The organism is Nocardioides sp. NPDC054178, from assembly GCF_055585005.1.
The window spans coordinates 1-57,671 of sequence record NZ_JBVJKY010000008.1; the positions used below are offsets into that span (position 1 = coordinate 1).

Consider the following 57,671-nt stretch of genomic DNA (forward strand, 5'->3'; position numbering starts at 1 on the left):
CGGCCGCTTCGCGGTCCTGGACACCGGGGCCCGTCGAGAAAAGATTTGGCTGGCTATCGGGGCGGCGGCCCGGGTGTGGCGCAGCGCATGCACTCCTGCGACGGATGGTGTTGGTGGGGGTGGAGGGGTGGCCCTTCGGGCCACTTACCATCCACAGGAACGACGACGTTCGCTCACCGCGAAACGAGCACCTGATCAGGGAAAATAGATAGTAAAGAGAGCGGTTCAGGCGTAGAATCAGACCTATCACAACACCTCCTTGAAGGAAGCACGCGATGAGTCTCGGGCGCGACATCAACCACTGGGGCACCAACCCCGGCGACGCGATCGACGCTGCCTTGCAGGCCATCGAGGCCGCCCTTCAAGAGTTGCTGTCCACCGATCCTGCGTATTGGCGCACGAGCCAGAAGAAGGACCTGCTCGAACGGCTGGAGAAGCTCCAAGCCCAGCAGGCCGCGTTGAAGCTGCGAGTCCTCGCTACGGCGGGTGACATCGCGGAGGAGACCGGGGCGAAGGATGTCTCGGGGTGGCTGCGGACCGAGTTGTTGGTCGACAAGGGTGTGGCCCGTTCCCAGATCAAGCTCGCTGCTGGTGTCGCGAAGTACGACCTGGTCGCTGCCGGTCTGGCCGAAGGTGTGGTGTCCCAGGACAAGGCCTGGGTGATCACGAAGGCGCTTGATGCCGTTGAGTCCGACCCCGCTGCCAGTGGTGAGCACCTGGCCCTGGCGGAGAAGATGCTGGTCGACTACGCCGCCTGGATGACCGCCAACGAGCTCAAGAACGCCGGACGCCGCATCCTGGCCGAGATCGACCCCGAGAGGTTCGAAGCCGCTGAGGCCAAGGCCCTGCAGAGGGAGGAAGAGCACGCCGCCCGGCGCACGTTCTTCTCGAGCCGGGATAACGGTGATGGCACCATCGACCTCCACGCCCGGGTCTCCCGCGCGGTCGGGATGCGGTTGCGCACCATCCTGGACTCCCTGGCCCAGCCCCGAAAGCTGTCGGCCGAGAACCGGGGCCGCAAAGCCCCCTATGACCGGCTCCTGGGCCAGGCCTTCGCCCGGGTCATCGAGACCTACGACGTCGACCTGCTGCCCCGCCACGGCGGTCACGGCACCACGGTGTTCGTGACCATGAGCGTGGACGACCTCCGCAAGGACCTCGGCACCGCAGCCCTCGGGTTCGACGGGGACCAGATCACCGCCGCGGAGGCCCGGCGGATGGCATGCAACGCCGACCTGGTGCCGGTCGTCCTCGGCACCGACTCCGAGATCCTCGACCTAGGCCGCACCGCCCGCCTGGCCCACCCGATCCAACACCGAGCATTGAGGCTCCGCGACAAGTGCTGCCAGGCCGAAGACTGCGACGCCCCGGCGGCCTGGACCGAGGCTCACCATCTGAAACCGTGGTCTGAAGGCGGCCGAACCAACTTGGCCAACATGGTGTTGCTGTGTCCCAGTGATCATCACCGCATCCACGACGCCAACTACGACTATGAGCGGCTGCCGGACGGTCGGATCCGGTTCACCCGACGCACGTTGACCGGCTGATCCGAGCGGGTGGGCGCTGTCGCGTCTGCATGCTTCCGAGCCCGTCACGCGGCGATCGCTGGGCTGTGTCCCCGTGCCCTGTCGGGTTGTGCCGTTCAGCTGGGTAGCCGACCCGTGGCTTGTAGGTATTGCGGGCGGCGCTGATCGGGCTCGTGCTGGGTGCTGGTGCCGGGTGCTGGGCGCCGGGTGCTGGGCGCCGGGTGCTGGTGCCGGGTGCCGTTGCCGCCTGCCGGTCCCGCGTGCCGTTGCCGCGGTGTGCCCGCACAGCCTGCCGGTGCCGCGGTGCCGGTGCGCGGCGTGCCGCTGCCGACTGTTGGTCCTGCCGGCGATCCTGCGCCACCTGACCACGGCCGGCCTGCTCATGCGGATGATCCCTGTCGGTCTGCCCCGATGGCTGGTGATCCTGCCCTCGTCCTGTGCCGGCGGCCTGTTTGGGCCGCGTGGACAGCAGGGGGTGGTGGCATCATCGGCTCCCGCGCCGGGGTCATCGCGGCCTGGCCGAGGGCCCTGCTTGTGAAGCCTTCACAAGGTGTCATCGTCTTGTAAAAGCACCGCAAACACCCCAGCCTCCAGGACCCATCGACCAGGATCCCCAGGCCCGTGCCCAACTCAAGGACATCCGCGCCAAACCCCGCCGCCGACCCGATAACCAGCCAAAATTCTCGACGGGTCCCGGTGTCCAGGACCGCGAAGCGGCCGGCGAAGCCGGCGGCCGCAGGCCGTCCTTGACTCCGGGAGCCGTCGAGAACACCCTCCGTAACGGGTCGGCGGCCACCAGCCCTACGAGACACCCCAACCCCGAAAACCGCCTCTGACCAACCCGGCTTACCGACTCAGCCCCGGAAACCAGCTAGCCAAGACTCTCGCCCGACTCCGAGGATCAACGGACGACGTCGGGGGTCAGCAGATCCTGGTTGTCCTTCGCCCAATCGCCCATCCGGTCCTCGCGGACCGCGCGCCACAGGTCGCGGTCGCGGGAGGGGTCCAGGCGTACGACGGACTGGTCGCCGACCATGCCGGTGCCGTCGGTGGGGACGGTGAGGTAGCTGATGTCCCCGGAGCGGAGGTTGCGCAGGGAGGCGGCGAGCTTGGCCATCTCGGTCGTGGACCAGTCGTCGTCGACGGAGGCGTGCTTCGTGAAGAGGTCGAGGAGGTCGAGGACCTGCTCGGGGTGCTTGCGCAGCTCTTGATGGAGCGTCTGCTGGAGAAGGGTGCGGAGGAAGGCCTGCTGACGGGCGACACGGTCGAGATCGCCGTCTCGGAGTCCGTAGCGCTGGCGTACGTAGAGCAGCGCCTGCTCGCCGTCGAGATGGTGGCGACCGGCCTCCCAGCGGATCCCGTGGGCAGGGTCCTCGACGGTCTCCGGGATGTAGATGTCGATGCCACCGATGGCGTCGGTGAGCGCCTTGAAGCCGTCCCAGTCGATGACGGCGAGGTGGTCGATGCGTACGTCGGTCATCGTCTCCACGGTCTCGACCGTGAGGCTGGGGCCACCGAAGGAGTAGGCCCAGTTGACCTTGCCCTTGCCGTGACCGGGGATGTCGACCCAGGAGTCGCGGGGGATCGAGACCACCGAGGCGGAGCGGCGGTCGCCGTCGAGATGGACGAGCAGCATCGTGTCCGACCGTGCCTGGCCCGGCTGCCAGCCGGGGGCCTCGGCGCCGGTGGTGGGTGCGTCCGAACGGGTGTCGGTGCCGAGGACGAGGATGTTCACCGCGTCGGCGGCCGACCCCGAGGTGGGCTTGGCCGGCCGGTCGGTGAGCCCGGAGAAGGTGTCCGGCAGCCGCTCGAGGTTTCCCTCCACCTTGGCCTGGAGCCACAGGATCCCGGTCAGGGCCGCCGCGCACAGCAGGAGGAGACACACCAGCAGCCCGATCAGCGGCTTGCGGGCACGACGCCACCCGCGCGTGGGGGTCCCGTCCGCAGGATCCGACTGCGGCGGCACGGGCGGATGATCGAGGATGGTCACCCGAGTATGTGACCCGGCACGCCCCCATCTGAGGGCCGAGATGCTCGCCATTCCTCAATTTCAGGCACCGGTCGGTAACGGCTGGTAATCAAAAATAGGTAGGCAATACGTCCCTCGACGTGACTGAGTAAGGTCACTTTGCTGTATGGCGCTGTTCACGCTGGAGCTCTGGTCTCCACGGGTTCCAGCCGCCTGGCTGTGTCTGGGAGGGCGCAGCTCGATGATGACCAGGGGAGTGCTGTGTCGAACTCAAGAGTCGGAGCCGGTGAACGTGCCCGACTGCACGAGGCTGCCTCCGCGCTGGCGGGGATCCGGGCGGCGACCACGCTGCTCAACTCACCCGGCGCGATCGGTGAGGACCGGCGATCGGCGATGGCGGCGATGGTGCAGAGCGAGCTGCAGCGGCTCGAGCGGATGGTCCGCCAGCAGCAGGACGCCGCGACGCCGACGATCCCGGAGCCGCGGTCCGACGAGCTGCGGTCCGACGAGCTGCGGTCTGACGAGCCGAGAGCCGAGGTGATCGACCTCGATGCCGTGGTGGCCACCATGGTCCTCGCCCATCAGGCGAAGGGGGCCGACGTGGAGTGGCGCCCCAGCCGGATGCTGGCGCTGGGCGACTCCGACCAGGTGACCGAGGCGCTCAACGTGCTCCTCGACAACGCTGCCGCCCACGGCAGCGGCACGGTCCGGATCGAGGTGCGCGCCACCGCAGCGGCGAGCACCTCGCTCGAGATCGCGGTGTCGGACGACGGGCCCGGGATCGCGCCGGAGCTGCGTCGCAGGATCTTCGCCTGGGGCGTCAGCCGGCCGGGGTCGACCGGTCAGGGGATCGGCCTTCACGTCGCGCGGGATCTGATGGAGCGCCAGGGCGGCTACCTCGAGCTGGTCGAGACCGGCGAGCGCACGACCTTCGTCCTCGGCATCCCGATGCTCGGCTGCATCGACGACGGGTCCGAGCGGGCTGACGAAGGGACCGACGATCACGACGCCCCGACCCGGGGAGGTCGCCGTGGTGTCGCCGCGTAAACGGCTCAAGGTGGTCATCGTCGAGGACCACACCCTGTTCGCCGAGTCGCTCGAGCTGGCCCTCACCTTCGAGGGCTACGACGCCCACCGCGTCGACCTGCCCGAGGTGCCGCCCTCGGATGCCAAGCTGACCTCGCTGATCATGCGGTCCCAGCCGCGCATCGTCCTGCTCGACCTCGACCTGGGCCAGCACGGTTCGGGCGTACGCCTCATCGCCCCGCTCGCCCGGGCCGGCGCCGACGTCGTCGTGGTGACCGGTTCGACCGACCGGACCCGCTGGGGGCACGCCCTGCACGTCGGGGCCCGCACGGTCCTGCCCAAGACGGTGCCGCTGGGCGAGATCCTGGGCACCGTACGCAGGATCAACTACGGTCTCAGCGTGCTCGACGTCGACGAGCGCGAGCGCCTGATCCGGGCATGGGTGGGGCAGGAGCAGGACGTCATCGAGGTCCGCCGCCGGCTCGCCCAGCTCTCCCCGCGGGAGTCGCAGGTGCTCGAGCACCTGATGAACGGCTTCACCGTCGGCGACATCGCCAAGCTCCGGGTCGTCTCGGAGGCGACGGTGCGCACCCAGGTGAAGTCGATCCTGGCCAAGCTCGGGGTCTCCTCGCAGATCGCGGCGGTCAGCATCGCCCACAAGGCCGAGTGGCGGGCCGCCTGACCTCGGCAGCCCGACCTCAGGCTGCGACCAGGCCGGCGTCCTCGCTCGCGCCGCGCATGACGTAGAGCGTGCCGGTGATCGGACAACGCCAGGCATCTCCCTGGGGCACCAGCGGCGCGCCCGCGTGCCCGACCCAGCCCATCCGCTGGGCCGGGACCCCGACGACGAGCGCATGGTCGGGTACGTCGCGGGTGACCACGGCGCCCGCCGCGACCATCGCCCAGGCACCGATCGTGACCGGCGCGATGCAGACGGCGCGGGCGCCGATGCTGGCGCCGGTGCGTACCGTCACACCGACGGCCTCCCAGTCCTCACCGTCCTTGAGGGTGCCGTCCGGGTTGACGGCACGCGGGAGGTAGTCGTTGGTGAACACCACCGCCGGCCCGACGAACGCCCCGTCCTCGAGAACGGCGGGCTCGTAGACCAGGGCATGGTTCTGGATCTTGCAGCGATCTCCCACCACGACGCCGGGACCGATGTACGCCCCCCGGCCGATGATGCACTCGCTGCCGATCCGGGCGTGCTCACGGACCTGGGCCAGGTGCCAGACGAGGCTCCCGGCGCCGATCTCGGCACGATCGTCGACGTCCGCGCTGGGCTCTACCCGGGGCGCGACGTGAGTCTCCTCAACGGTCATCCCCTCAGCAAACCGTGATGCGGCGGGGAGCGGGGGAGACCCGGGGTGGTGTACCCGATTCAGCGTAGGACCGCGGGCGAGGACGCTTCCGGCACCAGCACCCGAGGGGTCCCGGCGGCCGTGGTGTCGAGGGCCCAGACGTCGCTGACCGGCTCGTTCTCACGCTCGAGGCCGTAGAGGACGGTGTCGTCGTCGAGCCACTCGATCTGGTCGTCGACGCTGTGGGTCTCGCCGGCGAGGACGGTGCGCTTGCCGGTGGCGAGATCGAGGACCGCCGGGGTCCACCGGGTGCCCTCCTTGTCGGCCTCCTTGAACGCGATCCGGGTGCCGTCGGGGGAGAGCGAGGGGCACTCGACGTGGTCGGCGATCGTCGTCAGGGAGCGCTCGGCGAGATCGCCCCGGACCAGGTAGGTCCGGCCACCGGTGGCGACGGTCGCATAGAAGGTGCGGTCGTCGTCGGCGAAGGTGACACCCCAGACGTTGCGGTCGACCGGGGCGACCCGGCGGCCGTCGACGATCAGCCGGAACTTCTCCAGGTCTCCGTAGCTCGCCCCGCCGACCCGTCGGACGAGGGTCCGCGTCGAGAACCCGCTGACCATGTAGGAGTCGCCGTTGACGAACACGGTCGAGGAGACCAGCTGCCCGTCCGGTGAGATCCGGGTGCGGCTGGGCAGCCCGGGCAGGTCGGTCTCGTCGACCTCCCGCCAGCGCGTCCCCGGCGCCGACGTCGCCAGGTCGGTCGCCCGGTAGCGACTCACCACACCCCGCTCGGTCGCCAGGCAGGAGACCGACCGAGCCTGCGCGTAGACCCGGTCACAGCTCAGGTCCGTGAGCGCCCGGGCACCATCGGGGTCGGCCAGCGCCACCGCGCCGACGTGGCCGTAGTCGGCGTCGCGCCCGGTGTGCCGGAAGAGGATCCTCGGTCCCTTCTCGATCTGCGTCAGGGAGGTGGTCGTCGCGTCGGTCGCCCGAGACGTACGCCGGTCGTTCTCCGCGATCGCGGAGAGGGCGTACGCCGTCACGCCGGCCGTGACGAGCACGACGATCGCGCCGAAGACGGTGGTGCGCTGCTTGACCCAGGACGTCCTCATCGCGCCGCCCTGCGCAGCACCGCGAGGCCGGCCGGTATCGCGGCGAGCAGCACCGCGCAGACCACGAGCATCGCGACGCGGGGGCCGACGGCGTACCAGAGCAGACCGAAGCCGGTCGCGGCGACGAGCCGAGCCAGCGCGACCGCGGTCTGGGCGGTGGCGATGCCGCTGGCGCGTACGGTCTCGGGGACCAGCTGCCCGGCGACCGCGGCCAGGGTGCCGTCGGTCGCGGCGTAGAAGACGCCGAGCAGGAGCACCGCAGCGCACGTCGTCCACAGCGCCCCGGACCCGGTGGCGGCGCAGAGATAGGCGGCCGCGAGCGGGAGATGGCCGAGGACGAGGACCTGGACGCGCCCGACCCGGTCCGCGAGCCGGCCCATCGGGACGGCCAGGGCGAGGAAGGCGAGGTTGGTCCCGACGTAGAGGACCGGGAACCACTGCGCCGCGAAGCCACCGGTCTCCAGCAGCGCCAGGTAGACGAAGCCGTCACCGACGGTGAGCAGGGCGAGCACGCCGGACACGCCGGTCACCCGCATGAGACCGGGCGTGAGCGCGCTGCGCCAGCGCACCCTGGGCCGCGGCTCGCTGCGGTGCGGAACGGTCCGGCGGACGGCTCCGGTGCGGAACGGCACGAAGCACGCCATCGTCGCCACCCCGAGCACCGCGAAGCCGAGCGAGACGACCAGGACGGTGTCGTAGCCGTCGGCGATCCGCCACAGGATCACGAACGCCAGCACCGGCCCGAGGGTGGCCCCGACCGTGTCCAGCGCCCGGTGGACGCCGAAGCTGCGGCCGAGGTGCGCCGGGTCGCTGGAGGCGGCGATCATCGCGTCGCGAGGCGCGGTGCGTACGCCCTTGCCGACCCGGTCCAGCGAGATCGCCGCCGAGATCGTCCCGAAGCCACCGGCGAAAATCAGCCCGAGCCGCGCGACCGCGCTCATCGCGTAGCCCGCCAGCGCCACCGGCTGCGGCCGGTCGGTGCGGTCGGCCGCCCACCCGGCCGCGATCCGCACCAGTGAGGAGATCCCTTGGTAGAGCCCGTCGATGAGCCCGTACGCCACCGGCGAGAGCCCCACCACCGCGGTCAGGTAGAGCGGCAGGATCGCCGAGACCGACTCCGAGGAGATGTCGGTCAGGAGGCTGACGATGCCGAGGGTGATGACGGTCCGGGAGACCCGCCCACGGGTCTGGCGCGGCTCGGCACTCGTGGTGGGACGGTCGCTGAGAGACAGGTACACCGGCTCAGGTCTTCGTGTGGAGGACGGAGTAGAGGCTGAAGTCGACGGTGCGGCGGCCGGTGTGGGTGACCGTGACGCTCACGGTCTCATCGCCGCGGCGCAGCGACAGCGCGGGGGCGTTCTCGACCGAGGTCGTCGCGACCTCCTTGAAACCATGCTGTGCGAGGCGGGTCCGGTAGTGCCGCAGCACGTCGCAGGGCCGCCGGCAGCTCGCGGTCAGCGCCACCTGGAGGGCGCCCTTGGTGGAGGAGACGCTGGAGACCTCGACCGTGGTGCGTGAGGGGGGTGCCAGCGCTGTCGGGTAGCCGGCCACCAGCGCGCCCTTGCGGACCGCGGACTTCGGCAGCGGCTCGGAGATCAGCGCCGCCGACTTCGTACGCGGCTTCTCGGTGAGGCCGGGCAGGCCCGACTCGGTCGGGGTCGAGGTCGAGGCCGCTTCCGGCAGCGCCTCGCTCGCGGCCTCCGGCTTCGACTTCGGGCCGGACCCGGACTTCGACCCGGAGTCCGGGTCCGAGCTCGGGCCGGCTCCCGGTGAGCCGGTCTGGGACGACGAGTCCGAGCCGCCGCCGTCCTTGCCGGCGGAGGAGTCGGCGAAGCGCCCCGGCACCCAGAAGATCGTGACGCCGACGAGCACGCCGAGCAGCACGAGCAGGAGGAGACGCTTGGGGTTCACGAGACCAGTCGACGCGCCTCGGAGCCGAGTCGGGACCGATGGGTGGGTTGCGTACTCAATTTCAGGCAGCCTGCCGAACGGCCCACCGCCCGTCGAGGTGAGCCGTGCGACGTTGCCGTTGCCGGGAACGGTCCCGGCCCAAGCATCCCGGGGGACGGGCCACGTTGAACACTGCCGACTTTCTTCTCGAGCATGCGCCCGAGGACTCGATCGCGCTCGCCGAAGCGGGTCGCGAGTACACCTTCGAAGAGCTGCGAGCCAGCGTGGCGGTACTGACGGGGCGCCTCTCGGTGCTCGGGCTGACTCCGGGCACGCCGGTCGGGATCCTGGCGCCCAACGGGCTGTTCTGGGCCTCGGCCTATCTCGCCGCGCTCCGGTTGGGGCTGGTCGTGGTCCCGCTGGCCGTCACGCTGCCGGCCGAGGAGGTGGTGGCCCGGGTGCGGTGGGTCGGTGTCGATGCGCTGCTGGTGGGGCGCGCCCAGGCAGAGGCGCTGCGGCTGAGCCTGCCGCGGAGCCTGCCCGTCGTGGTGGAGCGCAAGGAGCGGCTGATCCCGAAGCAGCGATCGGCGCCGGTCGAGCCGGTCGAGACGGTCGAGGTCGACCCGGAGCAGGACGCGCTCTACATGTTCACCTCCGGGACCATCGGCGACCCGCGCGCGGTGCGGCTCACCCACCGCAACATCCAGGCGAACACAACCTCGATCCTCGGCTATCTCGACATCACGTCGACGGACCGGATGCTGGTCGTGCTGCCGTTCGCCTACGTCTTCGGGCTCTCGCTCCTGCACACCCATCTGCGGGCCGGCGCCGGGCTGGTCATCCAGTCGACGTTCGTCTTCCCGCAGGCGGTGGTGGACCGGATGGTGTCGGCACGCTGCACGGGCTTCGCCGGGGTGCCCTCGACCTTCGGGACGCTGCTGCGCAACAGCACCTTCGGCACCACCCCGGTGCCGTCGCTGAGGACGATCCAGCAGGCCGGCGGCCGGCTCGCGCCCGCTCTGGTCGAGCAGCTGGCGCACGCCCAGCCGCAGGCGAGGACCTTCGTGATGTACGGGGCGACCGAGGCCACCGCCCGGCTCTCCTACCTCCCGCCCGAGGAGCTCTGCCGTCGGCCGGGGTCGGTCGGCCGAGGCATCCCGGGCGTCGACCTGCGGGTGCTCGACAGCGACGGGGTGCACGTCGAGCCGGGTCAGGTCGGCGAGATCTGGGCCAGCGGTGCCAACATCTCACCCGGCTATCTCGACGACCCCGAGGCGACGGCCCGCAAGATGCCCGGCGGGATGCTGCGTACGGGAGATCTGGCGAAGGTCGACGAGGACGGCTACATCTACGTGGTCGACCGGATCGAGGACTTCATCAAGTCGCGGGAGCACCGGATCGCCTGCCAGGACGTCGAGTCCGCGGTGCTCGAGCTGCCCGAGGTCGTCGCAGCGGCGGCGGTCGGTCTCCCGGACGACCTCGCGGGCGAGCGGGTCGAGGTGGTCGTGGTGCGTCGACGGGGGGCCGGGCTGCGGGGCGCCGACGTGATCGCGCACTGTCGCGAGAGGCTCTCGAAGCACATGGTGCCCGAGGTGGTCCGCTTCGTCGACGCGCTGCCGCTCAACGCGAGCGGGAAGGTGGTCAAGCGGGACGTACGAACCATGTGCATGAGACTGGCCGATGAGCCGTCCGGCACCGGGGACGACATCGATGACGCCGACGTCGAGGACGACAGTGTGGGCGAGGTCAAGGTGGGCTAAGAGATGTCGCTGCGGGAGGTGCCCGCATCGGTCAAGCTGCTGGCCGGCGTGTGGGCGGGGGTGCTGATCGTCGCGGTCGCACTGGCCGGGGCCTGGTTGGTCAGGAGTCCAGGAGTGAACGATCCGGTCGCGGTCGCATGGCCGTCCGACGACGACCTGCGGGTGGCGGGGGAGACCACGGTGCTGTTCGGGCACCAGTCGGTGGGGACGAACATCCTCGACGGGGTCGCGCGGGTGTACGCCGACGCCGCGGTGCCCGCGCCGGTCGTCGCGGACGTCTCCTCGGGTGAGGACGCCCCGGATGCGACGCTCAGGCATGCCTATCTCGGGGTCAACGGGGAGCCGCTCGGCAAGCTCGCGGCGTTCGCGGACGTGATGGCCGGCCCCGCGGGCGAGTACGTCGACGTGGCGCTGATGAAGCTCTGCTACGCCGACGTCACCGCGTCCACCGATGTGCAGGCGGTCTTCGACGCGTACGTGTCGATGATGGCCGACCTCGAGGCGGCGCATCCCGACGTACGTTTCCTCTACACGACCGTGCCGCTGACCGCGGACCGCGGCTGGAGGTCGAAGGTCAAGGCGGCTCTCGGCGGCGACGACAGGATGGGGCCCGCCGACAACGTCGCCCGGGAGCGCTACAACGCGATGATCAGGGAGAGGTACGCAGCGAGCGGACGTCTCCTCGACATCGCCGCGGTCGAGTCGGCGGGCACGGAGGAACGCAGCAAGGACGGCAACATCTACTACGTGCTCAACGAGCACCTGACCGTCGACCGCGGCCACCTCAACGCGGCGGGCTCGGAGGCGGTCGCCGCCGAGCTGCTCAAGATGGTGGCGACCCAGAGTCCGGTCGCGTGAGCTGCTGACGAGGGGCGATGAGTGGTGATGAGCCTTCAGGGGGTCGGGATCGACGTCGCCGACATCAGACGCTTCGCGCGGCTGCTGGGGCTGCGTGGATCCGGGTTCGCGGTCCGCTGGTTCACCGACGCCGAGATCGCCCAGTGCATGGCTGCGGCGACCCCCGCCACGGCCTTCGCGATGAGGTACGCCGCCAAGGAGGCCGTCTGGAAGGCGCTCGGCCCCGGCGAATGGTCCGGGCCGCTGCCGTGGCGCGGGATCACCGTGCTCGAGGAGGCACCCGGGTCTCTTGCGGTCAGCCTCGAAGGCCCCGCGGCCGATCTCGCGGCGCTCGCCGGGGTCACGGAGGTCCGTGTCGCCACCGTCTCCGGGCCTCGGATGGCCATCGCCACTGCCGTCGCCGAAGTCGCCCCGCTGCGAGGTGAGAATGCCTGATCTCCGACTCGACCACATCGGCATCCAGGTCCGCGACCTGCTCCGCACCGCCGAGGCCTTCGAGCGGCTCTTCGGCTACCGTCGCGTCACGGACCCGGTCGTCAGCACCCGCCACGGGGTCCGCGGGGTCTTCCTGGAGAAGGCCGACTCGATCGCCCTCGAGCTCATCACGCCCGTGACTCCCGGGCCGCACGCGTACGGCCTCCATCACCTGGGCTTCATGGCTCCTGATCTGGAGTCGACGCTCGTGGAGCTCGGCGTCGCCGGGGCTCACACGCTCAGTCCGCCTCAGCCGGGGGAGATGTTCGACGACGAGCTCATCGCGTTCGTGCGTGCCGCCGGGATCAACGTCGAGCTCATCACCACCGATCGGCGTCGTGGTCGGATCTCGTGATTCTCGGTGGTCGAGCTTGTCGAGACCATCTGTTTCGTGACCGCTTCTTCGGGGCTGTGTGGGCCGCCGACCCGGTCACGAGGGTCTTCTCTAGCTGGTCCGGCGTCAAGGACGCGCCCTGCGGGTGTCGGTTTGCCGGCCGCGTTTGGGGGTCTGTGTCGTGGACCGGTGAGGGGGTAGTCGAGAGCTTGTCGAGAACAGCAGTGGCAGGGCGGCGTGTAACCCTGCCGAGTCGGCGGATCTTGACCGGTGTCTCGCGAAGCGAAGCGAGCGAGCCGGTCAAGATGCGCCGACTCGGCATTCTCGGTGGTCGAGCTTGTCGAGACCATCTGTTTCGTGACCGCTTCTTCGGGGCTGGTGTGGGCCGCCGACCCGATCACGGATGGTCTTCTCGACGGACCCCGGAGTCAAGGACGGCCTGCGGCCGCCGGCTTCGCCGGCCGCTTCGCGGTCCTGGACACCGGGGCCCGTCGAGAAAAGATTTGGCTGGCTATCGGGGCGGCGGCCCGGGTGTGGCGCAGCGGAATCGTTGCTGGGATAGGTGGTGTTGGTGGGGTGTGAGGGGTGGCCCTTCGGGCCACTTACCATCCACAGAAGCGAGGATGTTCGCTCGCCGCGAAAACCTCCTCTGAACAGGGAAAATAGATAGTAAAGAGAGCGGTTGAGGCGTAGAATCAGAGTCATCACAACACACCTCCTTCAAGGAAGCATGCGATGAGTCTCGGGCGCGACATCGACCGCTGGGGCACCGACCCTGGTGACGCGATCGACGCCGAACTGGCTGCTATCGAAACCGCCCTTGACAGGCTGTTGACAAGGGACCCCGCCTACTGGCGCACCGGGCAGAAGAAAGACGCGTTGAAGCGGCTGGAGAAGCTCCAGGCCAAGCTCGGCGCGGTCAGTGTTCGGCTGCTCGCCAGCGCCGGTGACATCGCGGAGGAGACCGGCGCGAAGGACGCCTCGGCCTGGATGCGGGCCGAGTTGTTGGTCGACAAGGGCGCGGCGCGCTCGCAGATCAAACTGGCGACCAGGGTCGCCAGGTACGACCTGGTGGCCGCCGGGCTGGCCGAGGGCGTGGTGTCGTTGGACAAGGCCCGGGTGATCACGAGGGCGTTGGACAAGATCAAGACGGATCCGGTCGCCAGTCCAGAGCACCTGATCCTCGCGGAGAAGCTGCTGGTCGACTACGCCGGTGAGTTGACCGTGAACCAGCTGCGGACCGTGGGCAAACGGATCCTGGTCGAGATCGACCCGGTCCGGTTCGAGGACGCCGAAGCCCGAGCGCTCTTGGCTGAGGAGGAACGGGCCCAGCAGAGGACCGCGCTGCGGGTGTGGGACAACCACGACGGCACGATCGGGTTCGAGGGAGTCTTGCCGACCTCGATGGGGATGCGGTTCAAGCGGATGGTCGAGGCCTACGCCCAGCCCCGCAAACAGCACCTCGTTGCCAAGGGTGCTCCGTTGCCGCCGTGGGAGCGGATGATGGGCCAAGGGTTCGCCCGGTTGTTGGAGACCATCGACCCCGCCAGCCTGCCTCGCCATGGGGGTGATGCGACCACGATCAACGTGGTCATCTCCCTGGAGGAGCTGCGCAAGGACCTCGGGATCGCCACCTTGGGCTATGACGAGACCAACGGCACCACGATCACCGCCGCCGAGGCGAGGCGGATGGCGTGCAACGCCACCATCATCCCCTGGGTGTTGGGTGGAGACGGCGAGGTCCTCGACGCCGGCCGGGGCAGCCGGTTCTTCCAGCCGATCCAGCGCAAGGCACTTCGACTCCAGCAGAAGTGCTGCCAGGCCGAAGGCTGCGACATGCCCCCGGAATGGTGCGACGCCCACCACCTCGACCCCTGGGCCGCCGGCGGGAAGACCAACCTCAAAGATGGGGCACTGCTGTGCCCCCATCATCACCGCCTCGCCCACAACCCCGCGTACGTCCACGAGCGACTACCGGATGGCACCATCCGGTTCACCCGCCGCCCCTGAACCGGCCCGGGTCCTGAGTCGCCCCGGCCGGGCCACCGTTATGCCGGCCCGTATCCGCACGTGTTCCCCACCCGTGCGGAGACTTCCCCACCCGCAAGGTGGTTTCTCCTGCTCCGGAGCAGGGGAAACCGCCCGATGCAGGGGAAAGAGTTCGGATACGCGGCGCTTCGGCTGTTGTACACACGAAGAGACCTCGAGCTTGCTGTGGACGCCAGCCACAGCCCCCAAGCCCGTGCCCAACTGAATCCGCTGCGCCACACCCTCGCCGCCGACCCGATACAGGCGAAATCTTTCTCGATCGGGTACCGGGTCAAGGATGGCCGCAGGCCACCGCGAAGCGGCGGGCGCAGCCCGTCCTTGACGCGGTGCGTGATCGAGAAACAATCGAAGCAAGGGTCGGCGGCGAACACCGACACCAGGCCACGGCGACCTGAGAGCGGCGTCCCGAGACCTAACCAGGACTTACTCTCCCGAGGAACCCTTCCGGCGTCCCCGTCGGATCTCGGTGTCGAGGGCGTCGAGGTGCTGGGTCCAGAAGCGGCGGAACGGGGTGAGCCAGGCGTCGATCTCGGCCATGGGGGCGGTGTCGAGGGAGTAGATGCGGCGGGTGCCGTCGGGGCGTACGTTGGCGAAGCCGTGCTCGCGCAGGACCTTGAGCTGCATGGAGACCGCGGGCTGGCGGATGCCGAACTCTGCGGAGATGGTCTCGACGATCTGACCGGAGGTGAGGTCGTCGTCGGCGAGGAGCTCGAGGATGCGGCGGCGTACGGGATCGCCGAGGACGTCGAAGGCGTGCAAGCGACTAGTCCGGCATCGCGGTGTAGGCGGCGACGCAGCGCTCGCCGGCGGCGCGGGCCTGGTCGGGGGAGGTGCCGAAGGCGATGTCGGCCTCGACCCAGGCGGCGGCGGAGCCCTGGGTGTGCTCGATCATGGCGGGCAGTGCGTCGGGGGACATCGGGTCCATCTTCTCGGCGTCGGGGGCGGAGAGGTGGAGGGCCAGGCCGAGGAGCATCTGCTCCCAGCCGATGCCGACGGCGCTCGGGCCGAACTCCTTCCACTGCTCGGGCGGGACGGGGGCGGAGTGCTCGAGGCGGAGCAGCGTACGGCCGTCGGCGGCGGTCAGGGTCGCGTCGACCCACGATCTCATGTCGCCGTAGTCCCAGGTGATCGAGAGCAGTTTCGGGCGGTCGCAGGCGAGGATCTCACCGCCGGCGTTGCCCTCCAGCTGGTAGCGGCCGCCGACCTCGAAGTCGCCGGTGACCGGCATCAGCCAGCGCGGGATGCGCTCCTTGGTCGTCAGCGCGTCCCAGACCTCGTCGGGGTCGGCGTCGTAGCTGCGTTCGACGACGAGCACGCGCAGCTCCTCGCCGCCGCGGGTCGTGGTGGTCAGGGCGCGGTTCACGGCGCCGAGGTGGTCGGCAGGGATGAAGGGTGGTGTGCTCATGCCTCCGACGCTATATCAAGAATGCTTGATATTCAACGGACCTCGTCGACGAGCTCGGGGGCGGCGTGGAGGTAGGCGGTGGTGCGCCGCTTCTGCTCGATGTCGCGGTAGACGCGCTCGACCTGCTCGACGGTGAGACCGGTGGCCTCGGCGACCTCGACGGTCGGGACACCGTGGTTGAGGCCGTAGAGGCACAGGTCCATCCGCTGGTAGGGCAGCGAGAAGTAGAACTCCTCCTGCGACTGCTCCAGGGAGTAGGTGTCGGTGGTGGAGGGGCGGGCCTGGATCTCCTCCGGGACGCCGAGATGGGCGGCCAGGGCGTAGACCTGCGACTTGTAGAGGTGTGCGATCGGCTTCAGGTCGGCGGCGCCGTCGCCGAGCTTCACGAAGAAGCCCTGGTCGTACTCGAGCCGGTTCGGGGTGCCGGCGACGGCGTAGTTGAGCCGGTCGGCGTGGAAGTACTCCAGCGCCTTGCGGGCGCGCTGCTTGAAGTTCGTCGCGGCGACGATCTCCAGGTAGGCCTCGGTCGTCAGGCGGTGGGTGCTCTGGGTGCCCGTGGGGTCCTCGACGACGACGGAGAAGAGCCGGTACGCGTCGGAGTCGACCACGTTGGGCAGCACGATCTTCGACTTCCACCCCGGTCCGTACGCAGGCACGACCCGCCGGATCGCGTCGTCACGGCGCTGGTAGGCGCCGAGGCCGACCAGCACCGGGGAGATGTCCTCGAGCACCGAGTCGATCCCCAGGGAGTCGGTCAGCAGGGTGCTGAACCCGATGGTGTCCTCCGACGACTCCTGCTCGGGCATGTGCAGCGCGAGGACCCGCTCCGGGCCGAGCGCCTTGACCGCCAGGGCGGCCACCACGCTGGAGTCGATCCCGCCGGAGACCCCGAGCACGATGCCCTTGCGCCTGTTGGCCACCAGGTAACGGCGCATCGCCTCGCCGATCCGGGTCGCCTCGGCCTCCTCGTCCAAGCGGAGTGTCGCCAACCCGAAGGCGGTGTTCTGGCTGGTCGTGGCTGGTGTGTTCATGGCTGGGCTGGGTTCCTTCCGGTGGGCACGAGAGTGCGGTCGAAGACGGTCAGCGGCTCGGGTGGTGCGGTCGGCCCCGCGACCGGGCCGGCGAGGAGCTCGCTGTGCAGCAGCTGGGTGGAGAGGACGGCGACCAGACGCATGTTGTCGGTGTTGCCGAGCCGACGTCCGTCCGTACGCCGGGCCTTCTCCAGCAGCCGCTGGACGAGCTCCGGCCGGAACACCCCGGCGGCCGCCAGGGCTGGACCCGAGGTGACGTCGAAGACCCAGTCCGGGGTGCCCCCGGCGAAGAAGGCGGCAGCGTCCGGCGCCCGGTAGGGCTGCTTCGGGCGGCGCAGGATCTCCTCGGGCACCAGGTCGGCGAAGGCGAGCTTGAGCAGGTGCTTCTCGTCCATGCCGTTGATCTTGTGGTCGGCGGGAACCTGGGAGGCCAGCTCGGCGACGTTCGGGTCGAGGAACGGGAACCGGCCCTCGATCGAGTTGCCCATCAGCATCCGGTCGCCCTGGGAGGCCAGGATGTAGCCGGGCAGCAGCGTCGTCATCTCCAGCCACTGCGCCCTCGACAGCGGGTCCCAGCCGGCCTGCTCGGCCGGCATCGCGGCGACGACCTCGTCGGCCGGGCTCCGGTCGCAGGCCTCGCGGACCTCGGCGGTCAGCATCGAGCGCAGCACGGCCGTCGCGTCCCAGCGCGGCCGGTGGGAGATCGCCGGGTCGCCGGCGACGATGTTGCGCCCGAAGAAGCTCTTGGCGAAGGCGGGCGCCTGGTGCGGAGAACGCTTCATCCACGGGTAGAGCTGCTCCACGGCGGCCTCGGCCGCGGCCGGGTCGCGGGTCCACAGCTCGCGGATCCGCCCCTCGCGGAAGATGTCGTACCCGCCGAGCACCTCGTCGCTGCCCTCACCGGTCACCACCACCTTGAACCCCGACTCGCGTACGAGGCGGGAGAGCAGGAACATCGGTGCCGGGCCGGTACGCAGCAGTGGGCTCTCGGCGTGGCGTACGACGTCGGGGAAGACCTCGGCGATGTCGCGCTCGCGGACCACGACGTCCTCGTGCACGGTGCCCAGCCGCTTCGCCATCAGGGTCTGGTAGCCGCCCTCGTCGAACTCGTCGTCGGCGAAGCGCAGCGAGAACGTGTGCAGCGGTACGTCGGTGAACCCCGCGATCGCACCGGCGGTGACCGCGGAGTCGATCCCCCCGGAGAGGTACGCAGCCACCGGCACGTCGCTGCGCTCGAACCGCAGCCGGGTGGCGGCCACCAGCCGTTCCCGCAGGGCCTCGGCGTTGGCCGCCAGATCGGTGCGCGGCTCGCTGCCGCGGGCGGCGAAGGTCGGCGCCCACGAGCGCGTGCCGGTCGGTTCGACGCCGTCGCGAAAGGTCAGGTAGCTGCCGGGCGGCACCTGCTCGATCCCGCGGAAGACCGTCTGCGGAGCGACCGTGGACCACAGCGTCAGCACCTGGTCGATCCCGGCCGGGTCGAGCTCTCGCGGCACCTCCGGATCGGCGAACAGCGCCTTGACCTCCGAGGCGAACAGCAGCTTCCCGCCGGACCGCGTGTAGTAGAGGGGACGCACGCCGAACCGGTCCCGGGCGAGCACCAGCTCACCGCTGCGCCGGTCCCAGATCGCCAGCGCCCACTGACCGTTGAACCGGTCGAAGCAGCCCGGACCCCATTCCTCCCAGGCGTGCACGATCACCTCGGTGTCGCTACGCGTGCGGAAGCGGTGCCCGCGTGCGCGCAGCTCGGCGGCGAGCTCGACGTGGTTGAAGATCTCGCCGTTGAAGGTCACCCAGACCTGCTCGTCCTCGCCGCACATCGGCTGCACGCCGCCGATCGTGTCCACGATCGCCAGCCGGGTGTGACCCAGCGCGACCCGCTCGTCGCGGTAGTAGCCGCTGCCGTCGGGCCCGCGGTGGGCCAGGGCGGCCAGCATCCGGCGTACGAGACCGGGGTCGGGCGCGTCGGCGGAGTGGACCCCGCAGATTCCGCACATGGCTCTCCTCGGTAGATGTCTGCGCGTCTGGCCGCCAAGGCTTGTCGGCGCAGGCGGGAGAGCGGCCCGCTACCGGGGCGTTTATCACCCAATGTCGGCATGTTTCGCGCGGGTGAACGTGCTGCGCCGACGGGGTCAGAACAGTGGGCGTGTGCAAGGACACGGCCGACCCAGGTGGGGCCGGCACCACACAGGTGACCAGGGAGAGTGCAGAAGATGGCAGACCTACAGCGAACGATCGAGGCGTTCATCCTCGACAGCCTCCTGCTGGGCGACGAGGAGCGGCTGCCCGCGCCGACGGACTCGCTGGTGGAGTCCGGAGTGATCGACTCGACCGGGATCCTGGAGCTCATCGAGTTCCTCGAGGAGGAGTTCCAGATCACCGTCACCGAGGCCGAGACGGTGCCGTCGAACCTCGACGGTGTCGCCAACCTGGTCGACTACGTGGCCCGGAAGACGGCGGCGGACCGCCTTGCTGGGTAGGCCGGCCTTGCTGGTCAGACCGGGTCCTGCCGGCCAGGAGAGCGGTGACTTCGCCGTCGACCTGGCCAAGATGTACACGATCAACCTCGGCCGGCCGCGTCCCTCGCTGCTCGCCAGGGTCCGGTTCTGGCTGACCGACTACGAGCTCCACTGCGTGGCCTGCTACCGCTTCGGGCGCTGGGCGGGCGGCCTCCGTGAGCGTCGCCCGCTGCTCGGGGTGGCCGCCCTGGGCATCTTCTGGTTCTGGAACCGGCACAACATGCGGATCCACCACGCCGACATCGGCCGGCGCGCCGAGATCGGCCCCGGGCTGCTGGTCATGCACCGCTCCGGGATCATCATCGGGCCGGCGGTGATCGGCAGCAACTGCGTGCTCCACCACAACGTCACGATCGGCCAGCGGATCGCCGCGGGGGACCACGGCGTCCCCACCATCGGCGACGACGTCTGGATCGGCCCCGGTGCGGTGGTCTCGGGCGCCATCACGGTCGGCGACGGCTGCACCATCTCGGCGGGGACCGTGCTGTCCAAGGACGTGCCGCCACGCAGCCTGGTCGGCGGCAACCCCGGCCGGGTCGTCGCCCGGGACTACGACAACGGCAACATGATCAACTTCGTCGTCCCCCGCCGGCCCGCGGACCCGCCGTCACCGATATTGGGTGATGAGTGAGCCCACCCGGTTCCAGGCCGTCGCGGCGCGGCGATGCTCCGGTCATGGAACGGTCCCCGGCGGTGGCGAGCGTGGTCGTTCCCGCGCACAACGAGTCGGTCGGACTGCGCGGGAACCTGACTGCGCTGCTCGAGGGTGTCCCGGCGGGCACCTTCGAGGTCGTGGTGGTCTGCAACGGCTGCACCGACGACACCGCCACGGCGGCGCGGTCGGTCCCGGGCGTACGCGTGCTGGAGACTCCATCGGCCTCGAAGGCCCTCGCGGTCGAGCTGGGCAACGCGGCCACCACGGTCTTCCCGCGGCTGCACCTGGATGCCGACGTACGTCTCCCCGGACCCGACGCGCTCCGCCTGGTCGGTGCCGTGGCGGAGCCGGAGGTGCATGCGGCCGGGCCGGCGCGTGAGGTGCCCACGGGTGCCTCGTCGTGGCCGGTGCGGGCCTACTACCGGGTGTGGGAGAGCCTGCCGAGCGTACGCGACGGCCTGTTCGGCCGCGGTGCGTTCTGTCTCTCCGCCGAGGGCCAGGCCCGGGTCGACGCCCAGGCGCGGCTCATGAACGACGACCTGGTGGTCTCCGAGGCGTTCGCGCCGCGGGAGCGCCGGATCGTCCCGAACGCCGTGGTGGTGGTGCAGCCGCCACGGTCGGTCGCCGACCTGGTCCGACGCCGTACGCGGGTGGCGACCGGGAACTCCCAGGCGGACAGGCACGCGGTCCGCCACGCATCGACATCACTCTCGGATCTCATCAAGCTCGGGCTGCGTCAGCCGGCGGTCGGACTTCGGGTCCCGGTCTTCCTGACGATCACCGTCATCGCGCGCTGGCTCTCCCGCAGAGCGGTGCGTGCCGGCGACTACACGACCTGGCTGCGCGACGAGAGCTCGCGAGCCTGACCTCAGAAGGGGCACGTCCTTCATGATGCATCCCAGATCCGGGAGCCGCAGGTTCCTGGCACCGCTGCTCGGAGCCGTCCTCGTCCTCACCGGCCTGACCGCCCTGACCGCCGCGCCCACGGCGTACGCCGCGGGTGACCCGTGCGGCACGGGCGGCAACAAGATCGCGTGCGAGAACTCCAAGCCGGGCTCGCCGCCGAGCGAGTGGGACATCGACGGGGCGGGGGACGACTCGATCCAGGGGTTCGCCACCGACATCAGCGTCAACGTCGGCAGCCCGATCGACTTCAAGATCGACACCGACGCCTCGGCGTACACGATCACGATCTATCGCACCGGTTGGTACGGAGGTGACGGAGCCCGGCGGATCGCGTCGGTCACGCCGTCGGCGAGCCTGCCGCAGAACCAGCCCAACTGCACGCGCGAGGCCGCCACCGAGATGACCGACTGCGGCAACTGGGCGGTCTCGGCGACCTGGCAGGTGCCGTCGACCGCGGTCTCCGGTGTCTACGTCGCGCTGCTCCACCGCGCCGACCGGAACGAGGCCAGCCACATCACCTTCATCGTCCGCGACGACTCCAGCCACTCCGACGTGGTCTTCCAGACCTCGGACACCACCTGGCAGGCGTACAACCTCTACGGCGGGTCGAGCTTCTACCAGGGCGGCGCGAACGGGCGGGCCTACAAGCTCAGCTACAACCGGCCCTTCGTGACCCGGCACAGCCCGGCGCGGGACTTCTACTTCGCCAACGAGTTTCCGCTGGTGAGGTTCCTGGAGCGGAACGGGTACGACGTCAGCTACATCTCCGGGATCGACACCGACCGACGTGGCGGGCTGCTCACCAACCACAAGACGTTCCTCTCCGTCGGCCACGACGAATACTGGAGCGGTGCCCAGCGGGCCAACGTCGAGGCCGCCCGCGACGCCGGGGTGAACCTGCAGTTCCTCAGCGGCAACGAGGTCTACTGGCGTACCCGCTACGAGTCCTCGCAGCAGGGTGCGACCAGCAGCAGGGCCTACCGCACCTTGGTGACCTACAAGGAGGCGTGGGGCGCCTCGGACCCCGCCAACGAGTCCACCTCGACCTGGCGCGACCCGCGCTACGCGCCGAAGAGCCAGGGCGGCGGGCTACCGGAGAACGCCCTGACCGGCACCATCTTCATGTCCAACAACACCAACCTGCCGTTGACCGTCACCCGGGAGCAGGGCAAACAGCGGCTCTGGCGCGGCACCGGCTTGAACCAGATGAGCGGTGCCACCACGGCGCTGGCCCCGCACACGGTGGGTTATGAGTCCGACGAAGCCCAGGACAACGGGTTCCGACCGCCCGGCCTGATCCGGGCCTCGGAGACGACCGGATTCATCGAGGGCCAGTACATGCGTGACTTCGGCAGCGTCGTCGGGGACGGGACGACCACCCACTCGATCACGCTCTACCGCGCTCCGAGCGGCGCGCTGGTCTTCGGGGCCGGCACCGTGCAGTGGACCTGGGGTCTGGACGCGACGCACGACAGTCCCTACAACGACGACGCGACCAGCACGGCGATGCAGCAGGCTCAGGTCAACCTGCTCGCCGACATGGGCGCCCAGCCGACCACGCTCATGGCCGGGCTGCAGGCGGTCACGGCCTCGACCGACACCACCGGTCCGTCGGTCTCGATCAGCACACCCGCGGCGGGATCGGCCCAGACCAACGGCGCCAAGGTGACCCTGACCGGCACCGCCACCGACTCCGGCGGCGGGATCGTGGCCGGAGTGGAGTACTCCACGGACGGCGGGAGCAGCTGGCACCCCGGAAAGGGCACCTCGGCCTGGACCGTCGAGTACATCCAGAACGGGGTCGGCAACACCCCGATCCAGGTCCGTGCGGTCGACGACAGCGCCAACATCGGCGCCGTCACCTCGCGTACGTTCAACGTCTCCTGTGGGTGCAGCATCTTCGGTGAGACCGCGATCCCGACCACCTGGACGGCCGTGACCGGTCCGGCGACACCGTCGGCCGACGACCCCAGTGCTGCCGAGCTCGGCCTGCGTTTCAGCCCCCTCACCGACGGGTACGCCGCCGGCGTGCGCTTCTACAAGGGCGCGGGGAACACCGGCACCCACACCGGCTCGCTGTGGAGCACCAGCGGCGAGCGGCTTGCCCAGGTCACCTTCAGCGGGGAGACCTCGGGCGGCTGGCAACAGGCACTGTTCACCAGCCCGGTGGCGCTGAGTGCGGGCACGACGTACATCGTCTCCTACACCGCCCCCAACGGGCGCTACGCCGTGCAGCCGTGGGCCTTCGCCGCACAAGGCATGGAGGCGTACCCGCTCGAGATCGCCGGTGGCTACGGGGCCGAGCCTGCGGGCGTCTATGCCAACCCGGGGACCTTCCCGTCCAACTCGCACCAGAACTCCAACTACTATGTCGACGTGGTCTTCACGACCACGGACAACTCGCCGCTCTCCGCGATCAGCCCATGGCCGTTGGCGGACTCGTCCTCGGTCCCGCGGTCGACGACCATCAGCGCCCGCTTCTCCAAGCCGGTGGTGGCCTCCTCGGTCCAGGTCGCGGTCAAGGACGCCGTGGGCGCATCGGTGCCGGGGGCGACCAGTTATGACGCCACCACCAGGACGGTCACGTTCACGCCCTCGAACTCATTGGCAGGCTTCGTGAAGCACACGGTCACGCTCTCGGCCACGGACACCCAGGGGACGGCGCTCACCGGCGGCAAGACCTGGTCGTTCACGACCGCGAAACCGCCGGCGACACCAGGAGTGTGCCCGTGCTCGATCTATAACGACGACGACGTGCCGACGGTCCTGGAGGACTCCGAGCGCGCCTCGCTCACCCTGGGTGTGCGGTTCCGCCCGAACGTCACCGGAACCGTCACAGGTGTCCGGTTCTACAAGGGGGTGAACAACACCGGATCGCACACGGGCACGCTGTGGTCGAGCAGCGGTCAGGCGTTGGCCCAGGGCACCTTCACCGGGGAGAGCACCTCCGGCTGGCAGACGCTCACCTTCTCCCAGCCGGTCGCGGTCCAGGCGGGGGTGGACTACGTCGCCTCCTACCACACCAACGGGTCCTACTCGGCGACGCCGAACGCGTTCGCCGCCTCGGACCTCTCCAAGGGGCCGATCACGGTCAGCTCGACGGCTGGCGCCTATACCTACGGCGAAGGATTCCCGGGCAACTCCTCGGCTTCGAGCTACATGGTGGACCTGGTCTTCCAGAAGGGTGCGCCGACGCTGACCGTGACGGCACAGAGCCCGGCTCCGGGTGCGGTCTCGGTGCCGCGCGGCACCAACATCACCGTCGGTTTCTCGAGCGCGATCACCTCCGGCTACCAGATGAACGTCTCGGGCCCGGGCGGGCCGATCGCGGGGACGTCGTCGCTGAACCAGGCCGGCAACGAGATCACCTTCGATCCCACCGATGCGCTCCCGTCCGATGCGGACGTCTCGGTCAGCCTGACCGGGGTGACCTCTGTCGAGGGGGCCACGCTGGCTCCCCAGAGCTGGACGTTCCGCACCCGAGCGCAGTCGGCGACCAGCCAGTCGCTCTTCGGTGCCCAGGCGCCAGAGCAGCTGGCGGTGAGCGATGCGTCCCCGGTGGAGGTGGGCACGGCCTTCACCTCCGCACGTGACGGCCAGGTGACCGCGATCCGGTTCTACAAGGGGACGGGCAACAACGGCACCCATGTCGGGTCGCTGTGGTCTGACTCCGGCACCCGGCTGGCCTCGGTCACCTTCGTCGGTGAGACCGCCTCGGGCTGGCAGGAGGCGACGCTCTCCCAGCCGGTCCCGGTGACGGCGGGGGCGACGTACGTCGTCTCCTATCTCGCTCCGCAGGGCCACTACTCGGCCACCGGCGGGTTCTTCAACACCGCCTGGACCTCGGGTGACCTGACCGCGCCGGCGACCAACAACGGCCGCTATCTCTACGGAGCCGCAGGTGGGTTCCCCACCTTCAGCTGGGGCGCGACGAACTACTTCGTCGACGTCGTCTTCGAACGGGCAGCAGCGACGATGAGCGTCACCGGGCGCGATCCGAGCCCGGGCGCGACGGGCGTGGACACCGGGGTCGATCCCTCGATCACGTTCTCGGCGCCGGTGGCGAACGGCTGGAGCATGTCGGCCACCGCCAACGGGTCTGCGGTGGCCGGCTCGGCGGCGCGGAGCACCGACGGACGTACGCTGCAGTTCACGCCCTCGGCCGCGCTGCCCGCCGGGGCGACGGTGTCGGTGAGCGCCTCGGGCGTGGTCTCGACCGACGGGGTGAGCCTGCCGACGCAGACGTGGTCGTTCACGACCGCCGCGGCCGTCCCGACAGAGGTCTCGCTGTTCACCGGGGTCACGCCGCAGACCGCGTCGACGGCCGATCTGATGCCGATCGAGGTCGGCACCGCCTTCACGACGTCCGTGGCCGGCTCGGTGACGGCGATCCGGTTCTACAAGGGCACCGGCAACACCGGCACCCACACCGGCTCGCTGTGGAACTCGGCCGGCACCAGGATCGCCCAGGTGACCTTCACCGGAGAGACCGCGACCGGCTGGCAGAACGCCACGTTGCCGACCCCGGTCGCGCTCACGCCGGGGGCGACGTACGTCGTGTCCTACTACGCCCCCAACGGGCGCTACTCCTCGACGCCCGCCGCCCTCACGCAGTCGCGCACGGTCGGCCCGCTGACGGCACCGGGCGGAGCCAACGGCCGGTATCGGTACGGGACCGGAGGGGGGCTCCCGAACCGATCCTGGAACTCCACGAACTACTTCGTGGACGTGAGGTTCCGCCCGGCGTCACCATAGTCCGGACAGGCAGTCCCTAATTGCGGGGATAGGTGGGGCGAGGCTCTTCGGAGTCTCGCCCCTCGCCGATTCCATGGTCGACATGACTGATGGGGAACCGCTCGGCGTGGCAGTGGTCGGGGCCGGATACTGGGGCCCGAATCTGGTCCGCAACTTCCGGAATGCACGGGACTGGGCGCTGGTCGCGGTGGTCGATCTGGACCTCGCGCGGGCCCGGGAGGTGATCGGTGGCGGCACCGACGTGCTGGCCACGACCGACCTCGACGAGGTCCTCGCGCGCGAGGACGTGGACGCGGTCGCGATCGCCACCCCGGCGCGTACGCACCGAGGACTGGTGGAGCGGGCGCTGCGGGCCGGGAAGCACGTGCTCGTCGAGAAGCCGCTGGCCGACGACGTGGCGTCCGGGCGGAGCATGGTCGAGGCCGCGCGCGCCAATGATCTCGTGCTGATGGCCGACCACACCTACTGCTACACGCCGGTCGTGCAGAAGATCCGCGAGCTGGTCGAGGACGGGTCGCTCGGCGAGATCCTGTTCGTCGACTCGGTGCGGATCAACCTCGGGCTGGTGCAGCCCGACGTCGACGTCTTCTGGGACCTGGCCCCGCACGACCTCTCCATCCTCGACTTCGTCCTGCCCGGCGGGCTGCGTCCCACCGGGGTGGCCGCCCAGGGCTCCGACCCGCTGGGAGCCGGCAAGGCGTGCGTCGGCTATCTCACCCTGCCGCTGGAGGGCGGGGCGATGGCCCACGTCCACGTCAACTGGCTCAGCCCCACCAAGATCAGGCAGATGGTGATCGGCGGGAGCCGGCGTACGTTGGTCTGGGACGACCTCAACCCGCAGCAGCGGCTCAGCGTCTTCGACCGCGGCGTCGACCTGGTCCAGCAGAGCGTGGACATCGCCGACCGCGCCGCCGCGACCGTCTCCTACCGCCTGGGAGACACCTGGGCGCCCGCGCTGCCCGAGTACGAGGCGCTCTCGCGGATGGTCGGCGAGTTCGCCGGTGCGATCCGGGACGGCCGTACGCCGCGCACCGACGGGGCCGCCGGGCTCCGTGTCCTCTCCGTCCTGGAGGCGGCCCAGACCAGCCTCCGAGCCCGTGGCGCCCTCGTCGAGGTGGCTGCCCTGACCCCCACCCTGGAGCTGATCCGATGACAACTCTCAACGGCGCGAACGTCCTGGTCACCGGGGGTGCGGGCACGATCGCCTCCACCATCGTCGACCAGCTCCTCGACGCGGGTGTCGCGCACGTCGACGTGCTCGACAGCCTGATCCGGGGGCGCAAGGCCAACCTCGACGACGCGCTCGCCTCCGGCCGGGTCACGCTGGTCGAGGGTGACATCCGCGACCGTGACCTGGTCGGCGACCTCACCGCCGGAAAGGACCTGGTCTTCCACCAGGCCGCCATCCGAATCACGCTGTGCGCCGAGGAGCCGCGGCTGGCCAACGAGGTGCTGGTCGACGGGACGTTCAACGTCGTCGAGGCCGCGGTCTCCGCGGGTGTCTCGAAGCTCGTCTATGCCTCCTCGGCCTCCGTCTTCGGCCTCGCCGAGGAGTTCCCGACGCCGGAGGGGCACCACCACAACAACAACGACACCCTCTACGGGGCCGCGAAGTCCTACAACGAGGGGTTGGTGCGGTCCTTCCGGGCGATGCACGGGCTCGACTACGTCGGGCTGCGCTACTTCAACGTCTACGGGCCCCGGATGGACGTCCACGGCGCCTACACCGAGGTGCTCGTGCGCTGGATGGAGCGGATCGCGGACGGCAAGCCGCCGCTGATCTTCGGTGACGGGCGCCAGACGATGGACTTCGTCTGCGTTCCCGACATCGCCCGCGCCAACATCCTGGCGGCCGCCTCCGAGGTGAACGAGGGCGTCTACAACATCGCCTCCGGCACCGAGACCTCGTTGCTGGAGCTGGCCGAGGCGCTGCTGCGGGTGATGGGCTCCTCGCTCGGTGTCGAGCACGGTCCCGAGCGAGCGGTCAACGGGGTCACCCGCCGGCTCGCCTCGATCTCGGCGGCCCGCGACGACCTGGGCTGGGAGCCGACGATCGGGCTCGAGGAGGGGCTGCGACAGCTCGTCGAGTGGTGGGCCCCGCTGCGCTCCGAGATCGCGGCCGGGCGTGAGCTTCGCGGGGACGTGTCGTGAGTCGCATCAACGTGATGCAGCCGTGGCTGGGCGAGGAGGAGGTCACGGCGGTCACCGAGGTGCTCCGCTCCGGCTGGGTCGCCCAGGGGCCGCGCGTGGCCGAGTTCGAGCGCCGTTTCGCGGAGTCCCAGCAGGCCGCCCATGCGGTCGCCACCTCGAGCTGCACGACGGCGCTCCACCTGGCGCTGGTCGTGGCAGGGGTGAACCCCGGGGACGACGTCGTCGTCCCGTCGTTCTCGTTCATCGCGACCGCCAACGCCCCCACCTACGTCGGGGCCCGGCCGGTCTTCGCCGACGTCTCGCCGCTGACGGGGAACCTCACCGCCGAGACGGTCCGGGCCGCCCTCACACCGTGGACGACCGCGGTGATCGTGGTCGACCAGGGCGGGGTGCCGGTCGACCTGGAGGCGATCCGGGAGGTCTGCGACCCGCTCGACATCGTGGTCGTCGAGGACGCGGCGTGCGGGGCGGGCTCGACCTACCGCGGCCGCCCCGTCGGCGCCGGTGCCGAGATCGCGGTCTGGTCCTTCCACCCGCGCAAGCTCCTCACCACCGGCGAGGGCGGGATGCTCACCACCTCGCGGGGTGACCTGGCCGCGCGGGCGCGCACGCTGCGCGAGCACGCGATGAGCGTCTCGGCCGCCGACCGGCACGCGAGCCTCGTCTCCCCGCCGGAGTCCTACGACGAGGTCGGGTTCAACTTCCGGATGACCGACCTGCAGGCCGCGGTGGGCATCGTGCAGCTCGACCGGCTGAACGAGATCGTGACCCGGCGCCGCGAGCTGGCCGCGTCCTACGCGAAGGCGATCCTCGAGATCGACGGGCTGCGTGCCGTGGCCGACCCGGCCTGGGGCACGAGCAACTTCCAGTCGTTCTGGGTCGAGATCTCGCCTGCGTACGGGACGGACCGCGAGGGGCTGCTGAGCGTCCTGGCCGAGGCCGGGATCTCCGCGCGTCGCGGGATCATGGCCGCACACCGGCAGCCTGCGTACGCCTCGGAGGCGGTCGAGCTGCCGGCCACCGAGCATCTCACCGACACCACGCTCATCCTGCCGCTCTTCCACCAGATGTCGGACTCGGAGCAGGCGCGGGTCATCGGCGTACTCCGACAGGGGGGAGCACGCCGATGACCACGCTCGTTCTCGTCGCTGCCAGCGGGTTGGCGGGGGAGGTGGCCGCCGCCGCGAGCGGCTACGACCAGATCGTCGCGGTCGACGACGACCGCGAGCGGTGGGGGACCGTCGTCGGCGGCGCCAAGGTCATCGGTCCCGTCGAGCTGGTCTCCGACTGCGGCGCGGACCTGGTCGTGTGCACCGGAGCGGGCCGGGTGCGCCGCAGGCTCCTGGAGCGGCTGCTCGACTACGGGGTCACCCCGGAGCGGTTCGCGACCGTCATCCACCCCGATGCCTCGGTCGCCGAGGGGTGCGAGGTGGGGCCCGGCAGCGTCCTGCTCGCCGGCGTCAGGCTGACCTCGCAGGTCTCGGTCGGCCAGCACGTCGTGGTCATGCCCAACGCGGTCCTCACCCACGACGACATCGTCGCGGACTTCGCCACGCTGTGCGCGGGCGTCGTCCTGGGCGGGGAGGTGGTCGTCGGCGAGGGCGCCTATCTCGGGATGAGCTCCTCGGTGCGCCAGCGCGTCACCGTGGGGGCCGACGCCGTCCTCGGCATGGGGGCCGTGCTCCTCGAGGACCTCCCCGCAGGCGCGACATGGGCCGGGGTCCCCGCCCGCCCGGTCCGGGTGCCGGTCTGATGCGCCGCTTCCACCGTCCGCGACCGCTGCGGACGCGACCCTCGGTCAGTGTCGTGATCCCCTGTTACAACTACGGGCACTACCTGCCCCAGGCGGTCGCGGGTGCCCTCGCCCAGGACGGCGTCGACGTCGATGTGCTGATCGTCGACGACGCATCCCCCGACGGCAGCGCCGAGGTCGCACGTGCGCTGGCCGCGGCGGATCCGCGCGTCGAGGTGCTCGTCCACGAACGGAACGCCGGGCACATCCAGACGTACAACGACGGGCTCTCCCGGGTGCGCGGAGACTATGTCACCCTCGTCTCCGCGGACGACGTGCTGATGCCCGACGCACTCACCCGTGCCGCCGCCCTGATGGAGCACCACCCCGGGGTCGGCCTGGTCTACGGGTACGCCCGCTCGTTCACCGACGACCTCCCGATCGGACCGACGAGGACCCGGAGCTGGTCGGTCTGGTCGGGACGGGACTGGCTCGGCACGGCCGCCCGGCAGGGCCGCTGCTTCCTGGTCAGCCCCGAGGCGGTCATGCGCCGTGAGGCGTTGGAGCAGACCGAAGGGTACGACCCTCGGCTGCCCCACTCGGGCGACTTCGACATGTGGCTGCGCACCGCGGTGCACTGGGACGTCGGCCGGGTGGACGGACCGATCCAGGCGGCCTACCGCGTGCACGACGCCAACATGCACCTGACCGAGTACGCCGGCTGGCTCACCGACCTGCGCGAGCGCCGGCGCACCTTCGACATCCTCTTCGAGGAGCGCGCCCCGGACGTCGCCGACGTCCAGAGGCTGAGGACGTACGCGATGCGTGCCCTCGCCCGGGAGGCCCTGCGCCGTGGCCGGGAGAGCGCGCACGGCGACGCGGGGACGCTCCTCGACTACCTCGACTTCGCCGCCGAGACCGACCCCGCCGTCCGGGGAACCAGGGCCTGGGCCCGCGCCCGGGCCGAGGCCACCGAGGGCCGACTGTCCGCTCCGGCGCCGTGGAGCCGCGCGACTGCGAAGGTCCGGCACCACCTCCGGTGGCGGTTCGAGCGCAGGTACGGCACATGACCACGACGACCTCTCAGGGCACGGTGGCCGCGCGCGTGAGCCGTGGCCTGGGCTGGGGCCTGGGCGGCACCATCGCGATGCGGGTGGGCAGCGTGCTGTTCGGCATCCTGGTCGCCCGGCTGGTCGCACCGGCCGAGTTCGGGGTGTACGCGGTCGCGCTGACGGTCTGGACGATCCTCAGCACCCTGGCCGATCTCGGGCTCGGCGCCGACCTGGTCCGCGCGCCCGACATGGAGCCTCGGGCGCCGACGGTGGCGAGCATCGGCCTCGGTGTGAGCCTCGCCCTCGGCGCGACGATGGCCCTGGCCGCGGAGCCGATCGCGATCGCCTTCGACAGCCCGGAGTCGACCGACGTGATCAGGCTGATGGCGGTGAGCATCGCGGTCTTCGGTTTCACGATCGTTCCCTCCGCGCGGCTGACCAGGGCCTACCGTCAAGGTGCCCTGTTCGGGATCAACGGGCTCGGGCTGCTGGCCTCGGTGGTGGTCGCGCTCGGGCTGATCCTGGGTGGCATGGGCGCCGAGGCGCTCGCCTACGGCCAGATCGCCTGCCAGAGCGTGATCGCGGTGGGCCTGTTCCTCGTCACCCGCACCGTGCCGCGACTGGGGTTCGACCCTGCTCTGGCCCGGGACTCGCTCGCGTTCTGTCTGCCGCTGGCCGCGGCCAACCTGCTCTCCTGGCTGCTGCTGAGCATCGACAACCTCATCGTCTCCCGCGCCCTCGGCCCCGAGCAGCTCGGGCTCTACGTGCTCGCCTTCAACATCTCCTCCTGGCCGATGAGCGCTCTGGGGGCTGCGGTCAGGGTGGTCGCGCTGCCTGCGTTCTCCCAGGCGTCCACGGTGCAGGTCCGCAACCGTGGCCTGGTGCTCTGCATCGCACCCCTGCTCGCCGTGGCCACCCTGGCCTCGCTCGGCCTGGCCGCCGCGGCCGTCCCGCTGGTCACCCTGGTCTACGGCGAGCGCTGGGAGCCCGCGGCCGCTGCGCTCACCGGGCTCGCGGTGTTCGGGGGTGTCCGGGTCGTGCTCGACCTGGTGGCCACCTTCCTCGTCGCCGCGGGGGAGACCCGGGCCGTCCTCGTCGTGCAGGTCGCGTGGGTCGTGGCGATGGTGCCGGCGATGATCGTCGGTGTCTCCCGCTGGGGTCTGGCCGGCGCCGGCTGGACCCATGTCGCGGTCGTCGCGGTCGTGGTGGTGCCGCTCTACCTGCGGGCGCTCGCCACGGTCGGGGTCCGGCCCGGAGACCTCCTGCGACAGGCGGCGGTCCCGCTCCTCGCGGCCGTCCCGGCGGCCATCGTCTGCGGCTGGCTCGCCGGCCTCGGGAGCAACCGGGTCCTCACGCTGCTCGGCGTCACCGTCCTCGTCCTCGTCCTCTACGCACTGCCGCTGCTGCGGTGGTGGCGCGCTCGATTCACCCAGCTTCGCCGGCTCGAGCCGGCCGCTCTCCCGGAAGGAACCCCGTCATGACCGCGAACCCACGCCCGAGCGTGCCCTTCGTCGACCTGCGGCCCCAGAACGAGGCCGTCAACGACGAGGCGGTGAGCGCGTTCGCCGAGATCTGCGCGAGCGGCGAGTTCGTGCTCGGACCGCAGGTGCGGCGCTTCGAGGAGGAGTACGCCGAGTTCGCAGGCGTCGAGCACTGCGTCGGCGTCGGCAACGGCACCGACGCGCTCGTGCTCGCCCTGCGCGGTGCGGGCATCGGGGCAGGGGACGAGGTGATCGTGCCCGCCAACACCTTCGTCGCCACGGCCGAGGCGGTCGCCATCGTCGGAGCCGAGCTGGTGCTCGCGGACTGCGACGAGGACTTCCTGATCGATCCCGTCGACGTCGCCCGCCGGGTCACCAGCCGCACCCGCGCGGTCATCGGGGTGGACCTGTACGGACAGGTGGCGCCCTTCGAGCACCTCCGCGATGCGGTGGGGGATGACGTACTCCTCCTGGAGGATGCGGCCCAGTCACAGGGAGCCAGCCGGAACGGCCGGCCGGCGGGGTCCTTCGGCACCGTCGCCGCGACGAGCTTCTACCCGGGCAAGAACCTCGGCGCTTACGGGGACGCGGGAGCGGTGACCACCGGGTCCGCGGAGATCGCCGACCGGGTCCGGGCCCTGCGCAACCACGGCGGGGTCGCGAAGTACGAGCACCTCGACGTGGGCACCAACTCCCGTCTGGACTCGGTCCAGGCGGCGGTCCTCTCGCTCAAGCTCGAGCGCCTCAAGGGCTGGAACGCGGAGCGTGACGAGGCCGCGCAGCGGTATGCCACGCTGCTCGCCGACCTGCCCGGGGTGGTCCTGCCGCGGGTCCTGCCCGGCAACCAGCACGTCTGGCACCTCTACGTCGCCCGGGTCGCCGACCGCGACCGAGTGCTGCGCGAGCTCCTGGAGGCCGGGGTCGGCGCCGGCATCCACTACCCGGCGCCCGTGCACCTGTGGCCCGCGTTCTCCTGGCTGGGACACGGACCCGGCTCGTTCCCGGTCGCGGAGGCGCTCGCCCAGGAGATCCTCTCGCTGCCGATGTTCCCGGGCATCACCGCAGAGCAGCAGGAGATCGTCGCGGAGACCCTCGGCAGGGCGGTGCGGCCATGAGCGAGCGTCAGCGAGCGAACAATGGATCTTTCATCGGGTCGCGTCCGTACTCTGGCGCTTGCGCTACGGAGGGGACCCGATGAGCGGCGGCCTCGGCGGCATCGCCGGGAAGCTCAGACGCGAAGGACCACGCGGAGTGGTCCGCCGGGTCGTACGGCGGGCCTATCGGCAGCTCGACGCGCACACGCTCGACTTCGGCCTGCTGCCCGAGGACATCGCCGACTCCACGCGCCTGCAGCTGGGTCCGGTGGCGCCGGTGCCGGGTGGACGCCCCCTGGTGGTCGGCTGGCTCACCACGCCGCCGGCGGCCGGCTCGGGTGGTCACACCACGATGTTCCGGATGGTGGAGGCGCTGGAGCAGGCCGGCCACCGCTGCGTCGTGCTGCTCTACGACCGGCACCACGGCTCGGCCGCGGCGCAGGAGGCGGTCGTCCGCTCCTCCTGGCCGCAGATCCGGGCCGAGGTGCGCTCCGTCGACGACGGCTTCGACGGCCTGGACGCCTGTGTGGCGACCGGGTGGGAGTCGGCCCACGTGCTCGCCGTCCGGCCCACGAGGCCCCTGCACCGGCTCTACTTCATCCAGGACTACGAGCCGTTGTTCTCGCCGCACGGGTCGGAGTACGAGCTGGCCGCCGACACCTACCGGTTCGGGTTCTCCAACATCGCGCTGGGGGAGATGGTGCACCGCCGGCTGCGCGAGGACCTGGGGGTCTCCTCGGAGCTGGTGCCGTTCTCGTGCGACACCTCCGTCTACAAGCTGCACAACCGGGCCCAGCGCTCCGGCGTCGTCTTCTACGCCAAGCCGGGCCTGGCGCGACGTGGCTATCTGCTCGGCACCCTCGCGCTCGCCGAGTTCCACCGGCGGCACCCGGACCAGCCCATCCACGTCTACGGCTCGCCCGTGCCCGACCTCGGGATCCCGGTGGTGCATCACGGCCGCCTCACCCCGGAGGGGCTGAACGCGCTCTACAACAGCTGCATCGCCGGCCTGGCGATGTCGTTCACCAACATCTCGCTGGTCGCCGAGGAGATGCTCGCGGCGGGCTGTGTGCCGGTGGTGAACTCCTCGCCCGATGCGCGTGCGGACCTCGACAACCCGCAGGTCGGCTGGGCCCCCGCGACACCGGGAGGCATCGCCGATGCCCTCTCCACGGCCGTCGAGGCGAGCGACATCCCGGCCCGGGCGGCGGCCGCCGCCGGGAGCGTTCGCACCGACAACTGGGCCCACACGCGCGCGGGCGTCCGCAGGATCATCGAGCACACCGCCAGGGGCGGCGCTCCCGTGGATTGGGTACGCATCGCCGACGGCGCCGGCGCCGCCTCGAGCCCTTCCTAGGGTTCTTCCATGACGTCCTCACCCCCGGGTTTCGCGGCGGTCTCGGCCGCCGCCGGCCGGTTCCCGCCGGCCCTGGCCGCGGCGGTCACGGCCGTCGCGCCGGAGGCGGCCTGCGACGGCACCCGGTCGGGGCTGCAGACGGCCACCTGGGGTGTGGACGATCCGCTGGTCGAGGGCCGCACGCTGGTTCTCACGCGCGAGCTGAGGCGACGGAACCTGGTGGTCGAACCCGAGGACGTGGCTCGGATGATCTCCCTCGGAGACCGGAAGGCGCTCGCGGAGATGCTGCCGACCTTCGGTGCCGTGCAGTGCGCCGGGAACACCGTCACCGCCACCACCGACGCGCTCGGGTTCCGCCATCTCTACTACCGGGTCGGTCCCGGCTGGGCGGCGGTCTCGACGTCGGCGCGGGTGCTGGCGGGACTGGCGCCGACGTCGCTGGACCACGACGGTCTCGCCGTGCAGAGCCTGCTCGGGTGGCAGTTGCGCGGGCGCAGCCTGTTCGAGTCGGTGACGAAGGTGCCCGCGGGCCGGCTGGTCGAGATCCAGGACGGCCGCCTCCGCATGGACACCTTCACCGAGGACGCCGACAGGGAGCGGGTCGGCCTCGCCGACGCGGTCGAGTCGATGAGCAGCATGCTCCGCGGCTACCTGGCCGCCTACCTCGACGATCACCCCGACGCGATCCTCCAGCTCACGGGCGGGCAGGACTCACGGCTGCTGCTCTCCGCGATCGAGCCGCGGCGCCGTCGCGGGCTACGCGTGGTGACCCTCGGGCGACCGGACTCTCCTGACGTGAGGATCGCCGCCGGGCTGGCGCAGCGCTACGGGATGAGACACGAGATCATCGACGTGGACGGCCTCGACGCGCTCGAGCCCGAGGAGGCGTACGCACGGTGCGTGGCTGCCGCCGGCGCGATCGAGCTCGGCGCGGACCCGCTGGCCTGGGCGGCCCTGGACTACGCCGAGGCCCGGGCGATGCCGGGCCCGCGGATCTCCGGCCTCGGCGGCGAGGTGGCCCGCGGGTTCTACTACCTCGGCCGCGACGGCGACGGCCCGGTCACCGAGGCACGGGCGCGGCGTCTGGCCGACTGGCGGATGTTCGTCAACGAGGCCGTGGAGTCCTCGGCGCTCCGTCCGTCGTTCCGGGAGCGGGCGCGCGAGGTCGCCCATACCGAGGTCCTGGCTGCCCTCGCCGAGGGTGGGCGCTCCTGGTTCGAGGCGACGGACGAGCTCTACCTCGGCCAGCGGATGCAGCACTGGGCAGGGGCGACCGAGTCGCCGGTGAGTGCCTGCCGGCGGATCGTCAACCCGATGCTGGACGACCGCTGGATCGCGACCGTCCGGGCGCTCGCGCCCGAGGACAAGGCGGGCTCCCGGTTCCTCGCCCGGCTCCAGGTGGAGCTGGACGCCGACCTCGCCCGGCTGCCGCTCGAGGGGCGCCCCTCGCCGGCGACCTACGTCACCCCCGGATGGCGCAGCTCCTGGCGACGGGGCGCGACGACGGTGGCCAAGGCCGGTCGCAAGCTCGGCCAGCGGGTGCGGGGACGCGGTCGGCCGCCGGTGGGTGGCGAGATCCTGGCCGACGCCGTGCTGACCTACTGGCGCGCTCACCCGGAGGCGGTCGCCGCTCTCGCGGAGAGCGAGGTCGTCGAGCCGAGCTGGCTCGACGACGTCCTCGCGGGCAGGCACCACCCGGGGCCCGGGACGGTGGCGTTCCTGCTCAACCTCGACCTCGCCTCCGACGCGGCGCGCCACGTCGGGGTCACCGCTGCGAGATGAGCTCCCGGTCGGGCCGGCCGGCGGTCGGGCCGGTCTGCTCGCGGGCCTGCGTCCGGCGCGCGTCGCGAGCGCGGGAGAGCCGCTCGACCCAGATCACCGCGACCACGGTGAGCGATCCGCCCAGCAGCGCGAGCCCTCCTGCCGTTCGCGCCCGGCTGCCGCTGATCTCCTGGACGACCACGTCCTCCGGAGCCATCTCGGTGGACATCCGCGACGCCTTGCGGACCCCCAGCTCGTCCTGTCGCCGTTGGAGGATGCCGTCGAGGTCCCGGCCGATCCGGGCAGCCTCCTCCTCGACGCGATCCGCGTCGGTGTTCACGACCTGCACGTCGATCACCGGGTTGTTGTAGATCGGGAGCCACTGGTTGCCGACGTTGCGCATCCGGACCCGCTCGCCCCGCTCGAGGCCCTCGCCGTAGAGGGTCGTCTCGGTGGTGCTCATGTTGAGCGGGTGACGGCCCTGGTTGTACTCCTCCACCAGCAGGCCCGCCATCGGGACCATCCCATAGGGGTCCTCGCGGAGCGTGTTCGGGTTCACGGACTCCTTCGGCGGGAGCAGCACCACCTCGAACTGGGTGAAGTAGACCGGTGGCCGGTCGAGCAGCACCACGGCGCCGCCCAGCGTCAGCAGTGTGCAGGCCACCACGACGTACCACCTGCGCAGCAGCAGGCCGACGAGTTCGAGGGCTGTCACAACCCTCACCCTGTGCGCGACCACCGGCGGGGGACCACGATCGGTCCGGTCGGTACCTCGTCTTGGGTATGACGAGGTGGGTGCGGCGCGGAGCACGCCGCAGAACCTGACGATGGCTGTGCCCGGGCACGGGGATGCCTTCAGCCACTGTCTAGCGAAAGCGACCGGAACACATGGAACTCAGCGCGGTGTGGGGGGCCTTGGCGCGCCGCTGGTATCTCGTGATCGTCACGCTGGGGCTGACCGTCGTCGCCGTCGTGGTGATGATGGGGCGGGTGGGTCCCTCCTACACGGCTCAGGGCACCCTGCTCCTCTTCCCGCCCGACGGCACCACCCGAGCAGGCGAGAAGATCGAGGGCAACCCCTACCTCTCCCTGGGCGGACTCAACCCGGCCCGCGACATCCTGATCCGCGCGATGACGTCCAAGACCGCTCGGGCCGAGCTCGAGAAGAGCCATCCGGACGTGAGCTACGAGATGTACGCCGACATGGCCGTGAGCGGGCCGATCGTCGTGGTCGAGGTGACCGGTGCCAGCGACGAGGACACGATCGGTGCGCTGAACGACCTGTTCGACGCCGCGCCCGGGGTGCTCGTCGGCCTCCAGTCCGACCTGGGGATCAAGCGTCGCGAGTACATCTCCATCCAGAAGCTCACCATCGACGAGACCTCCGAGAAGGTCACCAAGGACCAGCTCCGCGCCGGGATCGTCGGCGGTGCCGGCGTCCTGGTGGGCGGGCTCCTCGGCATCGGGCTGCTGGACGGGCTGCTCCTCTCGCGGGGCCGCGCCAGCAGACGTGAGCGGGAGGACGGGCCGCCCGAGTCCGGCCCCTTCGGTGAGGACCGCAACGAGCGCAGCAACGTGGAGCACCTGGAGCCACATGGCCGGGTGGCGCCCGCCCGGAACGGGTTCGCCCAGGTCGTGCCGCGCGATGAGCGGTCGTCCGGCGCACAGCGCGGGTGAGCGACGATGCCGGCCGCACGCCGCACCGGCGCACGGAGCCTCGCTGAGCCGAGGGTGGAGGTGCGCCGCTCCGTCGATGCCGCCACCATCCTGACCGCCTACCTCGTCGTCCTGCTCTCCATCCGCTCGGTGCTGGTCGTGCCGGCGCTGGGCACGGCGGGTGCGCCGGCGACGATCGTCGCGATCGGCGCGTTCCTGTGGTGGGTCTGGTACCACGTCCAGCGCTTCTACCGGATCGACCTCGGGTTCCAGCCGCTGCGGTTCGCGGTCCTCGGTCTCCTCCTGACCGTGATGGCCTCCTACGTGCTGGCGATGTCCGGCCCCATGCCCGGCAACGAGCTGACGCCCGCCGACAGCGGGCTGCTCAAGATGATCGGGCTGGCCGGACTGGCGATGGTGGCCTCCGAAGGGATCTCCTCCCTCGACCGGCTGCACGCGGTGGCCCGCCGGCTGGTGATCGGGATCGGGCTGGTCGCCGTGCTGGGCCTGGCCCAGTTCGTGACCCGAGAGGCGCTGGTGGACCGGATCAGCATCCCCGGGCTCTCCGCGCGGGGCATCGAGATCGGCCTGTACGAGCGCAGCGGCATGCCACGCCTGAGCGGGACCTCCACGCACCCCATCGAGTACGGCGTCATCCTCTCGACGGTGCTGCCGCTGGTGATCGTCTACGCGCTGCACGCGCCCACCCGGCGCTGGCTCTACCGAGCGATCCTGGTCGTCGTCGCGATCACGATCTTCATGGTGATCTCGCGCTCGGCCATCCTCTGCACCGCCGTCGCGATCATCGTCCTCGCCCTCCGCTGGACCTGGCGGATGCGCCTGATCGCGCTCGGCTGCGGGGCCGCGATCTCGGGCCTGGTGTATCTCCTGGTGCCGGGGATGCTCGGCATCATCACCGGGCTGTTCGTCGGTGCCGGCGACGACGCCAGCGTGGCCTCCCGCACGGACTCCTACGGCGTGGCCTTCCAGTTCATCGCCCGCGACCCGTGGCTGGGCCGGGGGCCCGGGACGTTCCTGCCGCAGTACTGGATCCTGGACAACCAGTATCTCGGCCACACCATCGAGACCGGGCTGATCGGCATGGCCGCGCTGCTGGCCGTCATCCTGGTCGCCGCCTTCACCACACGCAGCGCCCGGGAGGCCGCGACCACCGACTTCGACCGCGAGCTCGCCCAGGGGCTGCTCGCCGCGATCCTCGCCGGCGCGACCGCGATGGCCTTCTACGACCTCTTCGCGTTCCCGCAGTCCTCGGGCTGCTTCATCCTGGTCGTCGGTCTCTCCGGTGCCCTGTACCGGCTCGTCCGGCAGCGACCGCCGGAGCCCTCACCCGGGATTCACGACGCCGCCGTCGGACCACACGTTGCCCCGCCAGACGTTGCCGGGCGCTGAGGAGTCGAAGGAGGCGATCGGGAACCAGTAGCCGCAGTTCGGGCGCGCCGCGGTGCGCTGGAAGACGTTGTCGATGAAGCGGATGTGGTTGGTGCCGCCGTACGCCTTGCCCGACGACGAGCCGCCGTAGGCACAGGTGCCGCCGGTCGTCACCAGGAACAGGTTGCGCTCGATGAGGTTGTCCTCGACGGTGGCGAAGTCGCCGTAACCGGTCAGGCCCGCCGAGCACCCGGCGTCGGGAGGGACGTCAGGCGCGTCGCAGGTGATCGTGTTGTGGCTGATGACACCGCCGGACCCCATCCGGATCCCGGACTCGTGGGCGACGCCGCTCAGGTCGGTGAACTGCCCGTGCACGTACGAGTCGCGGACGGTGCAGTCGCGCCAGCAGTTGATCGAGCGGTTGCCGCCGGTGACCTCGACCCGCAGCGCGGTGAAGCCGACGTTGCCGATGCCCGTCCCGCCGCGGTTGCCGATCCGGACCTCGCTGTCGACGATCGTGAACCCCAGCCCGTTGGACGCCTCGTCGTTGTACACGGTCCCGTTGATCACCGAGTTGCGGATCGTGACATCGGCCGCGCGCACGTTCAGCGTGCAGCTCACGATCTTGGCGTCGATCACGGTGCCGGCGGTGGTGATGGTGCACGGGCCCGTGTAGGGCGTCAGCCGTACGCCGGCGGGCACCCCGGTGGTCGCCGAGCTCGGGAACCCGTCAGGGATCGCGGTCGGCGACGACGGGACCGTGGTGGCCTCCGGTGAGGCCGAGGTCGGCGGCGGCGCGGTCGGCGTCGCCGGGTCGGTCGTCGAGGGCGTCGAGGTCGGCGACGGGCTCGGGGACGCTTCGGACGATCGCGTCGGGGACGAGGACGCCGATGACGGTGACGACGACGGCGATGAGGAGGAGGACTGGCTGGAGCCGGTCGGGCGCACCACGATGTCGACGGTGTAGCTGTTGGCCCCGAAGGTCTGGGTCGGGAAGGACCCGGGCCGGTAGGAGTAGACGCCGGCGTTGACCCCGGCCGTGATCGGCCCCCGGGAGACCGGCTCGGTGAAGAAGCTCTGGTCGGTGGAGTAGCGGCCCTGGGGTGCGGTGTAGGAGACGACGTAGTCCCTGCCGGGGCGGAGGATCACCGTGCGGTCGAGATCCGCCACCTGGAGGCCGCGCCGGGGTCGGTCGGCGAACTTCGCCCGGGCGAGCTCACGCCCCTTCCCGCTCCACAGGGTGCCGGTGTGCGGCCCGGTGTTCGCCGAGCTCTTGTAGAACTGGACCGCGACCGCTTCCACGGGCTCGGTCACCCGGAACCGCAGCCCCAGCTCGACCGGACGACGGTCCGGGTCGGTCACGACCGCGGGGACCGCGTCGTCGGGGAGCAGGCTGACCGCCTCGGCGCGGCTCTGCGAGATCGGCCAGACCACCCAGGCGGCGATGGCGACGATCGTGATCAGGATGCTGCCGATCAGGATGAAGGGTCTTCGGGCAGAGCCTCGGGAGCGCGCGGGTCCAGAGGTTCTACGTACCGAGGTCTGCATGTGGTTGCACCGTTCCGATGTAGGCAGCACCGTTGCAATATCCGACCCTGCACAGATGCCGGCGGCTCGGGCATCCTCCAGAATCGGTATCTCCGGCGGAGGGCCGGCGCGAGGTCCTTCTCGGCGCCTACCTGATACGAGGGATAGGAGCTTCCCGGGCCGGGTCCTCCGGACGGGTTGCCGTGGACGATTGTCGGGTGAACTTCGAGCTCCGTTCCCGACTGGTGGACTCTCCCGCGTCACTGGGCGCCACGCTCCGGCTCCGCCGCTGGGAGAGGTTCACGACGCTCTTTCCCGACATCGCCGACATGAAGGTCCTCGACGTCGGCGGCACGGCCGAGTCCTGGCTCCGTGCACCCGTACGCCCCGGGCACGTCGTCGTGCTCAACCTGACCGAGCCCGGCGTATCCCAGGAGAGCTGGCTGACGCCGGTCACGGGCGATGCCTGCGACGCACGTCGGGCCCTGGAGGAGGCCGGCGCGCCGGTGGCGTACGACCTGGTGTTCTCCAACTCCCTGCTCGAGCACGTCGGGGGCCATGCGCAGCGGTCCAGGCTGGCCGAGCAGATCCGGCAGGCCGCGCCGCGGCACTGGGTCCAGACGCCCTACCGGTACTTCCCGATCGAGCCGCACTGGCTCTTCCCCGGGATGCAGTTCCTCCCGATGGCGCTGAGGGCCTGGGTCGCCGAGCGCTGGCCGCTGGTCCACACGCTGCCCGCGTCACGGGCCGAGGCGATGGCCGACGTGCAGTGGACCGAGCTGGTCGGGATGACGGAGATGCGCTCCTACTTCCCCGACTCCGAGATTCTCCGGGAGAGGGTCCTGGGTCTGACCAAGTCGATGATCGCGGTGCGGACGCGATGAGGACGGTGCTGCACTCGCTGCTGCGTGAGCACGCGGAGGCCCGCCCTGACGCTCCGGCGCTCACGTACAAGGGCCTCACGCTGAGCTACGCCGAGGTCTGGGCCTCGGCCTGCGCGATCGCCGCCGGGCTCGGCGACCTCGGCCTGACTCGCGGGGACCGCTGCGCGATCTTCCTGGAGAAGCGACCCGAGACGGTCGCCTCGATCTTCGGGACCACCGCCGCGGGTGGGGTCTTCGTGCCGGTCAACCCGCTGCTCAAGGGTGGCCAGGTCGCGCACATCCTCGACGACTGCTCGGTGAAGGTCCTCATCACCTCACGAGAGCGGCTGCTGCTGCTCCGGCAGGAGCTGAAGGGGTGCGAGGCCCTCGAGCACGTCGTCCTGGTCGGGTCTGCAGTCGCCGAGACCGAGCTCGACGTCGAGGTGCACGCCTGGTCCGAGGTGTTCCCGAGCAAGGCTCCCGCACCCGACGGCGAGGTCATCGACCAGGACCTGGCCGCGATCCTCTACACCTCGGGCAGCACCGGAAAGCCGAAGGGCGTGGTCCTGAGCCACCGCAACCTGGTGGCCGGCGCCGAGAGCGTCAGCAGCTATCTCGGCAACGGGCCCGAGGACGTCATCCTCTCGGTGCTCCCGCTCAGCTTCGATGCCGGCCTCAGCCAGATCACCACCGCCTTCGCGGCCGGAGCGCACGTGGTGCTGATGAACTACCTGCTGCCCGGCGAGGTGCCCGCGCTGTGCGCCGAGTACGGCGTGACGGGACTGACCTGCGTACCTCCGCTGTGGCTGCAGCTGGCCGGCGTCGAGTGGCCGCCTGAGGCGCGAGCCCGGCTGCGCTACTTCGCGAACACCGGTGGGCGGATGCCGCGGGCCACGCTGCAACGGCTCCGCGAGCACTTCCCGACGGCGCAGCCGTTCCTGATGTACGGGTTGACCGAGTCGTTCCGCTCCACCTATCTCGACCCGGCCGAGGTCGACCGCCGGCCCGACTCCATCGGCAAGGCCATCCCCAACGCCGAGGTTCTGGTCGTACGTCCGGACGGCACGCCGTGCGATCCCGGCGAGGAGGGCGAGCTGGTCCATCGCGGCGCGCTGGTGGCCCAGGGCTACTGGGGCGATCCGATGCGGACCGCGGAACGGTTCCGGCCGCTGCCGCGGGAGCAGGCCTCGTGGCGTACGCCCGAGCTGTGCGTGTGGTCGGGGGACCGGGTCGTGGCCGACGAGGAGGGCTTCCTCTACTTCGTCGGGCGTCTGGACGACATGATCAAGACCTCCGGCTACCGGGTCAGCCCGACCGAGATCGAGGAGGTCGCCTACGACACCGGCCTGGTCCGCGACGCGGTGGCGCTCGGCCTGCCCGACGAGCGGCTCGGGCAGCGGATCGTGCTGCTGGTGACGCCTCCCGCGGGAGAGGGGATCGAGGTCGACCGGCTGCTGACCGCGCTGCGTCGCGCGATGCCGCCCTACATGGTGCCCTCGACCATCGACGTGCACCCCGAGCTACCGCGCTCGCCGAACGGCAAGTTCGACCGCGTCCTGATCCGGACCGTCCTGGCCTCGTGACCGTCCTGGCGCCGTGACGCTCAGCGCAGCCGCTTGACGAGGCCCGCGGCCTGGCGTTCCATCCGCCGGGCGATGCCCTGCCCGTTCAGGATCTGGCTGCGTACGCTGGCCCCGTCGTCGTCCGCGGTGATGCTGAACCTCGGCTGCAGCCAGGCTCCGGCCACGGCGTGAGCACGGTCGCTGGTGTAGACGTGCTCATAGCCCAGGCGGCGCAGGTGGCGCAGCGTGGCGCGGTCGTAGCGGCCGAGCGGGAGCGCCGCCTCCTCCACCGCCTCGCCGGCGGCCATGGTGATCTGCTCCCGGGCCTGGATCAGCTCACGGCGTACGCCGGCGGCGTCGAGTCCGCGCCAGCTGACGTGGTCCATGCCGTGGGTGCCGATCCGCATCCCCGCCACCCGGAGGAGGCGGACGTCGAGGCGGTCGACGCTCCCCGGACTGCCCAGCCGTGCCGCGAGCACGAAGAAGGTCGCGCTCAGGCCGCGTGCCTGCAGGCCCGGAAGCCCGATCGCGACGTCGGAGTGGTTGCCGTCGTCGAAGCTGATCCGCACCTCGGGGCGGCCGGCGACGGCATCGAGGATGTCCTCGTAGGCGTCCTGGCTGATCCAGTAGCGGTCTTCGCCCGGCTCCAGCTCGCGCTCGGGCTCGCCGATACCGTGGAAGCAGATGTTGGTCACGTGGGCGGGCATGTTCCTCACGCTAGGGATCCGGAGGCCGCGTCCGAGCGACCTTTGCGAAGGCCTACCTCATACGGGGGATCTGCGGTCGGGAGGCGGGTCCGACGGGGGCGGACGCGGCTGAGACTCGTGCTGTGTCGCTCCCGATCCGAACCATCGCCGTCGTGGTGGTGACCTACAACAGCGCTCACCTGCTGGCCGATCTCGTCGGCTCTCTACCGGGTGGGCTCGCCGGTCTCGGGTGGCGGTTGGTGGTCGCCGACAACGACTCCGCCGACGAGACCGTCGCGACCGCGCGCCGCCTGGCGCCGGACGCGATCGTCGTCGAGACCGGTCGCAACGGCGGCTACGCCGCCGGGATCAACGCGGGGGTCGCGGCTGCCTTCGCCGCGGATCCCGACGTCGACGCGGTGCTCGTGCTCAACCCGGACGTACGCCTGGAGCCGGACTGCGTCGCTGCGCTCGCGCGCGAGCTCGCGGTGCCGCGGGTCGGCGTGGCCGTGCCCCGGCTGGTCGACGCCGAGGGGCGGCTGATCGAGTCGATGCGCGGCGCCCCGAGCCTGCTGCGGGCCTTCGCCGATGCCGTCGTGGGCGCCAACCGCGCCGGACGGGTCCGCTGGGCCGGGGAGGTCGTGGCCGACCCGGCGGAGTACGAGCGCGCCCAGGACACCGACTGGGCCGAGGGGTCGACCCAGCTGATCAGCGCCGAGTGCTGGCGCACGTGCGGCCCGTGGGACGAGTCCTACTTCCTCTACTCCGAGGAGACCGAGTTCCATCTGCGGGCCCGTGACCGCGGCTTCCGGGTCCGGTACGTCCCCGCGGCCCGCGCCGTGCACCTCGGCGGCGAGTCCACCACCTCACCGGGCCTGTGGGCGCTGCTGGTCGCCAACCGGGTGCGGCTCTTCACGGTCCGCCGCGGACGGGTCCAGGGGGCGGCGTACTGGCTGATGGTGCTGGCCCGCGAGTGCAGCCGGGCGCTGCTGGGGAAGAAGACCTCCCGGCGTGCCGTGCTCACCCTGGTCAGCCGCCGCCGGATGAGCGCCCCGCGGGGGCCGGAGTGGGTGGCGAGCGCATGAAGGCCGTGCTCTCCCCGATCACCGCCGAGGACCTTCCCGCCGTCTCGGCGTTCCTGCACGAGCAGCTGAACCCTCGGGTCCAGGAGCTGGAGTGGACCCAGGCGCTGCGGGTGCCGTGGGACGTACCCCAGCCCAACCACGGCTTCTTCCTCGCCGAGGCGGAGCGGGTGGTCGGGGCCTACCTCGCCTACTACTCCGAACGGAAGATGGGTGCGGAGACCCTCCAGGTCTGCAACCTGGGCGCCTGGTGCGTCCTCGACAGCCACCGCCACCAGGGCCTGCGGCTGCTGACCACGCTGCTCAAGCAGCCGGGCTACGAGTTCACCGACTTCTCGCCCTCGGGCAACGTGATCGCGCTCAACCGGAAGCTCAAGTTCACCGACCTGGACACGACCACCTCGCTGGTGCCGGCCGTCTCGCCGGGCGCGCTGCCGAGGCGGCGCGGGGTGCGGGTGAGCAGCCGTCCCGACGTGCTGGACTCGGTCCTGCAGGGCGAGGAGCGGGACCTCTATGCCGACCACCGTGCCGCGGCGGCGGCCCGGCACGTGGTGCTGAGCACGGGCTCCGAGCACTGCTACGTCGTGGCCCGCAAGGACACCCGCAAGGGCGTACGCGCCTTCGCCTCGGTCCTCTACGCGAGCAACCCCGAGCTGCTCCGGCGGCACGCGCCGCGGCTGGCCGCGCACCTGTTCACCCAGCACGGCGCCGCGGCGACCCTGATCGAGCACCGGGTCGCGGGCGGGGCACCGAGCGGTTCCTACCGGCTGTCGCGGTCGCGGCCGAAGATGGTGCGCAGCGACGCCCTCGACCCGGACCGGGTCGACTACCTGTACAGCGAGCTGACATGTCTGGAGTGGTGAGATGACGTACGCCGGCGGGCCTGCAGTCGGAGGACTGGCGGTCTCGAGGTTGGCCGAGCGGGTCGGGTCGACCCCGTTCTTCGCCTACGACCGGGCCGCGATCGACGCCCGGGTGGCCTCGCTGCGGTCGGCGCTGCCCGGTGACGTACACCTGAGCTACGCGGTCAAGGCCAACCCGATGCCCGCGGTGGTGCAGCACCTGGCCCGGAGGCTCGACGCCCTCGACGTGGCGTCGGGCGCGGAGATGCGGGTGGCGCTCGACACCGGAATCGATTCGGGCGCGGTGAGCTTCGCGGGGCCGGGGAAGTCGGTCGCCGAGCTGGCCCAGGCCGTCGCCGCCGGGGTGCTGGTCGAGATCGAGTCGCCGCTGGAGGCCGAACGCCTGGTCGAGGCCGCCGACCGGCTCGGTCTTCGGCCGCGGGTGGCAGTACGGGTCAACCCGGACTTCGAGGTCAAGGGCTCCGGGATGCGGATGGGCGGCGGCGCCCAGCAGTTCGGGGTCGACGCCGAGACGGTGCCGCTGCTCCTCAAGACGCTGCACGACCGCGACGTCGAGGTGGCCGGCTTCCACGTCTTCTCCGGCTCCCAGAACCTGCACGCGTCGATCCTGGCGGAGGCTCAGGAGCGCACCGTCGACCTCGTCCTGCGGCTGTCCGGTGATCTCGTGGAGCCGATGACCTATCTCAACATCGGCGGCGGCTTCGGCATCCCCTACTACACCCAGGACCAGCCTCTCGACCTCCCGCTGGTCGGTGCCCGGCTCGAGGAGCTGCTGGCCACCCGCGTACGTCCGGCGCTGCCGTCCGCGCAGGTCGTCATCGAGCTCGGTCGCTATCTCGTCGGCGAGGCCGGGGTCTATGTGACCCGCGTCGTCGACCGCAAGATCTCGCGCGGCAAGACGTTCCTGGTCGTCGACGGCGGCATGCACCACCAGCTCGCCGCCTCCGGCAACTTCGGCCAGGTCATCCGCCGTAACTATCCGATCTCGGTAGCCACGGCTCGCGACGGGGTGGAGGCGGGGGAGGAGACCGTGCAGGTCGTCGGCTGCCTGTGCACGCCCCTGGACCTGCTCGGCGACAAGGTGAGCCTGCCGCGCGCCGAGGTGGGCGACCTGGTCGTGGTCCACCAGGCCGGGGCGTACGGCCTCACCGCCAGCCCCACCGCGTTCCTGAGCCATCCGGCACCGCTCGAAGTTCTCGTCTGAAACCCAATCTCCAACCCAAGGGAGTCCCATGACCATCGACACGACCGACGCGACCCTCGTCAGCGTCGCCGAGGCGATCACCGAGGTGATCGGCCCCGACCACAGCGCCGGCACCCTGGGCGCCGATACGCTGCTCTTCGGCTCCCTGCCCGAGCTCGACTCGCTCGCCCTGGTCGAGCTGATCACCGTTCTGGAGGACCGCTTCGGCTTCGAGATGGACGAGGACGACATCAACGCCGAGGTCTTCGAGTCCGTCGGGTCGCTGGCCGAGTACGTGCGCGGGCAGCTCGGCTGACGTTCACCGAGTTACCTCGGTTCGGGGTCACTTCCTTTGTGGAGTTCCGCGAAGGCAGTGACAGTTCACCGAGGTAACTCGGTGAACATGCCGCCCTCGGCCAGGGCCTGAGCAGCGGCGTGGTCGATCTTGCCGTTGCCGAGGCGGGGGAGCTGGGCGACGGGGACGAGTACGTCGGGGACCGAGTCGGGACGCAGCACCGTCGGGAGGCCCCGACGGAGGTCGTCCAACTGAGTCCCCGGGCCCTCGACGAGGCTGACCAGGTCGCCCGCGGGGGTGGCGGCGGTGAAGGTGGCCAGGCCGAAGGCCTGCTTCACCTCGGCGTCGAGGGCGTCCAGGTCGACGAAGCTCGCGCTGCGCTTCACCCGGCGGCCCGCCCGACCCAGGCAGAAGAGCTCCTCGCCGCGCCGGGCCCCGACATCGCCGGTCAGCACCCGCTCGGGCCCGTCCCAGCGTGGGAACTCGCCGCTCGGGGAGCCGAAGAGATAGCCGCCGGGCAGGTGAGGCGACTCGATGGCCAGCATCTCGCCCGCCGGCTCCATGGACGTACGCCACGCCCCGACCGCCCCGCGCCCGATCCCGACCGCGCCGTGGACCGCCGGCAGGTCGTCGCCGGCATCGAACCGGGCGGCGCTGGCGAACCCGATCGTCTCGCTGGTGCCGTACGTGTTGACGACGGTCGGGATGCCCAGGTCGAAGACCCGCTGCGCGTCGGCGGCGGAGAGCCGGTCGCCGCCGGAGCCCCAGACCCGCAGGGTCCGCGGGGCCGCGTCGACCCGCTCTGCGGCCGCGAGGTCGATGAACCGGGGCGCCAGCCTCAGGTGCGTCCCCTCGACGCGGGCGCAGAAGCCGAGCGGCCGGAGCCGGTCGCCCAGCGACCCGGACAGGTGGAGGGAGGCGCCGGCGGCCAGGGCGACCAGCAGGTTGGTCATCGCCAGGTCGTAGGAGAGATGAGAGACCTCGGCCCACACCGAGGAGGCGTCGAGATCGAGCGCGGCCGCGCCGTGCGGGACGAAGGCGTCGATGCCGGCCCAGGACGAGAGCACGCCCTTGGGGCCGCCGCCGGTGGAACCGGAGGACATCGCGACGTACCCGGCCGGCGGCTCGGTGCGGGTGGACGACGACGCGACCGCCCGGATCCCCGACCGGTCGAGCACGACGTCGGGATGGAGCGCCTGCAGGAGCGACCTGCGGTGCTCCTCGGCCGCCGACGGGTCCACGAAGCAGACCGGGAGATCGCCGAGGATCGCAGCCACGAGCGCGACGACCGCGTCGGTCGACAGCGGCAGCGACACCGCGACCAGCGGTCGCGGCACACCGGCCGCTGCGACGAGTGCGAGCCGCAGCTCCTCGGCCGCGCCGACCAGCCCGTCCCCGCCGAGCGAGGTGCGCCGGTCCGCGATCACGGCCTGCGACCGGGGTCGGGTGCGTACGGATCGGATGCGCTCGGCCAGCGGGTTCACAGCACGGGACGCTAGGAGCCGCGAGGTGCCGCGGCACGCGGGTCACCGATCACGATCCCCGGATTCGGGGATATGCCGGGTGTCCCGGCCGAGGGGATCTGCGTGCTCCTCAACGCTGCTCATATGGTCAACGCAGCCCAGCAGAGACATGGCGTGGCAAAGACGCACGTGCTGATCATCGTCCAGAACCTTCCCGTGCCGCTGGACCGGCGCGTCTGGCTGGAGTGCCAGGCGCTGGTCGCGCGCGGCTACGAGGTGAGCGTGATCTGCCCGAAGGGCCCCGGCGACCCGGGGCGTCAGCAGCTCGGCGGCGTACGTATCTACAAGTATCGGGCCGCGCCGCAGGCTCGCGGCGTGCTCGGCTACCTGCTCGAGTTCGTCTACTGCTGGATCCGCACGGCGCTGCTGGCCAAGAAGGTCTGGCGGGACCGTCCGTTCACGATCATGCAGGCGTGCAACCCGCCCGACACCTACTGGCTGCTGGCCCGCATCTGGAAGCGCCGTGGCGTCCGGTTCGTCTTCGACCAGCACGATCTGAATCCTGAGCTCTTCCTCTCCCGGTTCGGCACCCCGACGTCCCTGTCCGGTCGGGCCCAGCTGGCCGCGCTGCGCTGGCTCGAGAAGCAGACGTACGCCACCGCCGACCAGGTCATCTCGACCAACGAGTCCTACCGGAAGGTCGCGATCACCCGCGGCGGGATGGCCCCCGAGGACGTGACCGTGGTCCGCAGCGGACCGGACACCTCGGTGATGCGTCCGGTGCGGCCCCACGACCCGGCGCCGCATGCCGAGCGCCACACTCTGGTCTACCTCGGGATCATGGGTCCCCAGGACGGCGTCGACACGGTGCTGGAGGTCATGGACGAGCTCGTCCACCGGCGCGGCCGCACCGATGTCGATGCGGTGCTGATGGGCTTCGGCGACTGCCTCGAGGACCTCGAGCGACGCTGCACCGAGCTGGGCCTCGACGACGTCGTCACCTTCACCGGGCGCGCCGGCTCGGCGCTGATCGCCCAGCACCTCAGCGCCGCCACCATCGGACTGTGCCCCGACCTGAAGACCCCGCTCAACGACGTCTCGACGATGAACAAGACGATGGAGTACATGGCGTACGCCCTGCCGTCGGTCTCCTTCGACCTGGTCGAGACACGGGTCTCCGCGGAGGACGCCGCGCTCTTCGTCCCCTCCGGGGACGTGGCCGCCTTCACCGACGCGGTCGAGTCGCTGCTGGATGATCCCGAGCTGCGGGTCGAGCTGGCCCTGCGGGCGCGGGAGCGCGCGGCGAAGGTGCTCGACTGGGGCCCGCAGTCGGCGGCGTACGTGCAGGTCTACGACTCCATGTGTGCGGTCGGGGAGGCGCCGGCGGCGGTCGAGGGGTTCGAGTACGTCGACCTGGACGACCCGGACGCGCTGCGCCAGTTCGTGCTGACCCGGGGACCTGCGATCACGTAACCGATTTCGGGTATATCGCCCCTGATGGGGGACCGTTGTCGCCGCGGATCCCCTTGGATGGCTCCTTGTGCTGAAAATAGGGGCCGTCGGCTCCTAGAAATAGAGGAGTCAACCCCACGTGACCCCCACTGTACGGATGCTCGGGACCCGTGGTGTGCCCGCTGCCCACGGCGGCTTCGAGACCGCGGTGGAGAACATCGGGCTGGACCTGGTCGACCGCGGCTGGCGGGTGGTCGTCTACTGCCAGGACGACGAGCCGCACGCGGACCTGCGCATCGACACGTGGAAGGGCATCGAGCGCGTCCACGTCCCGGCCCGGCACGACGGTCCCCGCGGCACGATCGAGTTCGACGTCGGCGCGGTGCGTCATGCTGCCCGGGAGGCCGCGCAGGACGGCAGCGTGTGCGTGACGTTCGGCTACAACACCGGTGCGCTCAACTCCGTGCTGCGCTCCCGCCGCGTCCCCAACATCATCAACATGGACGGCATCGAGTGGAAGCGGGCCCGCTGGTCCGGCCCCGAGAAGGCGTTCCTGTGGACTCAGGAGCGGGCCGCCTGCTGGCTGGGCGACCACCTCATCGCCGACCACCCCGAGATCGCCCGCCATCTGGCGACCCGGGTGCCGGCCGACAAGATCACCACGATCGCCTACGGTGCGCCGCCTGTCGTCGACGCCCCGGAGTGGCCGGTGCTCGACCACGGGCTGGAGCCGGGTTCCTACCTCACCGTGGTCGCGCGGCCGGTGCCGGAGAACAGCATCCTCGAGGTCGTCCGGGCCTTCTCCCGTCGCCGCTGGGGCCGGAAGCTGGTGGTCCTGGGTGCCTACGACGCCGCTGACGACTACCAGCGCGCCGTCCTCGAGGCGGCGAGCGACGAGGTCGTCTTCCTCGGCGCGATCTACGACACCGACATCGTCTCGGCCCTGCGCTTCCACTCGGTGGCGTACGTCCACGGCCATCAGGTCGGCGGCACCAATCCCTCCCTCGTCGAGGCGCTCGGCTGCGGCAACGCGGTGATCGCGCACGACAACCGCTACAACCGCTGGGTCGCCGGCGACGCCGCCCTCTACTTCTCCGACGAGGCCGGCATCGTCACCGCGCTGGAGCGGCTCCTGTCCGAGCCCGAGCTCACCGCGTCGCTGTCGGCGGCCGCCCGGGCCCGGCACTCCGCCGAGTTCACCTGGAGCCGGATCACCGACCAGTACGAGGAGATGATCCGCGCCTACCTGCGCTGAGCCTTCTCTAGACGTCGGTGGCTACATCCGCGGTCCGCGGCGCGGGCTCGCGAGCGGCGTAGGCGCGGTAGGCGATGACGCAGGCGACGGTGAGGACCGCGGCGGTCACCGCACAGACGGTGAAGAGGGCGTGCCACTGGTCGTGGTCGGCGGCCGGCCCGGCGAGGACGGCGGCGATCGAGCTGCCGATGAAGAGCGAGGCGGCGAAGCAGGCGACGACGGTGCCGCGGGCCTCGGGGACGATCGAGGTGGCCCAGGTCTGGAGCGAGGTGTGCAGGAAGGCCCAGGTGATCCCGAGCATCACGACGATGCCGATGATCGTGGGCACCGAGACCTTCATCGTCGCGGCGGCGTACCCGGCGGTCAGGGCGACGCCTCCGATCGCCATCAGGGCCCAGCGCGGCAGCCGTCGGGTGAGAGCCTTGAGGACCTGCGAGGAGAGCAGGACCGCGATGCCGTACGCCGCCGCCGCGAGCCCCGCCCGCGCCGCGTCGACACCCTGCGCCTGCAGGGCGGGGGCGAGGAGGGTGAGGACGCCCAGGACGAGGCCGCCCTCGACGAAGACGAGCAGCCCGACGACCAGCACCCAGCGGTTGCTCAGCGCCGCCCGGAACGACGCCTTGATCCCGCTGCTCGTGGCCCTCGGCGGCTCGGCGAGCGAGCGCAGACCCCAGGCGCTGATCAACGCCACCACCGCCGGCACCGCGAACACGACCCGCCACCCGGCGAGCTGACCGGTGATCCCCGCCGCCGCTGCGGCCAGCGCGGTCCCCACCGCCATCGCCGCCATCAGGTCCGAGAGCGCGCGCTGCCGGTGGGTGTCGGAGACGGTGTCCCCGACGTACGTCAGCGACGTCGGCACGATCGCCCCGAAGAACGCTCCGGCGACCACTCGCACCGCCACCAGCGTGATCAGGTTCGGCGCCGCCGCCGAGACCAGCCCCGCGACCCCCGCCCCGACCAGCGCCCCCTGCATCAGGCGGACTCGTCCGAACCTGTCCGAGAGTGCTCCCCACAACGGCTGACAGAGTCCGTACGCCAGGTAGTAGCCGCTAGCGATCGCCACCGCCTGCCCCACCGAGACCCCGAACGTCGCCGCCACCAGGACCAGGATCGGGCTCACCACGAACCTGTCGAAGCTGCTCACGAACGACGCGACCGAGATCCAGACCGGTGGGCGTTTCGGGGAGCGGTCCGGGGGAGAGGTCACATCCTCAGGTTAGTAAAGAACCCACGCTCCTGCCTCCGGGGTACCCCGCTGGTCGAGCTTGTCGAGACCATCTGTCCGGTGACCCGTTTCTTCGGGGGCTGGTGTGGGCGGCCGACCCGTTTCTGGAGGGCCTTCTCGATCTGGGCGGGCGTCGAGGGCGCCCTGGGGGTGTCGGGATCGCCGGCCGCGTTTGGGGGATTGCGTCGCGGACCGGTGATGGTCGGAAATCGAGAGCTTGTCGAGACCAGCAGTGGCAGGGCGGCGTAGTAACCCTGCCGAGTCGGCGGATCTTGACCGGTGTCTCGCGATGCGAAGCGAGCGAGCCGGTCAAGATGCGCCGACTCGGCATTCGTTCGGCTCTCGGTGGTCGAGCTTGTCGAGACCACCCTGTCCCGTGACCGTTCTTCGGGGCTGGCCTGGGCCGCCGACCCGATCACGAGGGTCTTCTCGATCTGGACCGGTGTCAAGGACGCCCTTCGGGCGCCGGCTTCGCCGGCCGCTTCGCGGTCCTGGACTCCGGACCAGATCGAGAAAAGATTTGGCTGGCTATCGGGGCGGCGGCCCGGGTGTGGCGCAGCGGATTCGTTGCTGGAACAGGTGGTGTTGCTGGGGGTAGAGGGTGGCCCTTCGGGCCACTTAGCATTCACAGAAGCGAGGATGCTCGCTCACCGCGAAAAGTGGGTTTGAACAGCGAAAATAGGTAGCCGAGAGGCTGTTTGAGGCGTAGAATCAGACCCATCACAACACACCTTTGAAGGGAGCGATGGCGATGAGTCTCGGGCGCGACATCGACCACTGGGGAACCAACCCCGGTGACCCGATCGACGCCGAACTGGCCGCCATCGAAACCGCCCTCGACAGACTGTTGACCAGGAACCCCGCCTACTGGCGCACCGGGCAGAAGAAAGACGCGTTGAAGCGACTGGAGAAACTCCGGGCCAAGCTGGGCGCGGTCAGTGTTCAGGTGCTCGCCAGCGCCGGGGACATCGCGGAAGAGACCGGCACCAAGGACGCCTCGGCGTGGATGCGGGCCGAACTGCTCATCGACCAGGGTGCGGCCCGCTCGCAGATCAAGCTGGCGACCAGCGTCGCCAGGTACGAGCTGGTGGCTGCTGGGCTGGCCGAGGGTGTGGTGTCGTTGGACAAGGCTCGGGTGATCACGAGGGCGTTGGACAAGATCAAGACGGACCCGGTCGCCAGTGCCGAGCACCTGGTGTCGGCTGAGAAGCTGCTGGTCGAGTACGCGCGCACGTTGACCGTGAACCAGTTGCGGATCGTGGGCAAACGGATCCTGGTCGAGATCGACCCGGTCCGGTTCGAGGACGCCGAAGCCAAAGCGCTGCTGGCTGAGGAGGAACGGGCCCAACAGAAGACCGCGCTGCGGGTCTGGGACAACCACGACGGCACCATCGGGTTCGACGGAGTGCTTCCGGTCTCGATGGGGATGCGGTTCAAACGACTCGTCGAGGCCTACGCCCAGCCCCGCAAACAGCAGCTGGTCGGCAAGGGTGCTCCGTTGCCGCCGTGGGAGCGGTTGATGGGCCAAGGGTTCGCGCGGCTGTTGGGGACCCTCGACCCCGCTTGCCTGCCCCGCCACGGTGGCGACGCCACCACCATCAATGTGGTCATCTCCCTGGAGGAACTCCGCAAGGACCTCGGGATCGCGACCCTGGGCTATGACGAGACCAACGGGACCACGATCACCGCGGCCGAGGCGCGGCGGATGGCGTGCAACGCCACCATCATCCCCTGGGTGCTCGGTGGAGACGGTGAGGTCCTCGACGCCGGCCGAGCCAGCCGGTTCTTCCAGCCGATCCAGCGCAAGGCACTCCGGTTGCAGCAGAAGTGCTGCCAAGCCGAGGGCTGTGACATGCCACCGGAATGGTGCGACGCCCACCACCTCGACCCGTGGGCAGCCGGCGGGAAGACCGACCTCAAAGACGGGGCCCTGTTGTGTCCGCATCATCACCGGCTGGCCCACAACCCGGCCTACGTTCACGAACGGCTACCCGACGGCACCATCCGGTTCACCCGCCGCCCCTAGACCGGCAGGACACCGACCATCCCGCCAGTGCGCCGGCAACATGCGCGCCTTTCAGCTTCGGCCCTCGCCGCCGCTGCCTCTCACGCCACCCAGTCGGTGGGACTGCTTCGCGCCGACCCTGAGTCGGCGTCACTGTCCCTGAACGAGGGGCGTCCTGCCCGACGCCGACCCGTCGCCTCCGCTCCGATCAGGCCAGTCGCACCGACTCGCGCATCCACTGGGCGTCACGGTCTCGAGTCTTCGACGGAGACCCTGCCCTGACCGGAGACGTAGGCGCAGCTAGTACCGCGCTTGTGAACGGTTCACAAGGTCTGGTCCACTGCTGTAGGCAGCCACGAGGCGGCGGCCGCCGGGGGCGTGACCAGTCCACGGCCGCCAAGCCCGCACCCAACTGAATAGCTGCGCCAAACCCCGCCGCCGACCCTGTATACAGCCAAATTCTCAACGGAGCCCGGTGTCAGGGATCGCCGAAGGCGACCGGCGAAGCCGGCGGCCGAAGGCCGTCATCTCGACAAGCTCGATACATCGCCTTGACTCCGGGGTTCGGTGAGAACACCCTCCAGAGAAGGGTCGGCGGCAATCACCAGCCACGAAGCGTCGAGCCGATGACGCGGCTGACCGACGCCGTACCACCCGCTCATCGCCGGCCTACAGAGCGTCGAGGTGACCTCGTTACGGATGCAACGAGGCGCGGAACGCTGCGGCGTGGAGGGCTGCCGACTCCGGCCACTCCCGGGCCGACAGGTCGGGACGGCCGTGGGGCGGGTTGGTGGTGACTGCTTTCAACGTACGTTCCAGGTCCTCGATGGTGAGGGTGCCTTCGAAGAGGTGGAGCCAGCCTTCGCCGACCTCCTCGGCCAGGAGACGGTTGACCTCGTTGTCGGGGGCCAGGACCGGAGTGTCCAGGGACAGGGCCAGCAGGAGGGCACCGGAGTTGTGCATCGCCTTGTAGGGCAGCACCACCAGGCTGGCGGCGGTGATCTCGGCGGCCAGGGTGGCATCGTCGGCGTAGCTCAGCTCGGCGCTCACCCGGGGGTCGGCCGCTGCTGCGGCGCGGACCTGCTCGGCGAGGGTGGGGTCGGAGGGGGAGCCGACGAGGCGTATGTCCAGGTCTGCCTCGGGGCTGTCGGCAACCGCCTCCAGGAGCTGCTCGACGCCCTTGTAGGGCTTGATCAGGCCGAAGTAGAGCACCCGCCTCCCGATGGCCTCGACGGGCCCGGCGGACTCGACCAGCGCCCCGATCACCGGCTCGAACCAGTCGCGGTAGTGGGCGTGGACGATCGTCGAGGTGGGTACGTCGAGCGGGGGAGAGGTCTGGTCGGTGAGCCGGATGACGTGCCGGGTGCGGCGCTCGAGGGCGTCCAGGATCCGGTGGTCCCAGCGGCTCAGGCCGTCGGGTCGGGCGAGGTTGTGCCAGGTGCGTACGACCGGAGTCCGGGTGAGCCGGAGACGGAGGATGAACGCGGTGGTGAGCAGCCGGCGGGCGAGGCGGCGCAGCGGCGTACGTCCCGACGTCACCAGCAGCTCGGGCCAGTGCACGTGGAAGACGTCGTAGCGGCCCGCGATGGCCCGGGCCCAGCCGAACAGGAGCACCTCGGTGTCGTCCCGCCGCCCCAGGGTCTCGACCAGCTGGACGATGTAGGGGTTGGTCGTCGCGCGCAGCTCGCGGACCGACTCCAGGACCCGGACCGGCCGGTCGCGGCGACCGTCGCGCAGCCCTCGCGCGACCGCGGAGAGCGGCCGCACCGGGTGCAGCAGCTGGCGGCGGCCACCCCGCATCAAGATCTCGTACGCAGCCCCGACCGCCCCGCGACGCCAGGCCCGCTGGCGTTCCTGGCCGAGCCAGGTCCTCGCGAAGAGGGCACGGTTGCGGATGTTGAAGTAGTAGTAGGCCGGCGACTTGGCCCGGGAACCCTCCGCACGCTGGGTGCCGCCGCCTGCGTGGATCGCCGTGGCTCCCTCGACGACCGCGACCCGGCCACCGAGCGCCCGGACCCGGGCGCACAGGTCGACGTCCTCCCAGTAGAGGAAGTAGCGCTCGTCGAAGCCGGAGAGGCGGTCCCACAGCTCACCCGTGACCGCGAAGCAGGCCCCGGTGACCCACGGCAGCGTCTCCACGCCCGAGTGCTCGGCGCGACGTCGCCAAGGACGCATCACACCGGTCTCCAGGTCGAGATCGAGACCCGCGGAGGCGACCTTGCCGTCGGGCCCGAGCACCGTCGGCCCGGCGAGCAGGAGCGGTTCGGCCTCGACGGCGGCCACGAGGCGTACGGCCGACTCGGCGTCGATCGTGGCATCCGGGTTGAGGAAGAGCAGCACCTCGGCGCCCTCGGCACGGGCGGCCGCGGCACCCAGGTTGCAGCCGGCGCCGAAGCCGGTGTTGGTGCCGGGGAAGACGCCGGTCCAGCCCTCGCGCTCGCACAGGCTCCGGACCGCGTCGCGATGGGCGTCGGTCGAGTGGTTGTCGACCACCACGATCCGGGCGGGCCGGAGCGCGGCGGCGACCTGGGTCGTGTGGCGCTCCAGCAGCGACGGGTCGCCATAGCTGACCACCACCACGGCAAGCCGGGAGAGCCCGCTCACGACACGACCTCGGCCGAGCCGTCGAGGACGCGCAGCTCACGCCACCACTTGCGCAGCGCGATCACCAGCGCGGCGGCGTTGCAGACGAAGACCAGGGCGTAGACCCACGCGAAGACCGCCCCGAACCCGAGCAGCACGAACATCCAGCACTGCGCGCCGTAGTCCATCGGCAGCAGCGCCCACTTCCGCAGCGGGTGCTCGCGGACGTCCACCGGCGATCCGGAGGACGCCGGGCGCAGCGTCGGCATCAGGATCAGACCGAAGTACGTCACCACAGCAACGACCTCGAAGCCGAGCGGCACCAGCAGCCAGCCGTCGGCGACCGGACCGAAGCGGTACCAGGACACCAGAACCGCCAGATGCAGG

The 57,671-nt window shown here is 70.7% G+C and carries 48 protein-coding genes (1 of these 48 running past the window's edge); 32 read left to right on the forward strand and 16 right to left on the reverse strand.

Annotated features, from left to right (window positions below):
• Positions 1-275: 275 nt before the first annotated feature.
• Entirely contained in the window at positions 276-1,547 is a 1,272-nt protein-coding gene (locus ACZ6WN_RS24135; RefSeq protein WP_465868292.1) for an HNH endonuclease signature motif containing protein, read from the forward strand.
• Positions 1,548-2,427: 880 nt separating this feature from the next.
• Here ACZ6WN_RS24135 and ACZ6WN_RS24140 read toward each other — a convergent pair.
• A complete protein-coding gene (locus ACZ6WN_RS24140) occupies positions 2,428-3,516 on the reverse strand; it encodes an LCP family protein (RefSeq protein ID WP_465868294.1) in 1,089 nt (362 codons plus the stop codon).
• A gap of 240 nt (positions 3,517-3,756) precedes the next feature.
• Here ACZ6WN_RS24140 and ACZ6WN_RS24145 point away from each other — a divergent pair, with 240 nt between their 5' ends.
• Positions 3,757-4,542 (forward strand): sensor histidine kinase, encoded by a 786-nt coding sequence (locus ACZ6WN_RS24145; RefSeq protein ID WP_465868296.1) that lies wholly within the window; start codon positions 3,757-3,759, stop codon positions 4,540-4,542.
• Positions 4,529-5,203, forward strand: a complete 675-nt coding sequence (locus ACZ6WN_RS24150) for a LuxR C-terminal-related transcriptional regulator (protein WP_465868298.1) — start codon at positions 4,529-4,531, stop codon at positions 5,201-5,203. Before ACZ6WN_RS24145 ends, ACZ6WN_RS24150 begins: the two co-directional genes overlap by 14 nt.
• A 16-nt stretch (positions 5,204-5,219) precedes the next feature.
• Here the strand turns inward: ACZ6WN_RS24150 and ACZ6WN_RS24155 are convergent, their stop codons facing one another.
• From ACZ6WN_RS24155 to ACZ6WN_RS24170, 4 genes are read right to left on the reverse strand one after another with little or no spacing between them, the layout of a single operon-like run.
• Positions 5,220-5,840, reverse strand: a complete 621-nt coding sequence (locus ACZ6WN_RS24155) for an acyltransferase (RefSeq protein ID WP_465868300.1) — start codon at positions 5,838-5,840, stop codon at positions 5,220-5,222.
• A 59-nt stretch (positions 5,841-5,899) separates the two neighbouring features.
• Entirely contained in the window at positions 5,900-6,931 is a 1,032-nt protein-coding gene (locus ACZ6WN_RS24160; RefSeq protein ID WP_465868302.1) for a TolB-like translocation protein, read from the reverse strand.
• On the reverse strand, positions 6,928-8,169 hold the full coding sequence (locus ACZ6WN_RS24165; RefSeq protein ID WP_465868303.1) for an MFS transporter: 1,242 nt from the start codon (positions 8,167-8,169) through the stop codon (positions 6,928-6,930). Before ACZ6WN_RS24165 ends, ACZ6WN_RS24160 begins: the two co-directional genes overlap by 4 nt.
• A 4-nt stretch (positions 8,170-8,173) precedes the next feature.
• Positions 8,174-8,842, reverse strand: coding sequence for a hypothetical protein (locus tag ACZ6WN_RS24170; protein ID WP_465868305.1), 669 nt, complete (start codon positions 8,840-8,842; stop codon positions 8,174-8,176).
• 164 nt (positions 8,843-9,006) lie between these two features.
• On the opposite strand from ACZ6WN_RS24170, the gene ACZ6WN_RS24175 reads away from it, so the two are divergent.
• The 5 genes from ACZ6WN_RS24175 to ACZ6WN_RS24195 all read left to right on the forward strand — a co-directional run bounded on the left by ACZ6WN_RS24175 (position 9,007) and on the right by ACZ6WN_RS24195 (position 14,257).
• Entirely contained in the window at positions 9,007-10,581 is a 1,575-nt protein-coding gene (locus tag ACZ6WN_RS24175; RefSeq protein WP_465868307.1) for a class I adenylate-forming enzyme family protein, read from the forward strand.
• A 3-nt stretch (positions 10,582-10,584) separates the two neighbouring features.
• On the forward strand, positions 10,585-11,439 hold the full coding sequence (locus tag ACZ6WN_RS24180) for a hypothetical protein (RefSeq protein ID WP_465868309.1): 855 nt from the start codon (positions 10,585-10,587) through the stop codon (positions 11,437-11,439).
• Positions 11,440-11,466: 27 nt separating this feature from the next.
• Positions 11,467-11,874: a holo-ACP synthase gene (locus ACZ6WN_RS24185; protein WP_465868311.1), complete on the forward strand. Its 408-nt coding sequence runs from the start codon at positions 11,467-11,469 to the stop codon at positions 11,872-11,874.
• Complete coding sequence (locus ACZ6WN_RS24190; RefSeq protein WP_465868312.1) at positions 11,867-12,268, forward strand: VOC family protein; 402 nt, start codon at positions 11,867-11,869, stop codon at positions 12,266-12,268. The genes ACZ6WN_RS24185 and ACZ6WN_RS24190 overlap by 8 nt, the downstream gene beginning before the upstream one ends.
• A 714-nt stretch (positions 12,269-12,982) precedes the next feature.
• Positions 12,983-14,257 carry an HNH endonuclease signature motif containing protein gene (locus ACZ6WN_RS24195; RefSeq protein WP_465868314.1) on the forward strand — a complete coding sequence of 425 codons (1,275 nt, stop codon included), beginning with the start codon at positions 12,983-12,985 and terminating at the stop codon, positions 14,255-14,257.
• Positions 14,258-14,719: 462 nt separating this feature from the next.
• On the opposite strand, the gene ACZ6WN_RS24200 is transcribed toward ACZ6WN_RS24195, so the two are convergent.
• Genes ACZ6WN_RS24200 through asnB form a run of 4 tightly spaced genes read right to left on the reverse strand, consistent with a single transcriptional unit; the run spans position 14,720 to position 18,726 of the window.
• Positions 14,720-15,055 (reverse strand): ArsR/SmtB family transcription factor, encoded by a 336-nt coding sequence (locus tag ACZ6WN_RS24200; protein ID WP_465868316.1) that lies wholly within the window; start codon positions 15,053-15,055, stop codon positions 14,720-14,722.
• 4 nt (positions 15,056-15,059) lie between these two features.
• Positions 15,060-15,701: an SRPBCC family protein gene (locus tag ACZ6WN_RS24205; protein ID WP_465868317.1), complete on the reverse strand. Its 642-nt coding sequence runs from the start codon at positions 15,699-15,701 to the stop codon at positions 15,060-15,062.
• A 32-nt stretch (positions 15,702-15,733) separates the two neighbouring features.
• Positions 15,734-16,732 (reverse strand): NAD(+) synthase, encoded by a 999-nt coding sequence (gene nadE / locus ACZ6WN_RS24210; protein ID WP_465868318.1) that lies wholly within the window; start codon positions 16,730-16,732, stop codon positions 15,734-15,736.
• Positions 16,729-18,726, reverse strand: coding sequence for an asparagine synthase (glutamine-hydrolyzing) (asnB, locus tag ACZ6WN_RS24215; RefSeq protein WP_465868320.1), 1,998 nt, complete (start codon positions 18,724-18,726; stop codon positions 16,729-16,731). Before asnB ends, nadE begins: the two co-directional genes overlap by 4 nt.
• A 216-nt stretch (positions 18,727-18,942) precedes the next feature.
• On the opposite strand from asnB, the gene ACZ6WN_RS24220 reads away from it, so the two are divergent.
• The 13 genes from ACZ6WN_RS24220 to ACZ6WN_RS24280 all read left to right on the forward strand — a co-directional run bounded on the left by ACZ6WN_RS24220 (position 18,943) and on the right by ACZ6WN_RS24280 (position 36,213).
• Positions 18,943-19,209, forward strand: a complete 267-nt coding sequence (locus tag ACZ6WN_RS24220) for an acyl carrier protein (RefSeq protein WP_378730874.1) — start codon at positions 18,943-18,945, stop codon at positions 19,207-19,209.
• Between the two features lie 7 nt (positions 19,210-19,216).
• Entirely contained in the window at positions 19,217-19,879 is a 663-nt protein-coding gene (locus tag ACZ6WN_RS24225) for a serine O-acetyltransferase (RefSeq protein ID WP_465868322.1), read from the forward strand.
• 44 nt (positions 19,880-19,923) lie between these two features.
• On the forward strand, positions 19,924-20,769 hold the full coding sequence (locus ACZ6WN_RS24230) for a glycosyltransferase family 2 protein (RefSeq protein WP_465868324.1): 846 nt from the start codon (positions 19,924-19,926) through the stop codon (positions 20,767-20,769).
• Between the two features lie 22 nt (positions 20,770-20,791).
• On the forward strand, positions 20,792-25,564 hold the full coding sequence (locus ACZ6WN_RS24235; RefSeq protein WP_465868326.1) for a DUF4082 domain-containing protein: 4,773 nt from the start codon (positions 20,792-20,794) through the stop codon (positions 25,562-25,564).
• A gap of 82 nt (positions 25,565-25,646) precedes the next feature.
• Entirely contained in the window at positions 25,647-26,717 is a 1,071-nt protein-coding gene (locus ACZ6WN_RS24240; protein WP_465868327.1) for a Gfo/Idh/MocA family protein, read from the forward strand.
• Positions 26,714-27,715: an NAD-dependent epimerase/dehydratase family protein gene (locus ACZ6WN_RS24245; protein ID WP_465868329.1), complete on the forward strand. Its 1,002-nt coding sequence runs from the start codon at positions 26,714-26,716 to the stop codon at positions 27,713-27,715. Before ACZ6WN_RS24240 ends, ACZ6WN_RS24245 begins: the two co-directional genes overlap by 4 nt.
• On the forward strand, positions 27,712-28,845 hold the full coding sequence (locus ACZ6WN_RS24250; RefSeq protein ID WP_465868331.1) for a DegT/DnrJ/EryC1/StrS family aminotransferase: 1,134 nt from the start codon (positions 27,712-27,714) through the stop codon (positions 28,843-28,845). Before ACZ6WN_RS24245 ends, ACZ6WN_RS24250 begins: the two co-directional genes overlap by 4 nt.
• Positions 28,842-29,468: a NeuD/PglB/VioB family sugar acetyltransferase gene (locus tag ACZ6WN_RS24255; protein ID WP_465868333.1), complete on the forward strand. Its 627-nt coding sequence runs from the start codon at positions 28,842-28,844 to the stop codon at positions 29,466-29,468. Before ACZ6WN_RS24250 ends, ACZ6WN_RS24255 begins: the two co-directional genes overlap by 4 nt.
• Positions 29,468-30,517 (forward strand): glycosyltransferase family 2 protein, encoded by a 1,050-nt coding sequence (locus ACZ6WN_RS24260; RefSeq protein ID WP_465868335.1) that lies wholly within the window; start codon positions 29,468-29,470, stop codon positions 30,515-30,517. The genes ACZ6WN_RS24255 and ACZ6WN_RS24260 overlap by 1 nt, the downstream gene beginning before the upstream one ends.
• The gene (locus ACZ6WN_RS24265; protein ID WP_465868336.1) at positions 30,514-31,980 is read left to right on the forward strand and encodes an oligosaccharide flippase family protein; all 1,467 of its coding nucleotides are present in this window, start codon (positions 30,514-30,516) and stop codon (positions 31,978-31,980) included. The genes ACZ6WN_RS24260 and ACZ6WN_RS24265 overlap by 4 nt, the downstream gene beginning before the upstream one ends.
• Entirely contained in the window at positions 31,977-33,095 is a 1,119-nt protein-coding gene (locus ACZ6WN_RS24270; RefSeq protein ID WP_465868338.1) for a DegT/DnrJ/EryC1/StrS family aminotransferase, read from the forward strand. The genes ACZ6WN_RS24265 and ACZ6WN_RS24270 overlap by 4 nt, the downstream gene beginning before the upstream one ends.
• 79 nt (positions 33,096-33,174) lie before the next feature.
• Entirely contained in the window at positions 33,175-34,431 is a 1,257-nt protein-coding gene (locus ACZ6WN_RS24275) for a rhamnosyltransferase WsaF family glycosyltransferase (RefSeq protein ID WP_465868340.1), read from the forward strand.
• A 9-nt stretch (positions 34,432-34,440) separates the two neighbouring features.
• A complete protein-coding gene (locus ACZ6WN_RS24280; protein WP_465868342.1) occupies positions 34,441-36,213 on the forward strand; it encodes a hypothetical protein in 1,773 nt (590 codons plus the stop codon).
• Here ACZ6WN_RS24280 and ACZ6WN_RS24285 read toward each other — a convergent pair.
• Entirely contained in the window at positions 36,197-36,907 is a 711-nt protein-coding gene (locus tag ACZ6WN_RS24285; protein WP_465868344.1) for a hypothetical protein, read from the reverse strand. The genes ACZ6WN_RS24280 and ACZ6WN_RS24285 overlap by 17 nt on opposite strands.
• 173 nt (positions 36,908-37,080) lie before the next feature.
• Between ACZ6WN_RS24285 and ACZ6WN_RS24290 the strand changes: the two genes are divergently transcribed.
• Both ACZ6WN_RS24290 and ACZ6WN_RS24295 read left to right on the forward strand, forming a co-directional pair.
• Positions 37,081-37,869 (forward strand): hypothetical protein, encoded by a 789-nt coding sequence (locus ACZ6WN_RS24290; RefSeq protein ID WP_465868346.1) that lies wholly within the window; start codon positions 37,081-37,083, stop codon positions 37,867-37,869.
• Between the two features lie 6 nt (positions 37,870-37,875).
• A complete protein-coding gene (locus tag ACZ6WN_RS24295) occupies positions 37,876-39,258 on the forward strand; it encodes an O-antigen ligase family protein (protein WP_465868348.1) in 1,383 nt (460 codons plus the stop codon).
• Here the strand turns inward: ACZ6WN_RS24295 and ACZ6WN_RS24300 are convergent.
• Positions 39,193-40,785 (reverse strand): DUF4082 domain-containing protein, encoded by a 1,593-nt coding sequence (locus ACZ6WN_RS24300; RefSeq protein WP_465868350.1) that lies wholly within the window; start codon positions 40,783-40,785, stop codon positions 39,193-39,195. The two genes, ACZ6WN_RS24295 and ACZ6WN_RS24300, sit on opposite strands and share 66 nt — an antisense overlap.
• 197 nt (positions 40,786-40,982) lie before the next feature.
• On the opposite strand from ACZ6WN_RS24300, the gene ACZ6WN_RS24305 reads away from it, so the two are divergent.
• Positions 40,983-41,648 (forward strand): hypothetical protein, encoded by a 666-nt coding sequence (locus ACZ6WN_RS24305; RefSeq protein ID WP_465868352.1) that lies wholly within the window; start codon positions 40,983-40,985, stop codon positions 41,646-41,648.
• Positions 41,645-43,210 (forward strand): acyl-CoA ligase (AMP-forming), exosortase A system-associated, encoded by a 1,566-nt coding sequence (locus ACZ6WN_RS24310; protein WP_465868354.1) that lies wholly within the window; start codon positions 41,645-41,647, stop codon positions 43,208-43,210. Before ACZ6WN_RS24305 ends, ACZ6WN_RS24310 begins: the two co-directional genes overlap by 4 nt.
• A 20-nt stretch (positions 43,211-43,230) precedes the next feature.
• Here ACZ6WN_RS24310 and ACZ6WN_RS24315 read toward each other — a convergent pair whose 3' ends face one another.
• Positions 43,231-43,896, reverse strand: a complete 666-nt coding sequence (locus tag ACZ6WN_RS24315) for a polysaccharide deacetylase family protein (RefSeq protein ID WP_465868356.1) — start codon at positions 43,894-43,896, stop codon at positions 43,231-43,233.
• Between the two features lie 122 nt (positions 43,897-44,018).
• Here ACZ6WN_RS24315 and ACZ6WN_RS24320 point away from each other — a divergent pair, with 122 nt between their 5' ends.
• From ACZ6WN_RS24320 to ACZ6WN_RS24335, 4 genes are read left to right on the forward strand one after another with little or no spacing between them, the layout of a single operon-like run.
• The gene (locus ACZ6WN_RS24320; RefSeq protein ID WP_465868357.1) at positions 44,019-44,960 is read left to right on the forward strand and encodes a glycosyltransferase; all 942 of its coding nucleotides are present in this window, start codon (positions 44,019-44,021) and stop codon (positions 44,958-44,960) included.
• Positions 44,957-45,820, forward strand: a complete 864-nt coding sequence (locus ACZ6WN_RS24325; protein WP_465868359.1) for a GNAT family N-acetyltransferase — start codon at positions 44,957-44,959, stop codon at positions 45,818-45,820. The genes ACZ6WN_RS24320 and ACZ6WN_RS24325 overlap by 4 nt, the downstream gene beginning before the upstream one ends.
• A 1-nt stretch (position 45,821) precedes the next feature.
• Entirely contained in the window at positions 45,822-47,024 is a 1,203-nt protein-coding gene (locus ACZ6WN_RS24330) for a pyridoxal-dependent decarboxylase, exosortase A system-associated (protein ID WP_465868360.1), read from the forward strand.
• A 28-nt stretch (positions 47,025-47,052) separates the two neighbouring features.
• Positions 47,053-47,319: an acyl carrier protein gene (locus ACZ6WN_RS24335; RefSeq protein ID WP_465868362.1), complete on the forward strand. Its 267-nt coding sequence runs from the start codon at positions 47,053-47,055 to the stop codon at positions 47,317-47,319.
• Between the two features lie 65 nt (positions 47,320-47,384).
• Here ACZ6WN_RS24335 and ACZ6WN_RS24340 read toward each other — a convergent pair whose 3' ends face one another.
• A complete protein-coding gene (locus tag ACZ6WN_RS24340; protein ID WP_465868364.1) occupies positions 47,385-48,782 on the reverse strand; it encodes an AMP-binding protein in 1,398 nt (465 codons plus the stop codon).
• Between the two features lie 153 nt (positions 48,783-48,935).
• On the opposite strand from ACZ6WN_RS24340, the gene ACZ6WN_RS24345 reads away from it, so the two are divergent.
• Together ACZ6WN_RS24345 and ACZ6WN_RS24350 are read left to right on the forward strand one after the other, a co-directional pair.
• Positions 48,936-50,234, forward strand: a complete 1,299-nt coding sequence (locus tag ACZ6WN_RS24345) for a glycosyltransferase family 4 protein (RefSeq protein WP_465868365.1) — start codon at positions 48,936-48,938, stop codon at positions 50,232-50,234.
• A 118-nt stretch (positions 50,235-50,352) separates the two neighbouring features.
• Entirely contained in the window at positions 50,353-51,468 is a 1,116-nt protein-coding gene (locus tag ACZ6WN_RS24350) for a DUF1972 domain-containing protein (RefSeq protein ID WP_465868367.1), read from the forward strand.
• Positions 51,469-51,475: 7 nt separating this feature from the next.
• On the opposite strand, the gene ACZ6WN_RS24355 is transcribed toward ACZ6WN_RS24350, so the two are convergent.
• Positions 51,476-52,678, reverse strand: a complete 1,203-nt coding sequence (locus tag ACZ6WN_RS24355) for an MFS transporter (protein ID WP_465868369.1) — start codon at positions 52,676-52,678, stop codon at positions 51,476-51,478.
• Between the two features lie 769 nt (positions 52,679-53,447).
• Here ACZ6WN_RS24355 and ACZ6WN_RS24360 point away from each other — a divergent pair.
• Positions 53,448-54,722: an HNH endonuclease signature motif containing protein gene (locus ACZ6WN_RS24360; RefSeq protein ID WP_465868370.1), complete on the forward strand. Its 1,275-nt coding sequence runs from the start codon at positions 53,448-53,450 to the stop codon at positions 54,720-54,722.
• A gap of 672 nt (positions 54,723-55,394) precedes the next feature.
• On the opposite strand, the gene ACZ6WN_RS24365 is transcribed toward ACZ6WN_RS24360, so the two are convergent.
• Together ACZ6WN_RS24365 and ACZ6WN_RS24370 are read right to left on the reverse strand one after the other, a co-directional pair.
• Positions 55,395-57,305, reverse strand: coding sequence for a glycosyltransferase (locus ACZ6WN_RS24365; RefSeq protein WP_465868372.1), 1,911 nt, complete (start codon positions 57,303-57,305; stop codon positions 55,395-55,397).
• Positions 57,302-57,671, reverse strand: the 3' end of a protein-coding gene (locus ACZ6WN_RS24370) for a CDP-alcohol phosphatidyltransferase family protein (RefSeq protein WP_465868374.1). It continues 386 nt past the right edge of the window; 370 of the gene's 756 nt are visible here — the last part of the coding sequence; its start codon lies off the right edge, out of view — the gene reads right to left on this strand; it ends in the stop codon at positions 57,302-57,304. Before ACZ6WN_RS24370 ends, ACZ6WN_RS24365 begins: the two co-directional genes overlap by 4 nt.

What these genes read in the sequence shown, in the direction of transcription:
- ACZ6WN_RS24135 (WP_465868292.1), top strand. Translation starts at nt 276, where the DNA reads ATGAGTCTCGGGCGCGACATCAACCACTGGGGCACCAACCCCGGCGAC.
- ACZ6WN_RS24155 (WP_465868300.1), bottom strand. Translation starts at nt 5,840, where the DNA reads ATGACCGTTGAGGAGACTCACGTCGCGCCCCGGGTAGAGCCCAGCGCG.
- ACZ6WN_RS24160 (WP_465868302.1), bottom strand. Translation starts at nt 6,931, where the DNA reads ATGAGGACGTCCTGGGTCAAGCAGCGCACCACCGTCTTCGGCGCGATC.
- ACZ6WN_RS24180 (WP_465868309.1), top strand. Translation starts at nt 10,585, where the DNA reads ATGTCGCTGCGGGAGGTGCCCGCATCGGTCAAGCTGCTGGCCGGCGTG.
- ACZ6WN_RS24185 (WP_465868311.1), top strand. Translation starts at nt 11,467, where the DNA reads ATGAGCCTTCAGGGGGTCGGGATCGACGTCGCCGACATCAGACGCTTC.
- ACZ6WN_RS24190 (WP_465868312.1), top strand. Translation starts at nt 11,867, where the DNA reads ATGCCTGATCTCCGACTCGACCACATCGGCATCCAGGTCCGCGACCTG.
- ACZ6WN_RS24195 (WP_465868314.1), top strand. Translation starts at nt 12,983, where the DNA reads ATGAGTCTCGGGCGCGACATCGACCGCTGGGGCACCGACCCTGGTGAC.
- ACZ6WN_RS24205 (WP_465868317.1), bottom strand. Translation starts at nt 15,701, where the DNA reads ATGAGCACACCACCCTTCATCCCTGCCGACCACCTCGGCGCCGTGAAC.
- nadE (WP_465868318.1), bottom strand. Translation starts at nt 16,732, where the DNA reads ATGAACACACCAGCCACGACCAGCCAGAACACCGCCTTCGGGTTGGCG.
- asnB (WP_465868320.1), bottom strand. Translation starts at nt 18,726, where the DNA reads ATGTGCGGAATCTGCGGGGTCCACTCCGCCGACGCGCCCGACCCCGGT.
- ACZ6WN_RS24220 (WP_378730874.1), top strand. Translation starts at nt 18,943, where the DNA reads ATGGCAGACCTACAGCGAACGATCGAGGCGTTCATCCTCGACAGCCTC.
- ACZ6WN_RS24230 (WP_465868324.1), top strand. Translation starts at nt 19,924, where the DNA reads ATGGAACGGTCCCCGGCGGTGGCGAGCGTGGTCGTTCCCGCGCACAAC.
- ACZ6WN_RS24235 (WP_465868326.1), top strand. Translation starts at nt 20,792, where the DNA reads ATGATGCATCCCAGATCCGGGAGCCGCAGGTTCCTGGCACCGCTGCTC.
- ACZ6WN_RS24240 (WP_465868327.1), top strand. Translation starts at nt 25,647, where the DNA reads ATGACTGATGGGGAACCGCTCGGCGTGGCAGTGGTCGGGGCCGGATAC.
- ACZ6WN_RS24245 (WP_465868329.1), top strand. Translation starts at nt 26,714, where the DNA reads ATGACAACTCTCAACGGCGCGAACGTCCTGGTCACCGGGGGTGCGGGC.
- ACZ6WN_RS24255 (WP_465868333.1), top strand. Translation starts at nt 28,842, where the DNA reads ATGACCACGCTCGTTCTCGTCGCTGCCAGCGGGTTGGCGGGGGAGGTG.
- ACZ6WN_RS24260 (WP_465868335.1), top strand. Translation starts at nt 29,468, where the DNA reads ATGCGCCGCTTCCACCGTCCGCGACCGCTGCGGACGCGACCCTCGGTC.
- ACZ6WN_RS24265 (WP_465868336.1), top strand. Translation starts at nt 30,514, where the DNA reads ATGACCACGACGACCTCTCAGGGCACGGTGGCCGCGCGCGTGAGCCGT.
- ACZ6WN_RS24270 (WP_465868338.1), top strand. Translation starts at nt 31,977, where the DNA reads ATGACCGCGAACCCACGCCCGAGCGTGCCCTTCGTCGACCTGCGGCCC.
- ACZ6WN_RS24275 (WP_465868340.1), top strand. Translation starts at nt 33,175, where the DNA reads ATGAGCGGCGGCCTCGGCGGCATCGCCGGGAAGCTCAGACGCGAAGGA.
- ACZ6WN_RS24280 (WP_465868342.1), top strand. Translation starts at nt 34,441, where the DNA reads ATGACGTCCTCACCCCCGGGTTTCGCGGCGGTCTCGGCCGCCGCCGGC.
- ACZ6WN_RS24290 (WP_465868346.1), top strand. Translation starts at nt 37,081, where the DNA reads ATGGAACTCAGCGCGGTGTGGGGGGCCTTGGCGCGCCGCTGGTATCTC.
- ACZ6WN_RS24295 (WP_465868348.1), top strand. Translation starts at nt 37,876, where the DNA reads ATGCCGGCCGCACGCCGCACCGGCGCACGGAGCCTCGCTGAGCCGAGG.
- ACZ6WN_RS24300 (WP_465868350.1), bottom strand. Translation starts at nt 40,785, where the DNA reads ATGCAGACCTCGGTACGTAGAACCTCTGGACCCGCGCGCTCCCGAGGC.
- ACZ6WN_RS24310 (WP_465868354.1), top strand. Translation starts at nt 41,645, where the DNA reads ATGAGGACGGTGCTGCACTCGCTGCTGCGTGAGCACGCGGAGGCCCGC.
- ACZ6WN_RS24315 (WP_465868356.1), bottom strand. Translation starts at nt 43,896, where the DNA reads ATGCCCGCCCACGTGACCAACATCTGCTTCCACGGTATCGGCGAGCCC.
- ACZ6WN_RS24325 (WP_465868359.1), top strand. Translation starts at nt 44,957, where the DNA reads ATGAAGGCCGTGCTCTCCCCGATCACCGCCGAGGACCTTCCCGCCGTC.
- ACZ6WN_RS24330 (WP_465868360.1), top strand. Translation starts at nt 45,822, where the DNA reads ATGACGTACGCCGGCGGGCCTGCAGTCGGAGGACTGGCGGTCTCGAGG.
- ACZ6WN_RS24335 (WP_465868362.1), top strand. Translation starts at nt 47,053, where the DNA reads ATGACCATCGACACGACCGACGCGACCCTCGTCAGCGTCGCCGAGGCG.
- ACZ6WN_RS24360 (WP_465868370.1), top strand. Translation starts at nt 53,448, where the DNA reads ATGAGTCTCGGGCGCGACATCGACCACTGGGGAACCAACCCCGGTGAC.